General features: G+C 74.3%; 43 protein-coding genes. 24 read left to right on the plus strand and 19 right to left on the minus strand.

Features of this window, described 5'->3' with window-relative positions:
- Nucleotides 1–115: 115 nt before the first annotated feature.
- Complete coding sequence (locus ACIP4P_RS30335) at nt 116–703, minus strand: TIGR03086 family metal-binding protein (RefSeq protein WP_400923897.1); 588 nt, start codon at nt 701–703, stop codon at nt 116–118.
- 73 nt (nt 704–776) lie between these two features.
- On the opposite strand from ACIP4P_RS30335, the gene ACIP4P_RS30340 reads away from it, so the two are divergent.
- The gene (locus ACIP4P_RS30340) at nt 777–1,559 is read left to right on the plus strand and encodes a DUF6597 domain-containing transcriptional factor (protein WP_400923899.1); all 783 of its coding nucleotides are present in this window, start codon (nt 777–779) and stop codon (nt 1,557–1,559) included.
- A 1-nt stretch (nt 1,560) separates the two neighbouring features.
- Here the strand turns inward: ACIP4P_RS30340 and ACIP4P_RS30345 are convergent, their stop codons facing one another.
- The 4 genes from ACIP4P_RS30345 to ACIP4P_RS30360 form a co-directional block, all read right to left on the minus strand.
- Nucleotides 1,561–2,547: an ABC transporter substrate-binding protein gene (locus tag ACIP4P_RS30345; RefSeq protein ID WP_400923901.1), complete on the minus strand. Its 987-nt coding sequence runs from the start codon at nt 2,545–2,547 to the stop codon at nt 1,561–1,563.
- A 69-nt stretch (nt 2,548–2,616) separates the two neighbouring features.
- Nucleotides 2,617–3,489, minus strand: a complete 873-nt coding sequence (locus ACIP4P_RS30350) for an ABC transporter ATP-binding protein (RefSeq protein ID WP_400923903.1) — start codon at nt 3,487–3,489, stop codon at nt 2,617–2,619.
- Nucleotides 3,489–4,535 (minus strand): iron ABC transporter permease, encoded by a 1,047-nt coding sequence (locus ACIP4P_RS30355; protein ID WP_350516862.1) that lies wholly within the window; start codon nt 4,533–4,535, stop codon nt 3,489–3,491. Before ACIP4P_RS30355 ends, ACIP4P_RS30350 begins: the two co-directional genes overlap by 1 nt.
- Nucleotides 4,532–5,563, minus strand: a complete 1,032-nt coding sequence (locus ACIP4P_RS30360) for a FecCD family ABC transporter permease (protein WP_400923906.1) — start codon at nt 5,561–5,563, stop codon at nt 4,532–4,534. The genes ACIP4P_RS30355 and ACIP4P_RS30360 overlap by 4 nt, the downstream gene beginning before the upstream one ends.
- 98 nt (nt 5,564–5,661) lie before the next feature.
- Here ACIP4P_RS30360 and ACIP4P_RS30365 point away from each other — a divergent pair, with 98 nt between their 5' ends.
- The gene (locus ACIP4P_RS30365; RefSeq protein WP_400923908.1) at nt 5,662–6,291 is read left to right on the plus strand and encodes an HAD family hydrolase; all 630 of its coding nucleotides are present in this window, start codon (nt 5,662–5,664) and stop codon (nt 6,289–6,291) included.
- Here ACIP4P_RS30365 and ACIP4P_RS30370 read toward each other — a convergent pair.
- Nucleotides 6,288–6,524 carry a hypothetical protein gene (locus ACIP4P_RS30370; RefSeq protein WP_400923910.1) on the minus strand — a complete coding sequence of 79 codons (237 nt, stop codon included), beginning with the start codon at nt 6,522–6,524 and terminating at the stop codon, nt 6,288–6,290. The genes ACIP4P_RS30365 and ACIP4P_RS30370 overlap by 4 nt on opposite strands.
- A gap of 500 nt (nt 6,525–7,024) precedes the next feature.
- On the opposite strand from ACIP4P_RS30370, the gene ACIP4P_RS30375 reads away from it, so the two are divergent.
- On the plus strand, nt 7,025–7,408 hold the full coding sequence (locus ACIP4P_RS30375; protein WP_188308195.1) for a cold-shock protein: 384 nt from the start codon (nt 7,025–7,027) through the stop codon (nt 7,406–7,408).
- 15 nt (nt 7,409–7,423) lie between these two features.
- Here ACIP4P_RS30375 and ACIP4P_RS30380 read toward each other — a convergent pair whose 3' ends face one another.
- The 4 genes from ACIP4P_RS30380 to ACIP4P_RS30395 all read right to left on the minus strand — a co-directional run bounded on the left by ACIP4P_RS30380 (nt 7,424) and on the right by ACIP4P_RS30395 (nt 11,025).
- Entirely contained in the window at nt 7,424–8,296 is an 873-nt protein-coding gene (locus ACIP4P_RS30380) for a 1,4-dihydroxy-6-naphthoate synthase (RefSeq protein WP_400923912.1), read from the minus strand.
- Nucleotides 8,289–9,041 (minus strand): futalosine hydrolase, encoded by a 753-nt coding sequence (locus ACIP4P_RS30385; protein ID WP_400923914.1) that lies wholly within the window; start codon nt 9,039–9,041, stop codon nt 8,289–8,291. The genes ACIP4P_RS30380 and ACIP4P_RS30385 overlap by 8 nt, the downstream gene beginning before the upstream one ends.
- 10 nt (nt 9,042–9,051) lie before the next feature.
- Nucleotides 9,052–9,582, minus strand: a complete 531-nt coding sequence (locus tag ACIP4P_RS30390; protein WP_400923916.1) for a hypothetical protein — start codon at nt 9,580–9,582, stop codon at nt 9,052–9,054.
- Between the two features lie 72 nt (nt 9,583–9,654).
- Nucleotides 9,655–11,025 (minus strand): MFS transporter, encoded by a 1,371-nt coding sequence (locus ACIP4P_RS30395; RefSeq protein WP_400924150.1) that lies wholly within the window; start codon nt 11,023–11,025, stop codon nt 9,655–9,657.
- Nucleotides 11,026–11,606: 581 nt separating this feature from the next.
- Between ACIP4P_RS30395 and ACIP4P_RS30400 the strand changes: the two genes are divergently transcribed.
- Entirely contained in the window at nt 11,607–12,488 is an 882-nt protein-coding gene (locus ACIP4P_RS30400) for a DUF3027 domain-containing protein (RefSeq protein ID WP_400923918.1), read from the plus strand.
- 532 nt (nt 12,489–13,020) lie between these two features.
- Nucleotides 13,021–16,317 carry a sacsin N-terminal ATP-binding-like domain-containing protein gene (locus ACIP4P_RS30405; RefSeq protein WP_400923920.1) on the plus strand — a complete coding sequence of 1,099 codons (3,297 nt, stop codon included), beginning with the start codon at nt 13,021–13,023 and terminating at the stop codon, nt 16,315–16,317.
- 7 nt (nt 16,318–16,324) lie between these two features.
- Here ACIP4P_RS30405 and ACIP4P_RS30410 read toward each other — a convergent pair whose 3' ends face one another.
- From ACIP4P_RS30410 to ACIP4P_RS30420, 3 genes are read right to left on the minus strand one after another with little or no spacing between them, the layout of a single operon-like run.
- On the minus strand, nt 16,325–16,531 hold the full coding sequence (locus ACIP4P_RS30410; RefSeq protein ID WP_400923922.1) for a hypothetical protein: 207 nt from the start codon (nt 16,529–16,531) through the stop codon (nt 16,325–16,327).
- 36 nt (nt 16,532–16,567) lie between these two features.
- Nucleotides 16,568–19,081, minus strand: coding sequence for an HAD-IC family P-type ATPase (locus ACIP4P_RS30415; protein WP_400923924.1), 2,514 nt, complete (start codon nt 19,079–19,081; stop codon nt 16,568–16,570).
- A 52-nt stretch (nt 19,082–19,133) separates the two neighbouring features.
- Entirely contained in the window at nt 19,134–19,436 is a 303-nt protein-coding gene (locus ACIP4P_RS30420; protein WP_350517151.1) for a DUF2530 domain-containing protein, read from the minus strand.
- Nucleotides 19,437–19,619: 183 nt separating this feature from the next.
- On the opposite strand from ACIP4P_RS30420, the gene ACIP4P_RS30425 reads away from it, so the two are divergent.
- A complete protein-coding gene (locus ACIP4P_RS30425) occupies nt 19,620–21,080 on the plus strand; it encodes an NCS2 family permease (protein WP_400923927.1) in 1,461 nt (486 codons plus the stop codon).
- 84 nt (nt 21,081–21,164) lie between these two features.
- Here the strand turns inward: ACIP4P_RS30425 and ACIP4P_RS30430 are convergent, their stop codons facing one another.
- Nucleotides 21,165–21,623 (minus strand): VOC family protein, encoded by a 459-nt coding sequence (locus tag ACIP4P_RS30430; protein WP_400923929.1) that lies wholly within the window; start codon nt 21,621–21,623, stop codon nt 21,165–21,167.
- 131 nt (nt 21,624–21,754) lie between these two features.
- On the opposite strand from ACIP4P_RS30430, the gene ACIP4P_RS30435 reads away from it, so the two are divergent.
- Entirely contained in the window at nt 21,755–22,678 is a 924-nt protein-coding gene (locus ACIP4P_RS30435; protein ID WP_400923931.1) for a DUF4231 domain-containing protein, read from the plus strand.
- Between the two features lie 216 nt (nt 22,679–22,894).
- Nucleotides 22,895–24,604: a hydrogenase maturation protein gene (locus ACIP4P_RS30440; RefSeq protein ID WP_400923933.1), complete on the plus strand. Its 1,710-nt coding sequence runs from the start codon at nt 22,895–22,897 to the stop codon at nt 24,602–24,604.
- 77 nt (nt 24,605–24,681) lie between these two features.
- Here the strand turns inward: ACIP4P_RS30440 and ACIP4P_RS30445 are convergent, their stop codons facing one another.
- Nucleotides 24,682–25,512 (minus strand): MHYT domain-containing protein, encoded by an 831-nt coding sequence (locus tag ACIP4P_RS30445; protein WP_400923935.1) that lies wholly within the window; start codon nt 25,510–25,512, stop codon nt 24,682–24,684.
- Nucleotides 25,513–25,787: 275 nt separating this feature from the next.
- Complete coding sequence (locus tag ACIP4P_RS30450; protein WP_400923937.1) at nt 25,788–26,279, minus strand: VOC family protein; 492 nt, start codon at nt 26,277–26,279, stop codon at nt 25,788–25,790.
- Nucleotides 26,280–26,420: 141 nt separating this feature from the next.
- Between ACIP4P_RS30450 and ACIP4P_RS30455 the strand changes: the two genes are divergently transcribed.
- Both ACIP4P_RS30455 and ACIP4P_RS30460 read left to right on the plus strand, forming a co-directional pair.
- Nucleotides 26,421–26,855, plus strand: coding sequence for a MarR family transcriptional regulator (locus tag ACIP4P_RS30455; protein WP_350517158.1), 435 nt, complete (start codon nt 26,421–26,423; stop codon nt 26,853–26,855).
- Nucleotides 26,856–26,977: 122 nt separating this feature from the next.
- On the plus strand, nt 26,978–28,513 hold the full coding sequence (locus tag ACIP4P_RS30460) for an MFS transporter (protein ID WP_400923940.1): 1,536 nt from the start codon (nt 26,978–26,980) through the stop codon (nt 28,511–28,513).
- Nucleotides 28,514–28,564: 51 nt separating this feature from the next.
- Here the strand turns inward: ACIP4P_RS30460 and ACIP4P_RS30465 are convergent, their stop codons facing one another.
- Nucleotides 28,565–29,083, minus strand: coding sequence for a GNAT family N-acetyltransferase (locus ACIP4P_RS30465; protein WP_400923942.1), 519 nt, complete (start codon nt 29,081–29,083; stop codon nt 28,565–28,567).
- A 46-nt stretch (nt 29,084–29,129) separates the two neighbouring features.
- Between ACIP4P_RS30465 and thpR the strand changes: the two genes are divergently transcribed.
- Nucleotides 29,130–29,753 (plus strand): RNA 2',3'-cyclic phosphodiesterase, encoded by a 624-nt coding sequence (gene thpR / locus ACIP4P_RS30470; protein WP_400923944.1) that lies wholly within the window; start codon nt 29,130–29,132, stop codon nt 29,751–29,753.
- 290 nt (nt 29,754–30,043) lie between these two features.
- On the opposite strand, the gene serC is transcribed toward thpR, so the two are convergent.
- On the minus strand, nt 30,044–31,162 hold the full coding sequence (gene serC / locus ACIP4P_RS30475; protein WP_350517162.1) for a phosphoserine transaminase: 1,119 nt from the start codon (nt 31,160–31,162) through the stop codon (nt 30,044–30,046).
- Between the two features lie 160 nt (nt 31,163–31,322).
- The gene (locus ACIP4P_RS30480) at nt 31,323–32,423 is read right to left on the minus strand and encodes a citrate synthase 2 (RefSeq protein WP_350517163.1); all 1,101 of its coding nucleotides are present in this window, start codon (nt 32,421–32,423) and stop codon (nt 31,323–31,325) included.
- A gap of 416 nt (nt 32,424–32,839) precedes the next feature.
- On the opposite strand from ACIP4P_RS30480, the gene pdxH reads away from it, so the two are divergent.
- The 13 genes from pdxH to ACIP4P_RS30545 form a co-directional block, all read left to right on the plus strand.
- A complete protein-coding gene (gene pdxH, locus ACIP4P_RS30485; RefSeq protein ID WP_400924152.1) occupies nt 32,840–33,472 on the plus strand; it encodes a pyridoxamine 5'-phosphate oxidase in 633 nt (210 codons plus the stop codon).
- Between the two features lie 132 nt (nt 33,473–33,604).
- Nucleotides 33,605–33,799 carry an FxSxx-COOH cyclophane-containing RiPP peptide gene (fxsA, locus tag ACIP4P_RS30490; RefSeq protein WP_350517164.1) on the plus strand — a complete coding sequence of 65 codons (195 nt, stop codon included), beginning with the start codon at nt 33,605–33,607 and terminating at the stop codon, nt 33,797–33,799.
- A 139-nt stretch (nt 33,800–33,938) separates the two neighbouring features.
- Nucleotides 33,939–35,333, plus strand: a complete 1,395-nt coding sequence (locus ACIP4P_RS30495) for a TIR-like protein FxsC (RefSeq protein ID WP_400923947.1) — start codon at nt 33,939–33,941, stop codon at nt 35,331–35,333.
- Entirely contained in the window at nt 35,330–39,343 is a 4,014-nt protein-coding gene (gene fxsT, locus ACIP4P_RS30500; protein WP_400923949.1) for an FxSxx-COOH system tetratricopeptide repeat protein, read from the plus strand. The genes ACIP4P_RS30495 and fxsT overlap by 4 nt, the downstream gene beginning before the upstream one ends.
- A gap of 43 nt (nt 39,344–39,386) precedes the next feature.
- Nucleotides 39,387–40,568, plus strand: a complete 1,182-nt coding sequence (locus tag ACIP4P_RS30505; RefSeq protein WP_400923951.1) for an FxsB family cyclophane-forming radical SAM/SPASM peptide maturase — start codon at nt 39,387–39,389, stop codon at nt 40,566–40,568.
- Nucleotides 40,569–40,794: 226 nt separating this feature from the next.
- Entirely contained in the window at nt 40,795–41,874 is a 1,080-nt protein-coding gene (locus ACIP4P_RS30510; protein ID WP_400923953.1) for an aKG-HExxH-type peptide beta-hydroxylase, read from the plus strand.
- Nucleotides 41,875–42,224: 350 nt separating this feature from the next.
- Nucleotides 42,225–42,410, plus strand: coding sequence for a hypothetical protein (locus ACIP4P_RS30515; RefSeq protein ID WP_350517169.1), 186 nt, complete (start codon nt 42,225–42,227; stop codon nt 42,408–42,410).
- 55 nt (nt 42,411–42,465) lie between these two features.
- Nucleotides 42,466–44,934, plus strand: a complete 2,469-nt coding sequence (locus ACIP4P_RS30520) for an FxsB family cyclophane-forming radical SAM/SPASM peptide maturase (RefSeq protein ID WP_400924154.1) — start codon at nt 42,466–42,468, stop codon at nt 44,932–44,934.
- Between the two features lie 15 nt (nt 44,935–44,949).
- Nucleotides 44,950–45,720, plus strand: coding sequence for an aminoglycoside N(3)-acetyltransferase (locus ACIP4P_RS30525; RefSeq protein WP_400923956.1), 771 nt, complete (start codon nt 44,950–44,952; stop codon nt 45,718–45,720).
- A gap of 178 nt (nt 45,721–45,898) precedes the next feature.
- Complete coding sequence (locus ACIP4P_RS30530; RefSeq protein ID WP_400923958.1) at nt 45,899–47,068, plus strand: FG-GAP repeat domain-containing protein; 1,170 nt, start codon at nt 45,899–45,901, stop codon at nt 47,066–47,068.
- Nucleotides 47,069–47,275: 207 nt separating this feature from the next.
- Complete coding sequence (locus tag ACIP4P_RS30535) at nt 47,276–47,944, plus strand: DUF4097 family beta strand repeat-containing protein (protein ID WP_400923960.1); 669 nt, start codon at nt 47,276–47,278, stop codon at nt 47,942–47,944.
- A gap of 45 nt (nt 47,945–47,989) precedes the next feature.
- Nucleotides 47,990–49,090: a serine hydrolase domain-containing protein gene (locus tag ACIP4P_RS30540; RefSeq protein ID WP_400923962.1), complete on the plus strand. Its 1,101-nt coding sequence runs from the start codon at nt 47,990–47,992 to the stop codon at nt 49,088–49,090.
- A gap of 145 nt (nt 49,091–49,235) precedes the next feature.
- Nucleotides 49,236–49,756: ALF repeat-containing protein (locus tag ACIP4P_RS30545; protein WP_400923964.1), on the plus strand; the 521-nt coding region annotated here is incomplete at its 3' end.

Genomic DNA, 49,756 nt, shown 5'->3' on the forward strand with positions numbered 1-49,756 from the left:
CACCCCGCCGCCCCCACGGGCCCCCCCCCCCCCCCCAAACCCCCCCCCCCCCCCCCCCCCGGCCCCCCCCCCCGGGGGGGGCCCCCGCCCCCCCCCCCCCCCCACCCCGGCGGGCTCAGCCCTTCCAGTGCGGGTCACGCCCCGAGGCGGCGAGCGCGCGCTCCCACGGCGAGGCGGACTCCGGTACCGCGACCTGCTCCGCGAACCCCCCGTACTGGCGGAACAGTTCGGCGTTCTCGGCCACGATCTCGCCCACCAGCACCGCGAGTTCCCCGTCCACCGTGATCTCCCCGCCGACCGCCCGTGCCACGTCCCAGCCGTGCAGCAGCAGTTCGAGGACCAGCATCCGGACGATCCCCACCGCCGGGTACGGCGACCCGCCCAGGTCGACGTCCCCCTCCCAGACGGCCGGCTCGCCCCAGGCCGCGACCGCCCGCTCCAGCTGCGCCGCGTACGCCGCCCGCCAGTCGGCGTCCGCCGTGAAGTCCCGGTCGACCAGCGCCGCGGGCAGCTCGACGCGCCGGGCCCGGTGCTCCGAGCCGTGCGAGGTGTAGAGCACCCAGTGGTTGATCAGCGTCCGGGTGTCGAACTCCCCGCAGGGGGTCGGCGCGTCCGGTCGGAAGTCGGCCGGAACGGTGGCGGCGACCTCGGCGGCGACGGCGGTGGCACGGGCGAGCAGCGGAAGCAGGGGGTGAGCGTTCATGCCGCCAAGCCTGCGCCGGGCCGACCCGCCCGGTCTTGAAGAAACGCGACGGCCGGGCTCTAACCTGGCCGTCATGGCAGACCCCGACCAGTGCCGCGGCGTGCTCCACCCCGCCAGGGCCATCGAGCGGATCAGTGTGGAGCGGCTCGCGCCCGCGCCCGAGGTGGCGCGCTGCGTGGAGTTCTACTGGCTGGTCCGCTGGGACCTCACCGGCCACCCGCCGTACGAGCAGAAGGTGCTCGCCCACCCCAACGTCCACCTGGTCTTCGAGGCCCCGCGGCCCCGGGTGTACGGGGTGGACCGCTCGCTCTTCGTCCGCCGGCTGGCGGGCGCCGGGCACGTGCTGGGCGTGAAGTTCCGCCCCGGCGCCTTCCGGCCCTTCGCCGGGCACCCGGTGCGCGCCCTCGCCGACCGGTCCGTCCCCGCCGCCGACTACTTCGGCCCCGAGGCGGACCGGTGCAACGACCGGCTCCTCGCCGCACCGGACGCCGCGGCGGCGGACGCCTTCCTCCGCCCCCGGCTGCCCGCCCCCGACCCGGTGGCCGAGGAGGTCGCCGCGATGGTGGAGCGGATCACCGGCTCCCCGGACCTGTGCCGGGTGGACGACCTGGCCCGCGAGCTGGGCCTGACCGTGCGCGGCCTGCAACGGCTGTTCGCCGAGTACGTCGGCGCCTCGCCGAAGTGGGTGCTGCGCCGCGCCCGGCTCCACGAGGCCGCCGAACGCGCCGCGACGGCCGGGATGTTGGACCTGGCCGCGCTCGCCGCCGAGCTCGGCTATGCGGATCAGGCCCATCTCACCAGGGACTTCACCGCGGCGGTCGGCATCTCCCCGGCCCGCTACGCGAGTTCGACCTGAGTCAGGCCCCGAGGAAGCGCTGCAGCTCGTCGAGCATGAAGTTGGCGCCGGTGTAGCCGATGCCCTGGAACCAGAGCTGGTCGTCCACCGGGAACGCCCGGTGCGCCTTGACCGCGCCGAGCGCCTGCCAGGCGGGGCTCGCCAGGGTGGCGTCGGTGCCCGCCTTCGCCGGGTCGCCGTACGTCGCGTAGAGCAGCAGGTCGCCGTCGGCCTTGCCGATCTGGTCCGGCGGGACCTCGAAGTCCGACTGGTCGACGTTCTGCGGGTCGGGCCGCGCGACCTCGGCGTCGGCCAGCACCGTCCCGGGGAAGCTCTGCCGCCCGAACAGCCGGATCCCGCCGCCCTCGGTGAACCGCACCAGGCTCACCCGCTGCCCCGACAGCTTCGCCGCCGACAGCGCCTGGGCCACCTGTCCGGCGTGCTTCTGGTACGCGGCGACGAAGGCCGCCCCGGCCGCGACCCGGCTCAACGCCTGGGCGTGCAGCTGGAAGTTGGCCTTCCAGGGCGCCCCGGTGGTCTGGCTGAGCACGGTCGGGGCGATCTCCCGCAGCTGGTCGAAGCGGTCGCCGTCGCGGGCCTGGTTGGAGAGGATCACGTCCGGCCGCAGCAGCCGGACGGCCTCCAGGTCGGGCGCGCCGGCCGGGCCGACCCGCCGGATCTCCGCGGTCCGGGAGGCCGGCCAGTACGCGGGGAAGCCGGTGTCGGCGGCCGGGAGCGCGGCGCCGAGCGGGGTGATGCCCAGGGTCAGCGCGGAGTCCAGCACGTCGGTGTCCAGCACGACCACCCGCAGCGGCGCGCCCGGCACCAGCACCGGCCCGGTCGCGGCGTTCACCGTGACCGGCGGCACCGGGGTGGGGGAGAAGCTGCCGCTCGCCTCGAAGCCGTCCGTGGTCGGCGGCTGGGCGGAACGGCCGCCGGAGCCGGTGCACGCCGTGAGCGCGGCCCCGCCGAGTCCGGCGAGGAGGGTACGGCGGGCGATCCTGGGCATCGGCGGGTCCTCGGGCGGTGAGGCTGCGGGGGCGCGTCGATTATGTCCGAAATCAGGCCTAAAAAGCCGTTAAGCGCTGACATCTCCGACGGCGTCCACGGCAGCGTCCACGGTGTCGGCGGTGTCCACGGCGTCGGCGCGCCCGGCCGGTGCCCGCCACGGCGCGCCCGGCACGACCAGCGGCGTCCCGGTCACCGGGTCCGGCACCACCACCGAGTCCAGCCCGAACACCTCCCGGACCAGCTCCGCCGTCACCACCTCGCCGGGGGCGCCCTGGGCGACCACCCGGCCGTCCCGCATCGCCACCAGGTGGTCGGCGTACCGGGCGGCCTGGTTGAGGTCGTGCAGCACGGCGACGACCGTCCGGCCGCGTTCCACGTTCAGCCGCCGGACCAGGTCCAGCACCTCGACCTGGTGGGCGATGTCCAGGTAGGTGGTCGGCTCGTCCAGCAGCAGGATGTCGGTGCCCTGGGCGAGCGCCATCGCGATCCAGGCCCGCTGGCGCTGGCCGCCGGACAGCTCGTCCATGCTGCGCTCGGCCAGGTCCGCCGTGGAGGTGCGCTCCAGCGCCTCGGAGACGGCCGCCTCGTCCTCCGGCGACCACTGCTGCCACCAGCTCTGGTGCGGCTGGCGGCCGCGCGAGACCAGGTCCGCCACCGAGATGCCCTCCGGGGCGGTCGGCGACTGCGGCAGCAGCCCGAGCCGCTGGGCGATCCGCCTGGTCGGGATCCGCGCCAGCTCCTGCCCGTCCAGCAGCACCGCGCCGCGCACCGGCTTCAGCAGCCGGCCGAGGGCCCGCAGCAGGGTGGACTTGCCGCAGGCGTTCGGGCCGACGATCACCGTCACCCGCCCGTCCGGGATCTCGACGTCCAGGTCCTCGACGACCGTGCGCGTCTCGTAGGCCAGGGTGAGGCCCCGGGCCTCCAAGCGGTGTGCGGTCATCAGGAGCCTCCACGGCGGGATCGGATCAACAGCCACATCAGGTACGGCGCGCCGACCATGCCGGTCACCACGCCCACCGGCAGCTCGGTCGGGGCGAGCAGCCGCCGGGCGATCAGGTCGGCCAGGACCACGACCAGCGCGCCGGTCAGCGCCGAGCACAGCAGCGGGACCTGCGCCGACCGGGCCAGCCGCAGCGCGATCTGCGGGGCCATCAGCGCCACGAAGTCCACCGGCCCGGCGGCCCCGGCCGCGCAGGAGGCCAGCACGATGCCCAGCAGTGCCATGCCGAGCCGGATCCGGTCCAGCCGCAGCCCGAGGCCGACGGCGGTCGCGTCGTCGAAGGAGATCGACCGCTGGGCGCGCGCCGCCCACAGCGCCACCGGCAGGGCCGCCAGCAGCACCCAGGCCAGCCAGCCCGCCTGGTCGTAGCCGGCGCCGTTCAGGCTGCCGGTCATCCAGACCTTCGCGGCCTGCGCCTGGAAGCCGTCGCCCTTGGTCAGGAACACCGAGGTGAGCGAGGACAGCGCCACGCTGATCCCGATCCCGATCAGCACGAAGCGTTGGGCGTGCAGCCCGCGCCGCCAGGCCAGCGCGTACACCAGCAGCCCGGCCGTCAGCCCGCCGCCGACCGCCGCGTACGGCGCCTGCCCGGTCGAGCCGACCACCCCGTACGCCGTCAGCCCGACCACGGTCGCGGTCGCGCCCCAGGTCACGCCCACCACGTCGGGGCTGGCCAGCGGATTGCGGGCGACGGTCTGGATCAGCGCCCCGGCCAGCCCGAGCGCCGCCCCGACCAGCAGTCCGACCACCACCCGGGGCAGCCGGAACTCGCCGACCACCAGCTCGTCCGGGCTCGGCTGCCCGAGCACCACCTTGACCACCTCGCCGGGCGAGACGGTCGACTCGCCGAAGCAGAGCGAGGCCACCACGGTCGCCGCCAGCGCCACCAGCAGGCCGGTGGCGGCGAACGCCGAACGCCGGTGCAGCAGGAAGGAGGCCCGCCCGGCCCGTACCACGGAGTACCCGCGCAGGGAGACCGAGGTCATGCCGCCACCACCTTCCGGCGACGCACCAGCGCGACCAGCACCGGCACCCCCACCAGCGCCGTCATCACGCCCGCCGGGACCTCCGAGGGCGGGAACAGCACCCGGCCCAGGGTGTCGGCGAGCAGCAGCAGGGCCGGGCCGAGGACGGCGGAGAAGGCCAGGATCCAGCGGTGGTCGGCTCCGGCGACGGCCCGGGCGGCGTGCGGGACGGCGAGGCCGATGAAGGCGATCGGGCCGGCCGCGGCGACCGCCGAGCCGGTCAGCACGGTGGCGCCGAGCGCGCCGACGACCCGGACCAGGCCGGTCTTCGCGCCCAGGCCCTTCGCGGTGTCCTCGCCGAGCGCCAACGCGTCCAGCCCCCGGGCCACGGACACCACCAGCAGTGTGCCGACGGCCAGGAAGGGCAGCAGCTGCCAGGCCACGTCCGCGGTCCGCCCGGAGAGCGAGCCGACGTGCCAGAACCGGAACTGGTCCATGGTGGCCGCGTCGGTGGTCAGCACCAGGGTGTTCAGCGAGGCGATGAACGCGGACATCGCCGAGCCGGCCAGCGCCAGCTTGATCGGGGTGGCCCCGCCCCGGCCGCGCCCGGCCAGGCCGTACACCAGCACGGTGGCGACCACGGCGCCCGCGAAGCCGAACCAGACGTACCCGGTGAGGGTGGAGACCCCGAAGCCGGAGATGGCGACCACGACGCCCGCCGCCGCGCCCTGCGAGACGCCGAGGATGCCCGGGTCGGCGATCGGATTGCGGGTCAGGCCCTGCATGACGGCCCCGGCCAGCCCGAGCGCCGCGCCGACGGCCAGCCCGACGACCGTCCGCGGCAGCCGCAGCTCGCGGACCACCACCGCGTTCGCCGAGCCGCCGCCGTGCAGCAGCGCGTCGACGGTCTCGGAGAACGGCACGGTACGGCTGCCGACGGCCAGGCTCAGCAGCACCGCGACGGCCAGCACGGCCAGCGCGGCGGCGAGCCACAGTATTCGGTGACGGGGTGTCCGCCGCTTGCCCGGTGGTGCGGTGGTGTCGGTCATGAGCCCTCTCCGCGGAAAACTCAGGCAAACCTAAGTTCCGGCTCGGAGGCGGGGCAAATCGCTTCGTCACGCCGGAGCCCGTTGAGTAGCCTGGCGGCATGCCCGCGACCTCCCCCGCCCCGCTCACCGTCGGCTTCGACCTCGACATGACGCTGCTGGACACCAGGCCCGGCATCCGGGCCACCTACCAGGCGCTGTCCGCCGAGACCGGCACCTACGTCGACGCCGACCTGGTGGTCACCCGGCTCGGCCCGCCGCTGCTGGACGAGATCCGCAACTGGTTCCCGGCGGAGGAGGCCGAGCGGGCCGCGAACCGCTACCGCGAGCTCTACCGCGACCACGCCTTCGCCCCGACCGTTCCGCTGCCCGGCGCCCTCGCCGCGGTGGAGGCGGTCCGCGCCCGCGGCGGCCGGATCGCGGTGATCACCGGCAAGTACGAGCCCAACGCCCGCCTCCACCTGGAGCACGCCGGGATCGCCGCGGACGCCGTGGTCGGCGACCTCTGGGCGGAGACCAAGGGCGAGGCGCTGCGCGCGAACGGCGCGAGCATCTACGTCGGCGACCACCTCGGCGACATCGTGGGCGCCCGGAGCGCGGACGCCGTCGCGGTCGCGGTGGCCACCGGCCCGTACGGCGCGGACGAGCTGCGCGAGGCCGGGGCGGACGTGGTGCTGGCCGACCTCGCCGGCTTCCCGGAGTGGCTCGACCGGCACCTCGCCTCGGTCTAGACCTGGGGCTCCACCCGGCGGCGCTGGGCCCGGGCGTTCAGGAACAGCCCGGTCAGCGCGGACAGGAACCCGGCCGGCATCAGCATGCTCAGCCAGTACATCGCCGTCGGCAGCGGCGTCAGGTGCAGGAACAGCGGGACGAAGGTGATCAGGGTGGCGAGCGCGCCGAGGGCGAACACGACCGTCCCGGCGTTGACGTACACGTCGCCGGGTTCGGCGCTCTGGCTGCTCACGTCCGCTCACTCCTCGGGGCTGCGCCGGGCGGCCCCGCGCGGGCCCCGGTCTGCGGCCCCCAGTCTGGCAGAACGCCCGCCGGGGCGGCTCACCGGAGCGGTTCGGTCACGTTGCGCAGTTTCTCGGCAGCGATGCGTTTTGATCCCTGCTGGGCGGGGGTATGCACGGGGTGCCGAGGGGCGCTACAAGGGCGTCCCGTGTCCTCAGACCCGGGGGTGTGAGCCGATGGACTGCGCCGAACCGCGCCCCGGCCGTGCCAGTACCGGGTCGCCGGCGGCCGTGAGATCCCCGCGTTCCCGACGCCCCGAGCGGGCCTCGGAACGCGGATCCATCGCGGAACGCCGATGAGGCCGTGACGGACCGTTAGTCTGCTCCTGACATCGCGCCGGCCGGGTGCGCCCACGGGCGCCGAGCCGAGGTCGGCCGTCTTCTTCCCACACCACCCAGTGATCCCCGGCCAGGGCCGGGATCCCTCACACCCATTCGAGGACTGTTCGAGATGCCCACCGGCCAGGTCAAGTGGTTCAACGAGACGAAGGGCTTCGGCTTCCTGTCGCGCGACGACGGTGGCGACGTCTTCGTCCACACCAAGGCACTGCCCGCCGGTGTCACCGTGCTGAAGCCGGGCCAGCGGGTCGAGTTCGGCGTGGTCGCCGGTCACCGCGGGGACCAGGCGATGTCCGTGCAGCTGCTGGAGGCCCTGCCGTCGGTGGCCGCCGCCCAGCGCCGGAGTGCCGACGACATGGCACCGATCGTCCAGGACCTGATCACCACCCTGGACGCGGTGCTGCCCGGCCTCCAGCGCGGCCGCTACCCGGCCAAGCCGACCGGCCAGAAGCTGGCCGGCCTGCTGCGCGCGGTGGCCGACCAGTTCGACGTCTGAGCCCCGGAGCGGGGTTCAGGGCGTCTGTGACGCGCCCTGGAACGCGAGCGCACCCGGGTCGAGCGGGGGCACCAGCCCCTCCGCGGCGGCCCGGGTGAGCAGTGCGCGGACGGCTTCGTAGCCCTCCTCGCCGAGGTCGGCGGTGAACTCGTTGACGTACAGCCCGATGTGCTGGTCGGCGACGGCCGGGTCCATCTCCTGGGCGTGCGCCAGCACGTACTCCCGGCTGGCCGCCGGGTCCGCCCAGGCCTGCCGGACGGAGCTGCGGATCGTCTCCGCGAGTCCGCGCAGCCGCTCGGCGCCCAGCGAACGCCGGGCGACGATCGCGCCCAGCGGGATCGGCAGGCCGGTCTCCCGCTCCCAGGCCTCGCCCATGTCGGCCAGGCTGTGCAGGCCGTACTGCCCGTAGGTGAAGCGGGCCTCGTGGATGACCAGCCCGGCGTCCACCCGGCCGTCCCGGACGGCGGGCATGATCTCGTGGAACGGCAGGACGACGATCTCGCCGAAGCCGCCCGGCACCGCCTTCGCCGCCCAGAGCCGGAACAGCAGGTAGGCGGTGGAGCGCTCGGAGGGCACCGCGACGGTCTTCCCGGCGAGGTCCGCGGCGGAGTCCGTGCCGGGCCGGGTGAGCACCAGCGGGCCGCAGCCGCGGCCCAGTGCGCCGCCGCAGGGCAGCAGGGCGTACTCGTCCAGGACCCAGGGCAGCGCGCCGTAGCTGATCTTCAGCACGTCCAGCTCGCCGCGCTCGGCCAGGCCGTTGGTGACGTCGATGTCGGCGAAGGTCACCTCGGGGGCGTCCGCCCCGGGGACGGCGCCGTGCGCCCAGGCGTGGAACACGAAGGTGTCGTTCGGACAGGGCGAGTACGCGATGCTCAGCCGTTCAGTCACGGTCGGCCTCCTGGATCAGTTCTCGGACGGGCAGCGCGGCGAAGGCCGACTCCAGGGCGGCCAGCGCCTCGCCGATCCGCCAGGCGGACCGGTCGCGCGGGCCCACCGGGTTGGACACGGTGCGCAGCTCGAAGGCCGGTACGCCGAAGCGGGCGGCGGCCTCGGCCACGCCGAAGCCCTCCATCGCCTCGGCCGCGGCGCCCGGGTGCCGGGCGGCCAGCGTGGCGGCGCGCTCGGCGCTGCCGGTGACGGTGGAGACGGTCAGCACCGGGCCGGTCACGGCCTCGACGCCGCAGGCCGCCAGGGCCCGGGCGGTCCACGCGACAACGGCCGGGGCAGGGGTGTGCCGGGCGGTGCCGAAGCCCAGCTCGGTGACGTCGGCGAAGCCCTCGGGGGTCTCCGCGCCGAGGTCGGCGGCCACGATCGCCGAGGCCAGCACGGTCGCGCCGACCGGCGCGTGCGGGGCGAAGCCGCCGGCGATCCCGGCGGAGGCGACCAGACCGTACGGCCGGGCCGCCAGCGCGGTGGCGGTGGCGGCCGCGGCGGCGGCCGGGCCGACCCCGCTGGCCAGTACGTCCACCGGCGCGCCCGCGCAGCGGTGCAGCACCCCGCCGGGCAGCGTGAGGTCGGCGGCGCCCGGCGGCAGGCCGCGCAGCACCGCCTCGGCCTCGGCGGACACCGCGACGACGACGAGCAGCCGGGCCCCGAACGGGCCCGGCTGCTCGTCGTCGACGTGCGCGCTCATCGCGGGAGCGTCAGCTGTCCTTGGTGTTCGTCTGGAAGTACCAGACGGCGATCGGGCTCTCCGACTTCTTGTCGATCTCGACCACGGTGACCACGGTCTTGCCGCTGGAGTTCAGCAGCTTGCCGGCCGGCTGGGAGCCGGAGAAGGTCGGGCCCTGGGCGTACGAGAACAGGCTGGTCTGCCCGCCCTGGCTGGAGGAGCCGCCGTTGGTGGAGGCCCACCAGCCGGTCTTGGCGACGTTCGGGCTGACGCCGACGCCGATCCGGTCGCTCGCCCGCACGTCGGACTGCGGCAGGCTGCCGTTCGCCAGCGCGTCGTTGGCCTTGGTCCGGCACTGGTCCTGCTGGTCGTCGGTCAGCGGGCTGCCGTCGTTCCAGCACAGCGGGTCCGCGGCGACCGACGTGGTGCCGACCTGGAGGGTGGCCCGGTGGGAGCTGTGCTCGGTCTGTCCGGCGGCGATCGCGACGGAGGTGCCGACCGTGGCCGCGCCGACCACGACGACGGCGCCGAGGGCGGCGATGACACGGGTATTGAGGCTCATGGATCAGAATCTACCGGGCCCGGCCGATCACGCTACGCGGGGGTCGGCCACCGCGTGTTGCGGACGGCCGGTTCAGGCCACCCGGGGCGCGGCCGGGTGCCGCCGCAGACCCAGCCGCAGCAGCGAACGGGCCGTCCACAGCAGCACCAGGCCGACCACCCCGGCGGCGATCGACAGGCCCAGCACCCCGTTCAACGGGAGCAGGATGCCGACCCCGCCGCCGGCCACCCAGGACATCTGCATCAGGGTCTCCGAGCGGGCGAACGCCGAGGTCCGGACCGCCTCCGGGACGTCCCGCTGGATCAGCGCGTCCAGCGCCAGCTTGCCCAGCGAGGCCGCCATCCCGGACACCCCGGCGACCAGGACCACCGTCACCACGCCGTACCAGAGCGCGGCCGCGCCCGTCACACAGGTCGCCAGCAGCAGCATCGCGGTGACCGTCGCCTCCGGGCCGCGGGTGCGCAGCCAGGAGCCGAGCACCGAGCCCAGCGCGTTGCCCGTCCCGGCCGCCAGTGCCACCAGGCCCAGCGCCAGGGTCGGCCGCAGGCCGCCGATCGGGTCGGTGCGCAGCAGGAAGGCCAGGAAGAACACCAGGAAGCCGACCAGCCAGCGCATCCCCGCCATCGCCCGCAGCGCCAGCACCACCGAGGGGCCGACGGTGCGCAGCGAGGCCTTCACCTTCGGCGGCCGGTGGTGGATCAGGTGCGAGGCCCCGCCCTCGCCGGGCACCTCGCCGGGCACCTCGGCGTGCAGCACGGCCCGCTGCTCGCCCTTCGCCGAGTCGACCGTGTGCGGCAGGTGGAAGGCCATCAGGGTGCCGATCACGAACACCAGGAAGGCGCCGCGCAGCGGCCAGCCGGGCCCGATCAGGTGCAGCAGCCCGCCGACCCCGGCCGCCACCCCGGTGGCCAGCAGCCCGGCCAGGGTGACCCGGGAGTTCGCCTTCACCAGCGACAGCCGGCTCGGCAGCAGCCGGGGGACCACGACGCTGCGCACCACGCCGTACGCCTTGGACGCCACCAGCACGCCCAGCGCCTCCGGGTAGAGCGCGATGCCGCCGCCGGAGATCACCCCGGCCATCGTCCAGGCCAGGACGGCCCGGGCCAGCATCGACATCGCCATGGCCGCCCGGCGGCCGTGCGGCAGCCGGTCCAGCAGCGGGCCGATCACCGGGGCCAGCAGGGCGAACGGGGCCATCGTGATCAGCAGGTAGAGGGCGACCCGGCCGCGGGCCTCGCCGGTGGGGACGGAGAAGAAGATGGTCGAGGCCAGCGCGATGGTGATCAGCATGTCGCCGAAGGAGTTCAGCGCGTGCAGTTCGATCAGCTTCGCCAGGCCCGACTCGCCGGCTCCCTCGGCCGAGGTGGCGCGGCGGATCCGGCGGCCGGTGCCGTGCACCAGCTTCCCGGTGCCCAGGCCGACGGCGGAGGCGGCGCGGACCAGGAGGTTGCGGCGGGGTTCGGGGGCGTCCTCGTCGTCCGGCTCCGGTTCCGGCTCCGCTTCCGGTTCCGGCTCCGGGAGGTCCGTGCGGCCCGCGGGGCCGGCGGATTCCTCGGCCGGGGCCTTGAGCAGGTCCACGGGGGCGGACGCCCCGTCGCCGCCCACCGGCTGCGGTTCGCCCGCAGCGGGGACGGGAGGCTGCTGTCGCGGCGCCGCGTCCGCCTCGTCGGGGCCTCCGGCCTGCGAGGCACGCGGTGCGTGCTGCGACGGGTCGTGGTCCGCCACAAGCCCCATCCTGCCCCAGATTCGCCGGAGTGACGCGGGAATCGGCCCCACTCGGCGCGGCCCCGGAAGGTTCGGCTCCGCCCCGGACTGTGCCGGGGCGCCGACCGGCGGGTAGCCTGCCCCAGGGCCCGCCCGCCGGGGCGCCGGGTCGCCGGCAGGCCGGACGAGCGGCGCGGTCGGTACCCGAGGCGGCCCCGGGTCGCGCAGAATGGACGAGGGACTACCGAGCCGCGACGGAGAAGGCAACACGCCGTGGGCGACAGAAGAACTGGGAGAGAATCGACGCCGTGAGTGCTGCGATGCGAAGCCGTACCCCCGACCGGCTCTGTGCCGAGGCCGTCGAACTCGCCCGTCAGGCTGCCGAGGAGGCGGTCGGGCCGGAGGCCGTTGGGCCGCACCTGGGCGTGCAGGCGGACGCCGACCGCGTCGTCACCCACAGCTTCGAGTGCCTGGACGCGGCCTACCGCGGCTGGCACTGGGCGGTCACCGTCGCCCGCGCGCCGCGCGCGAAGAACGTCACCCTGGACGAGGTCGTGCTGCTGCCCGGCCCCGACGCGGTGCTGGCGCCCGAGTGGGTGCCGTGGAGCGAGCGGCTGCGCCCGGGCGACATGGGCCCCGGCGACCTGCTGCCCACCGGGGCCGACGACCTGCGGCTGGAGCCGGGCTGGACCGGCGACGACGAGCCCGCGCCGAACTCCGCGGTCGCCCTGGTGGCCGAGGAGGACGTGGTGGTCAGCGACCCGCACGTCCAGCCCGCCCCGGCCCGCGCGCAGATCAACGCGGTGGCCGAGGAACTCGGCCTGGGCCGCAGCCGGGTGCTGTCCCGGCTCGGGCTGCACCTGGCCGCCGACCGCTGGGAGAAGGCGCACGGCCCGCAGACCCCGATGGCGCAGGCCGCTCCGGCCGCGTGCGGCAGCTGCGGCTTCCTGATCCCGATCGGCGGCTCGCTCGGACAGGCCTTCGGCGTGTGCGGCAACGAGTTCGGCCCGGCCGACGGCCAGATCGTCTCCTTCGCGTACGGCTGCGGCGGGCACTCCGAGGCGGCCGTCATCCCGGCCCCGCCGGCGCCGTCCGAGCTGATCCTGGACGAGCTGGTGGTGGAGCCGCTGCAGCTGCACCCGGACCGCTCCTCCGGCTCGGTCGAGCCGGACGCCCCGGCCGAGGAGCTCGGCCACTCCTGAGCCCGCCCCGCTTCCGCGGCCCGTCCCACTGAACCGGTGGGGCGGGCCGCGGCGTTCAACCGGGTAGGGGGGTTCCGCTCAGCTGCGGGGCCCCGGCCTTCCTGTCGTCCGTGGGGACCCCCAGCCCGGGGGCGGCAGCCGGGGTGCCGTCGGTCCAGGCAGTGGGGTGCCGGCCGACGGCACCTCACCTCCGCCTGGCGAACGCCCGAGGGGCGGGAGCACCGGACCGGCAGGACGATCGCTGACGGGCGATCGCCCACGGAGCGTCGGAGCCGGGACGGACCGTCGGCCGGCCCGGTGGGGCGCCGGCCGACGGGACCCGCCCGCCGCCGCGGTCGGGGTGTGCACCGACGGGCCCTCACCCCGCGTCGTCCGAGGTCGGCGGGCCCGCCCTGACGGGCCCTCGCCGCCGTGCGTCCGGGCGTCGGATCCGGTGCGGAGGCGGCGCCGGGCCGGGCGGTGGTCGGGAGCAGTCGGTGGGGCAGGGAAGAATGCCCTACGACGTACAGGGCGGCGGAAGGCGGCAGGTCCCGTGGAACCTCGGATCATCGGCAGCGGCACGGACGAGCACCTCGCGGACCCGTTCGGGAGCGCCGCGCTGCGCCGGCGGGTGCTGGACGCCTGGGCCGCCTCGCCGGCCAGGTTCCGGGAGGACGCCAACGCCGAGGAGGAGTTGGCGCTCGGCGGCTACCGCGACCGCCTGGTGGTCGAGTTGGCGCAGAACGCGGCCGACGCGGCGATGCGGGCCGGGCACGGCCCCGGGCGGCTGCGGCTGACCCTGGCGGACGGCGTGCTGGCCGCGGCCAACACCGGTGCCCCGCTGGACGCGGCGGCCGTCGAGTCGCTGTCCACCCTGCGGGCCTCCTCCAAGCGCGGTGAGCAGCCCGCGGTGGGCCGGTTCGGCGTCGGCTTCGCCGCCGTCCTCGCGGTCACCGACGAGCCCGCCGTGCTCGGCGCCGCGGGCGGGGTGCGCTGGTCGCTGGGCGAGGCCCGCTCGCTCGCCGAGGCGCAGCCCGCGCTGACCGACGAGCTGCGTCGCCGGGACGGCCACGTGCCGCTGCTGCGGCTGCCGTTCGCCGCCGAGGGCCCGGCGCCCGAGGGCTACGACACCGTGGTGGTGCTGCCGCTTCGGGACGCCGCCGCGGAGGATCTGACCCGGCGGCTGCTGGCCGGCATCGACGACGCCCTGCTGCTCACCCTGCCCGGGCTGGCCGAGGTCGTGGTGGAGACCCCGGAGGGCACCCGGATGCTCACCCGCGGCGCCGCCGAGCCGCGCCCGGACGGCGTCACCGAGGTCACCGTCACCGACGACGGCGACGGCCGGCTGCGGCGCACCGTCTGGCAGACCACCGGCGCCTCCGGTCGGCTGGACGCCGAGCTGCTCGCCGACCGGCCCACCGAGGAGCGCGCCCGCCCGTACTGGACGGTGACCTGGGCCGTCCCGGTGGCGGCGGACGGCACCCCGCAGCGGCCGGCCATCGCGCCGGTGCTGCACGCGCCCACCCCCAGCGACGAGCCGATCGGCCTTCCCGCGCTGCTGATCGCCTCCTACCCGCTGGACTCCACCCGCCGGCACCTCGCCCCCGGCGCGCTGGCCGACTTCCTCACCGAGCGGGCCGCCGACAGCTACACCGAGCTGCTGCGCGCCCGCGGCGCGGACCTCGGCTCGCTCGGGCTGGTCCCCGGCCCGCTCGGGCAGGGCGCGCTGGACAACGCGCTGCGCGCGGCGGTGCTGTCCCGGCTGCCCGGTACGCCGTTCCTGCCGCACCCCGGCGGGGTCGAGGAGGGCACGCCCGCGCTGCGGCCGCGGGACGCGACGCTGCTGGAGGGCGCGGACGGCTCGGTGGTGGAGGCGCTCGCGCCGATCTTCCCCGGGCTGCTGCCGGCCGGGCTGGAGCGGCGCACCGAGCTGCGGGTGCTGAACGTGCGCCGGGTGCCGCTGGCCGAGGTGGTGGACCAGCTCGGCGGGCTGGACCGGGACCCGGCCTGGTGGCGCAACCTGTACGCGGCGCTCGGCGCGGCCGACCCGGAGGCGCTCGGCGCGCTGCCGGTGCCGCTCGCCGACGGGCGGACGGTCACCGGGCCGCGGCGGGTCCTGCTGCCCTCGGAGGACGCCGACTGGGCGGCCTTCCCCGGCTACCCCGAGTCGCTGGCCGGGGCGCTGGCCGCGCTCGACCTGCGGCTGGCCCACCCGGAGGCCGCCCACCCGCTGCTGGCCAAGCTGGGCGCCGGCACCGCCACCCCGGCGGGCGTGCTGGACACCCCCGAGGTGCGGGCCGCGGTGGCCCGTTCGTACGAGCTGGCCGACGAGGACCTGGACGCCGCGCTGGAGCTGGCCGACGCCGTGCTGGCCCTGGTGAAGGCGGCCGCCCCGGCCGTGGGGGAGCACCCCTGGCTGGCCCGGCTGGCGCTGCTGGACGACGAGGGCGAGCCCGCCCGGGCCGGTGAACTGGTGCTGCCCGGCAGCCCGTTCGCCGCGCTGGCGCGCGAGGAGGACGCCGGCTGGGTGGACGACGAGCTGCTGGAGCGCTGGGGCCCCGAGGTGCTCGCGGCGGTCGGCGTGCTGGCCGACTTCGTGCTGGTGCGGGCCGAGGACGTGGTGCTGGACCCGGACGACCTGGAGCGGCTGGACCCGACCGTGCCGGCCGACCGGGCGGCCGGCGGCCACCCCACCGGGCTGCTGGACGAGGCGCCGGACGGTCTCGCCGAGTGGGCCGAGGACGTCCTGGAGGCGCTGAACGCCGACGAGGCGGTCGGGGTGCCGCCGGTGGCCGCCGAGCTGCTGGCCGTCCGGGACCTCGACCTGGTGGACGACGACGCCTGGCCGGAGGCGCTGGCCGCGCTGGCCCGCCCGCCGTACCGGGACGCCGTGGTCGGCCCGGTGCGCACCCTGCTGCCGGACGGCACCTACGCCGATCTGCCGCCGTACACCGCCTGGTGGCTGCGCGACCACCCGGTGCTGGCCGGCCGGGAGCCCGCCGGGCTGCGCGCCGCCGGGGCCGACCCGCTGCTGCGCGGCCTGTACGACGAGGCCCGCACCACCCTGGACGAGCAGTTCCTGCACGCGCTCGGGGTGCGCACCACGCTGACCGCGCTGCTCGCCGAGGTGCACGGCCCGGACGAGGTGCTGGACCGGCTGACCGATCCGGCCGCCGAGGTCGGGCACCGCCAACTGCACGGCATCCACACCGCGTTGGCCCGGATCGACCGGGAGCGGATCGAACCGCTGGACGTGGTGCGGGCGTTGCCGCCGCTGGACCCGGCGACCGGCCGCCGCCCGGACCACACGGTGGTGGTGGACGCCACCGAGGCGGTCGTCGCCGACGCCCCCGACCTGGTCCAACTGCTGCACCCGTACCCGCTGTTGCCGGTCGCGCCGGCGCTCGCCGCGGACCTCGCGGAGCGGCTGCACGTGTCGCTGGCCAGCGAGGTGGCCGGTGGGCGGGTGCTCTCCGAGGGCGTGCTGCACCGGGTCCCGGCGGTGGTGCGGGAGCTGCTGCCCGGCTGCCCGGTCGCCTACGAGGAGCACGAGGAGCTGCTGGTGGTCGGCCCGGACGGCGGCGAGGCCGCGGTCGACTGGCGGTGGGACCGCGAGGCGGACGCCCCCGAGCCGCCGTACGACCCGGAGCTGGCCGAAGCCGCCGACGAGGAGGACGAGTTCGACGTCCCGCCGGTGCCCGGACTGCTGCACGCGGCCACCCCGGAGGGCCTGGCGGCCGGGCTCGCCTGGTCGGTCGGGCAGTGGCACCGGCGCTTCGAGGTGCTGGCCGCGCTCACCGAGCCGGACCGCGCCTACGAGCTGTCCGCGGCCCGGGACTTCGAGGGCTGAGCCGGGCTCAGTCGCGCGGCTTGAGCCGCAGGTAGACGGTGGTGGTGACGGTCAGCCAGACCGCGCCGAGCGTCACCAGCGCCGCCGACTTCAGGGTGGGCGTCGGCCTGACCGTCAGGCCGACGCCCGCCATCGCCAGCGCCGTCAGCCCGGCCGCCAGCAGTCCGCCCAGGAAGGCGGTGAACGCCTCCAGCTCTCCACCCCTGCGTGCCATCCGGCACCCCCTTTCGGGGGCCATCCTAAGTCGGCGTCACTCCATGCCGCGGCGCTTCATCCAGCCCCAGACGACCTCCAGCACGATGCCGCAGAGCACCGCGACGGCGACGCCGATCCAGGGGTCGCGCAGGCCCACCAGGCGGAGCTGGAAGAAGTCGGAGAGCGGCGGGACCACCAGCACCAGGGCGAACGCGGCGCCCATGGTGCCGATCAGCAGCAGCCGCCACCAGTTGTACGGGCGGGCGACGATGGCGAGCACCCAGATCGCGATCAGGAACAGCGTCAGGGTGGCCACGCTGGTGTCGGCCTTGAGGTCGGTGGCGTGGTCGGCCCGGGCGAGCGAGTAGGCGACGAAGGTGCCGGTGCCGGCGATGACGCCGCCGGGGACGGCCAGCCGCAGCACGCGCTTCACGAAGCCGGTGCGGGCCCGCTCGTTGTTGGGGGCCAGCGCGAGGAAGAAGGCCGGCACGCCGATGGTGAGGGTGGACAGCACGGTGGAGTGCCGGGGCAGGAACGGGTACGGCGAGTGGGTGAAGATCACCAGCAGTGCGAGCAGCACCGAGTAGACCGTCTTCACCAGGAACAGCCCGGCCACCCGCTCGATGTTGCCGATCACCCGGCGGCCCTCGGCGACCACCGAGGGCAGGGTCGCGAAGGAGTCGTTCAGCAGCACGATCTGGGCCACCGCCTTGGTGGCGTCCGAGCCGGTGCCCATCGCCACGCCGATGTCGGCGTCCTTGAGCGCGAGCACGTCGTTGACGCCGTCGCCGGTCATCGCCACGGTGTGGCCGCGCGACTGCAGCGCCCCGACCAGCTGGCGCTTCTGCTGCGGGGTGACCCGGCCGAAGACGCTGGTCCGTTCGGCGGTGTCGGCGAGCTGCTCCGGGTCCTGCGGCAGGGTGCGGGCGTCCAGCGGGTGGTCCGCACCGGGCAGCCCGAGGTGGCCGGCCACCGCGCCGACCGAGACGGCCGCGTCGCCGGAGATCACCTTGGCCCGGACGTCCTGCCCCTCGAAGTAGCGCAGGGTGTCGGCGGCGTCCGCGCGCAGCCGCTGCTGGAGCACCACCAGGGCGAGCGGGGTGAGGCCGGCGGCCGGGTCGGGGGAGTCCAGCGGGACGGGCGTGCGGCCGAGCAGCAGCACCCGCAGGCCCCGGGCGCCCAGTTCGTCCACCTCGGCGAGCGCCGGGTGCCCGGCGGGCAGCAGCACGTCGGGGGCGCCGAGCAGCCAGCTGGCCTCGCCGCCCTGGGGTTCCAGCAGCTGGACGCCGCTCCACTTGCGGGCGGAGGAGAAGGGCATCGCCTCGATCACCCGCCAGCCGTTGCCGCCGCCCGGGCCGTCGCCGGGCTGGCCGTCGCCGTTGTGGCCGTCACCGGGCGGGCCGTCGCCGCGCCGGCCGTCACCGCGCCCGTAGGCGTCGATCACCGCCTGCATGGACGGGTTGGGGCGGGCGTCGGCCCCGGCCATCACGGCGAGCGCCTGCTGGACGGTCTCCTTGTCGACCTGGGCGGGCTCGCCGTTGGAGAGCACCCGCAGGTCGATCACGTCCATGCCGCCCTCGGTGAGGGTGCCGGTCTTGTCCAGGCAGACGGTGTCCACCCGGGCCAGGCCCTCGATCGCGGGCAGCTCCTGGACCAGGCACTGCTGGCGGCCCAGCCGGATCACCCCGATGGCGAAGGCCACCGAGGTCAGCAGCACCAGGCCCTCGGGGACCATCGGCACGATGCCGGCCACCATCCGCCGGACGGCCTCGCGCCAGTCCCGGCCCTCGACCGCCAGCTGGCTGATGATCAGACCGATCGCGGTGGGGATCAGCAGATAGGTGATGAACCGCAGGATGCTGTCGATGCCGCTGCGCAGTTCCGACTTCACCAGGGTGAACTTGCTGGCCTCCTCGGCCAGCTGGGCCGCGTAGGCCTCCCGGCCGACCCTGGTGGCGGTGAACGCGCCCGCGCCGGCCACCACGAAGCTGCCGGACATCACCTGGTCGCCGGGCTGCTTGAGGACGGGGTCGGGCTCACCGGTGAGCAGCGACTCGTCGATCTCCAGGCCGTCCGCCTCGGTGACCTCGCCGTCCACGATCACCTTGTCGCCGATGCCGAGCAGCACGGTGTCGTCCAGGACGATCTCGGAGACGGCGATCTGCTGGACGGCGCCGTCCCGGCGGACCTGCGGCCGGGCCTCGCCGATCAGGGCCAGGCTGTCCAGGGTCTTCTTGGCGCGCAGCTCCTGGATGATGCCGATCGCCGTGTTGGCCACGATGACCAGGCCGAACAGACCGTCCTGGAGGGGGCCGACGACCAGGATGATCGCGAACATGATGCCGATGATGGCGTTGAAGCGGGTGAAGACGTTGGCCCGGACGATCTCCCGGGTGGACCGGCTGGACCGGACCGGGACGTCGTTGATCCGTCCGCTCGCCACCCGCTCGGCCACCTCGGCGGCGGTCAGGCCGCCGCGCCGTCCGGGCAGCAGCCCGAGCGGGTGCGCTCCGTCCGGGCGGTCTCCGTCGCTCGGCTGCTCTTCCGCGGGCTGGGCAGGCTGCGTCATGGCACCGACTCTACGGGTGCCTTATGTCCGGTGCGTGCTACTAAAGGACTATTCAGTCCGACCGGGTGGCCGGGTTCTGGCCGTTCCCCCCGGCGGCGTCCCGCGCGGCCTCGGCGGCGCGGCTGCGGGCGATCGCGTCCCGTCGGGCGCGGCAGTACCAGAGGCCGATCAGGCCGAGCAGGCCGCCGGAGAGGCAGATCCACGGCCAGCTGCCGTGGCCGTGGTCGGAGAGGCTGCCCTGGAAGGGGAGCAGTGCCAGGAAGGCGACGAACCACAGCACCGTGCCGCCGCCGACGATGGCGACGTCATTGGCCTCCAGCGGAGGGGGCGAGGGGTGCAGCGGCGTCTTGGGCATGGGGCCTAGCGTACGGTGCGTGGGGGTCCGGCGGGGAGCAGGTGGGGCGCCCGTGGGCGGTGCGTGCTCTACGCGCGAAGATAGCGCGTGTGCGATCGGGAAACCATACTTAAATCCCTGCGCCCGGCCACCGTCGTCCCGGGTGCCACCCCCCTCCTCAGCTCCCCCACAGAGGACGCCCGCATGCCTGTGGTCCAGTCGACCACCGAGTCGCCCGAACCCGCCTCCAGCGCCCCGACGCCCCCCTCCGGCGCACTGGACCGCTACTTCAAGATCAGCGAGCGCGGCTCCACCCTGCCGCGCGAGATCCGCGGCGGTGTCGCCACCTTCTTCACCATGGCGTACATCCTGGTGCTGAACCCGATCATCCTGGCCAGCGCCACGGACATGACCGGGGCCCACCTGGACAGCGCCCAGCTGGTCACCGCCACCGCCCTCACCGCGGGTCTCACCACCCTGCTGATGGGCGTGATCGGCAACGTCCCGATCGGTCTGGCGGCCGGCCTCGGCGTCAACACCATCGTGGCGCTGCAGCTCGCGCCCAAGATGACCTGGCCGGACGCCATGGGCATGGTGGTGCTGGCCGGTTTCGCGATCATGCTGCTGGTCGCCACCGGCCTGCGCGAGCGGGTGATGAACGCCGTGCCGCTCGGCCTGCGCAAGGCCATCGCGATCGGCATCGGCCTGTTCATCAGCCTGGTCGGCCTGGTCGACTCCGGCTTCGTCAGCCGGATGCCGGACGCCGCCCACACCACCGTCCCGCTGCAGCTCGGCGGCAACGGGCACCTGCTCGGCTTCCCGGTGCTGGTCTTCGTGTTCGGCCTGCTGCTCACCCTGATCCTGGTGATCCGCAAGGTGCCCGGCGCGATCCTGATCAGCATCGCGGCCTCCACCGTGCTCGCCGTCGTGATCGACAAGTTCGCCGACGTCCCGGCGCTCAAGTGGGGCCTCACCGTCCCCGCCTGGCCCGGCAACCCGGTGGCCGTCCCGGACTTCGGGCTGGTCGGCAAGGTCAGCCTGTTCGGCGGCTTCGAGAAGGTCGGCGTGCTGACCGGCGCGCTGTTCGTCTTCACCGTGCTGATGTCCTGCTTCTTCGACGCGATGGGCACCATCCTCGGCGTGGCCGACGAGGCCCACCTGCTGGACGAGAAGGGCGACCTGCCGGGCATCAACAGGATCCTGATGGTCGACGGCATCGCCACCGCGGCCGGCGGCGCCACCTCCGCCTCCGCCAACACCTGCTTCGTCGAGTCCACCGCCGGCGTCGGCGAGGGCGCCCGCACCGGCTTCGCCTCGATCGTCACCGGCCTGCTCTTCGTGGTGGCGCTCTTCCTCACCCCGCTCGCCACCATGGTCCCCGCCCAGGCCGCCACCCCGGCCCTGGTCACGGTCGGCTTCCTGATCCTGGCGGGCTCCATCAAGGAGATCGACTGGTCGGACTACACCATCGCGATCCCGGCCTTCCTGACCATCGTGATGATGCCGTTCACGTACTCCATCACCAACGGCATCGGCTTCGGCTTCATCGCCTTCTGCGTGCTGCGCCTCGCGGCCGGGCGCGGGCGCTCGGTGCCGGTGCCGATGTACGTGGTGGCGGCGGTGTTCGCCTTCTACTACCTGATGCCGGCCTTCGGTCTGCTCTGACCGCCGCACGGCGCTCGACGGCCCTGCCCTCCGGAACCGGAGGGCAGGGCCGTCGGCGTTCCGGGGCCGTGCGGCGGGTGCGGGTCAGTGGACGCAGAACTCGTTGCCCTCCGGGTCGGCCATGACGGTCCAGGAGCCGCCGGGTTCGGCGACCTCGTGGCGGACGGTGGCGCCGAGGGCTTCGAGGCGGGTGACGGTGGCCGCGCGCTCGCCCGGGCCGGGGTGGACGTCCAGGTGGAGGCGGTTCTTGCCGGGCTTGGGCTGCTCGGCCTCGGGGACGGCCTGGAACAGCAGGCGGCGGCCGAGCCCGGTGTCCGAGGCCGGGTCGTACGGGTCCTCGGGGTGGCGGACCGCGGCGAGGGTGCGCCAGGCGGGGTGGCCGTCGGTCTCGGTGAGGGCGTCCGGGGTGATCGCGCCGGCCGCCAGCAGGCGGGCGATCAGGGTGCTGTGGTCCTCGACGGCGTAGTCGAGGGCGGCGCCCCAGAAGGCGGCCTGGCGGTGCGGATCGGCGCAGTCGATGACGAGCTTCCAGTGCAGCGGCATGTAACCGGTTATATCGGTTAGCCGTCGGGCCGGGCAATCACCGGCGGTCGGCGGCTGTCAAAAAGGCGACGGTGTAGGGCAGTTGGCGGCGGGAATACTGCCTGGACGGATAAGGGGAGGGGACTCGACCGATGGTGCAACAGGATCCGCCCGGGGGAGTCGAGGCGCGACTGCTGCCGGAGCTGTTCTGGCGGGCGGACAAGGCCTCGCTGGACGGACAGCGCGAGACGCTCCGCTGGCACCGCGGACTGATCGCCATGCTGGTGGTCGCCGCGCTGATCGGAGCGCTGCCGGGGCCGGCCCACCAGGGCGACGCCGACATCAAGCCACTCTTCTCGGTGGCCGCCTTCCTGATCGCCGGCTACTTCTGGTCCCGGCTGCGCCGCAGCAATCCGCAGGGGCGGTGGTACGAGGCGCGGGCGGCGGCCGAGTCGGTCAAGACGCTGGCCTGGAAGTACAGCGTCCGGGCCCGGCCGTTCGGCGGCGAGGCCGTCTCGGCGGACGCCGACCGCGGCTACCTGCTCCAGGTCGAGGACGTGCTGCGGGCCTTCGAGGACCCGGAGATCGTGCCGGCCGGAAGCGTCCCGGAGATCACCGAGGAGATGCGCCGCGCCCGGGCCGACAGCCTGACCGCCCGGCGCACCCTCTACCTGCGCACCCGGGTCGAGGGCCAGCGCACCTGGTACCGCTCCCGGGCCGAGTCCTGCGACTCCCAGTCGGTCTCCTGGGGGCTGGGCATCGCGACGCTGATCATCATCGGCGCGGCGGCGGCGATCGCCCAGGCCACCGGCGCCCTGGAGGTGCACGTCTTCGGGGCCAGTTCGGCCGCGGCCGCCTCGATCATCGCCTGGACCCAGCTCAAGCAGCTGCGCCCGCTGGCCGCCGCGTACCAGATGGCCGCGCGCGAGCTGGAGAACGTCGGCAACCAGCTCTCCGACCTCGACGCCAAGGCGCCGGACGCCGAGGAGCGGTGGGCCCGGCTGGCCGCCGAGGCGGAGGACGCGGTCTCCCGGGAGCACACCACCTGGCGGGCCCGGCGGGCGTTCCCGCGGTAGGTCCGCTCCGCCGGGAGGCCCGGCGCCGGGTGTCCGGCGCCAGGCCAACTCCGGGGAGGGGCTGGGGAGATCCGGCGAAGCGGGACCACGCGGGGGGCACAGGTGTGCGGGGTGCGTGAGAGTAGAGCGCCGAGCGACAGAACGTGACCATTACGTGTCCATGCCCTGGTTTCATCGCCACCGCGCGACCCGCAGTCCCTGCCCGGAGGCCCACCTGTGCGCATTCTCCTGATCGCCACCGCGTTCAACAGCCTGACCCAGCGCGTCCACACCGAGCTGCGCGAGCGCGGCCACCAGGTCGCCGTCCAACTCGCCCTCGGCGACGAGCAGATGAGGGAGGCGGTGGCCCAGGTCGACCCGGAGCTGATCATCTGCCCGATGCTCACCAAGGCCGTCCCGGCGGACATCTGGTCCACCCGGACGGTGCTGATCGTCCACCCCGGCCCGAAGGGCGACCGCGGCCCCTCCTCGCTCGACTGGGCGATCACCGGGGGCGCCCGGCGCTGGGGCGTCACCGTGCTGCAGGCCGTCGAGGAGATGGACGCGGGCGACATCTGGGCGTCGGTCGAGTTCGCCGTCCCCGAGTGCGGCAAGAGCGAGCTGTACCGGGGCGAGGTCGCGGACGCCGCCGTCGAGGCCGTCCTGCTGGCCGTCCAGCGGTACGAGGGCGGGCTGTTCGTCCCCGAGCCGCTGGACCACGCCCGCCCGGACGTGTACGGCGAACTGCGGCCCTTCCTCCGCCAGGAGGCCCGCCGGATCGACTGGCAGCGGGACGACACCGCCACCGTGCTGCGGAAGTTGCGCGCCGCCGACTCCCAACCCGGCGTGCTGGACGAGCTGTTCGGCCGGGACTTCTTCCTGCACGGCGGCCACCCCGAGGACGAGCTGCGCGGCCCGGATCCCGGCGCCGTGCTGGCCACCCGGGACGGCGCGATCTGCCGGGCCACCGTGGACGGCGCGGTCTGGATACCCCAGCTGCGCCCGCGCCGCACCCCCGGCGGGCCGGTCACCTTCAAGCTGCCGGCCGCGACGGCGCTCGCCGACGAGCTGCACCGGGTCCGCGAGGTGCCGGTGACGCCCGCGGCGGCGGCCGGTCGGAACACCTGGTCGGAGCTGCGCTACCGCGAGGAGGGCGAGGTCGGCTACCTCGAATTCGGCTACGCCGGCGGGGCGATGAGCACCGAGCAGTGCCGTCGGCTGCTGGCCGCCTACCGGGCGGCGGTCCAACGGCCCACCTCGGTGCTGGTGCTGGGCGCGCCCCGGGACTTCTACTCCAACGGGATCCACCTCAACGTCATCGAGGGCGCGGCCTTCCCGGCGCTGGAGTCCTGGGAGAACATCAACGCGATGGACGACCTGGTCGAGGCGGTCCTGACCACCGGCGACAAGCTGACCGTCGCCGCGCTGGCCGGGAACGCGGCGGCCGGCGGCCTGATGATGGCGCTGGCCGCCGACGAGGTGTGGTGCCGGGACTCGGCGGTGCTCAACCCGCACTACCGGCTGATGGGCCTGTACGGCTCCGAGTACTGGACGTACACCCTGCCGGCCCGGGTCGGCGCCGAGCAGGCCGAGCGGCTCACCACCGAGGCGCTGCCGGTCGGGGCCGAACACGCCCGCCGGATCGGTCTGGTGGACCGCGCGTTCGGCGGGGACGCGGCGGAGTTCCGCCGCTGGGTGGTTCGGGAGGCCGCCGGGCTGGCCGCCTCGCCGGAGCTCGCCGGGCGGCTGGTGGACAAGAAGCGCCGCCGGGCCGTGGACGAGGAGGCCAAGCCGCTGGCCGCGTACCGGGCGGAGGAACTGCGCCGGATGCACGCCAACTTCTACCGGGCCGGCGAGCCGTACCACGGGCTGCGGCGGGACTTCGTGCGCAAGGTCTGCCCGGTGGCGACGCCGGGGCACCTGACCGGGCTGCTCGGTCGGCCCTGAGGTTTTCAGGGGGTGTGCGGACGTCCGGCCGGGGTGGGGGACCCGGCCGGACGTCGGTCTTTCTCCGCGGCCCGGACTCAGCGCCGGGTGGCCGCGCCGCTCATCGGGCGCCGCCGCTGCGGGGGGACGCGCGGCGGCCGGGGTGCCAGCGGGGCCGCCGGGCCGACCAGCAGCGGCTGGCTGCTGGGCTTGCTGGGCGAGACGGCGAAGGCCAGCGAGCCGAAGAACACGTAGCAGCCCAGGCCGACCCCGAGCGGGAAGATGAACTGCAGCGCCATCACGCCGCCCTGGGTGGAGTGCGAGAAGTCCAGCCGGACCGACAGCGCGGCCATGCCGGTGTAGTGCATCGCGCAGACCGCCACGCCCATCACCGGCGCGGCCGCCAGGACGGCGAGGGTGCCCCGGATGTTCAGTGCGGCCCAGAGTGCGGCGGTGGCCGCGAACACCGCGATGGCGACCGAGAGCCCCACCGTGGTGCGGTCGTAGTCGAGGTGGCCGGGCAGCACCATCGCGGCCATGCCCAGGTAGTGCATCGCGGCGACGCCGAGGCCGGTGGTCAGTCCGCCGACCAGCAGCGCCAGCACGGGCCGGCTGCGCCAGTACCCGACGGTGAACAGTCCGACGCCGACCACGGCGACGGCGACCAGCAGGCTGAGCACAGTCAGCAGCGGCTGGTAGCTGATCTCGACGCCGGTGACGGAGAAGCCGAGCATCGCGATGAAGTGCATGGACCAGATGCCGGCGCCGAGCGAGGTGGAGGCGAACAGCAGCCAGACGGCCCGGCTGCGGCCCCGGGAGACGAGTGCCCAGCGGGCGCTGCGGAGGGCGACGAAGGCGCCGAGGCAGGCGACGAAGTACGAGACCGCCGGTGTCACCCAGCCGTGGTCGGCATGATGGATCTCACCCAATTGAGCTCCCTGGACGAGGGGTTGAGGGCGCCAGGGCTCGGGCGGACGCGGCAGGCCGGGTCGCCGGGGAGAAGGTGGGGGAGGGGCACGGAACGGGTGCCATCGAGAGGAGACCTGGCGTGTGGTGCCCCTGACAACGGGGACAGTAACGACTGCCGGGCAGTCGCACAAGGTTCGTGTTTTTCGTGAACTCCCAGGTCAGCGTGGACCTTTACGTCGCCTGCAAGATCTTGGCACCAAGCCCTGACACCGCCTGCGCAGGACCCCCGGGGGTCTCACTGTCCGATGGCCTGCTCCAGCGGGGCGAGCCCGAAGGGGTGGCCGGCCGGGTCGATCAGCACCCGGAGCGTGCGGCCGTGCTGGTAGCCGGGCTCGGTCGCACCGAGCGCCAGCGCCTTCGCGGTGGACTCCTCCAGGTCGTCCACGTAGAAGTCGAGGTGGAAGTGCTTGCTGCCGTCCGGCTCGGTCCACGGCTCCGGCCGGTAGCCGCTGACCCGTCCGAAGCCCAGCGGGCTGCCGCCCTCCGGGTTGTCCAGGATCGCGAAGCGCTCGTCCACGTGCCGGGTCTCCCAGCCCAGCAGCTCGCCGTAGAAGGCGGCCAGTGCCACCGGGTCGGCGCAGTCGATGGTGACCATGGCGAGCCGGGCGAAGCCGGAGTCGTCCTGCGGGTCCGGCGCGGACCCGGCGGTCTGCGGCGACGGCGCGGACGGCGCGGCCGGCACGGACGGTGCGGCCGGCGCGGGAGCTTCGGAAGCGAGGTCGGACATGTCTGGTCGGCCCTTCCGGGAGGTGGGAGCGGTTCCGGGAGGTGGGAACGATCACCCCTCACCAATATGGCACCGGGCCGATCCTCCGGCACGGCGGGAACCCGTTTTTCTTTAGCGAGGGTAATGACGTAAGCTAAAGAGATGCCCGAGATGTCCGAGCAGGACCTCGCAGCGATCTCACAGCTGCGGTCGTCCACCATGCGCCTCTCCCGACGACTCAAACACCAGCGGGTGGAGGAGTCGTTGAGTCCCACCGAGATGGGAGTGCTGGGCACCCTCGCCCGGTGCGGAAAGGCGACACCGGGTGAGCTCGCCCGGAAGGAGCACGTGCAGCCCCCCTCGATGACCAGGATCGTCGCGATGCTGGAGGAGAAGGGGCTGGTGCGGCGGGAGCCGCACCCCGAGGACCGCCGCCAGGTGGTCGTCAGCAGCACCGAGCAGGCCGAGACGATCCTCGCGGAGAGTCGTCGGCGCCGAAACGCCTGGCTCGCCGAGCTCGCCCAAGGGCTCGACGACGACGAGTGGGCCGCCCTCCGGGAGGCCGCACCCGTGCTCTACAAGCTCGCACACCTCTAGGCACACCCACTCCGGCGAGCCGCCGGAAGAAGAAGGAGTACCGCATCACCGCAGGACCGATTACCGAAACCAGGAGCGCGACGGCCACCGCCAGGGCCGTCGCGCCGCGAGGGGAGACCACCGTGACACCGCCGGCCGCAGCCAGCGCCGCCGCCCGTACCGACGACCAGACCACCGACCCCGCCGCGGACACCGCGGCCGCCGACGCCCAGGCCCCCGCCCCCAGCGGACTGCCGGGCAACGGCGACGACGACCCCGACGAACGCACCGCGGCGGATTCCGCCGCTCAGCGCCGAACCCCTTCGGCCGCGTCCCCCACCGGTTCGGCCGCATCGCCGACCGGAGCCGAATTCACCAGGCCCCGGGGGATGTTCTCCTCCCTGCGCGTTCGCAACTACCGCTACTACTTCGCCGGCCAGGTGGTGTCCAACACCGGTACCTGGATGCAGCGGATCGCCCAGGACTGGCTGGTGCTCAGCCTCACCGGCAGCCCGCTCGCGGTCGGCATCACCACCGCCATGCAGTTCCTGCCGATGCTGCTGCTCGGCCTGTTCGGCGGCGTGCTCGCCGACCGGATGCCCAAGCGCCGGCTGCTGGTCTACACCCAGGGCGCGATGGGCCTGCTCGCGGCCGGACTGGCCGTGCTGACCATCGGCGACGTGGTGACGCCGTACTACGTGTACGCCTTCGCCCTGCTGCTCGGCCTGGTCACCGTGGTGGACAACCCGACCCGGCAGGCCTTCGTCTCCGAGATGGTCGGCCCGAAGGACCTCGCCAACGCGGTCAGCCTGAACGCCGCCAACTTCCAGACCGCCCGGCTGGTCGGCCCCGCCGTCGCGGGCCTGCTGATCGCCGCGGTCGGCAGCGGCTGGGCGTTCGCCGTCAACGCGCTGTCCTTCGCCGCCGTGATCGGCGGACTGCTCGCGATGCGCGAGTCCGAACTGCGCCCGACCGAGCCGATCGCCCGGGAGAAGGGCCAGCTGCGCGAGGGCCTGCGGTACGTGAAGGAGCGGCCCGAGCTGCTCTGGCCGATGGTGCTGGCCGGTTTCATCGGCACCTTCGGGTTCAACTTCCCGACCCTGCTGTCGGGTTTCGCGTACGACACCTTCAAGGTGGGCGCCGGACAGTACGGCCTGCTGAACACCGCGATGGCGGTCGGCTCGCTGGCCGGTGCGCTGCTCGCCGCCCGCCGGGGCGCGCCCCGGCTGCGCCGACTGGTCGGCGCGGCGCTGGCCTTCGGCACGCTGGAGGTGGTCGCGGCCTTCGCGCCCGACTACTGGACCTTCGCGCTGCTGCTGATGCTGATCGGGGTGTTCGGGCTGAGCTTCAACACCTCGGTCAACTCGATGCTGCAGCTGTCCACCGACCCCGAGATGCGCGGTCGGGTGATGGGCCTGCTGGTGCTGGTCTTCACCGGCGGCACGCCGATCGGCGCCCCGATCGTGGGCTGGGTGACCGCCTCGTACGGGCCCCGGCTGGGTCTGCTGGCCTGCGGGCTGGTGTCCGCGCTGGCGGCCGCCGCGGTCGGCCTGGTGCTGGCCCGCAGCGCGGACCTGCGGGTGCGCTTCGACCTGCACCCGGGCCGCGGCGGGCGGGTGGTGGCCGTCGTGCCGCGCGTCGCCGTGCCGCGCAAGTCCGAGCTGGCCGCCGCCTGCTGACGGAACGTCAGAACGCCCCGGGGGCCTTCCCCGGGGCGTTGCGGCGTGCTGTCAGAGCCGGATCTCCAGCACCTGGCCGGGCCACATGCCGGAGGGCTGCTCGGCCTCGAAGGTCTCGGTCTCGGTGAAGCCGAGCGCCCGGTACTGGCCGACCAGCTTGCGGTCGTTGCCGGCGTAGCAGTCCACCCGCAGCAGGTCGAGGCCGCGGCGGCGGGTCTCCTCGATCGCGTCGGCGATCAGCGCGGCGCCTATGCCGGAACCCTTGCGGGTGCGGTCGGTGACCAGGAGGCGGACGTAGAGCTCGGGTTCCTTCGACGGCGGGACGAACCTGCCGCGGTCCTCGGCCAGGACGCAGCAGCCGATCGTACGGCCTTCCTCGTCCACGGCCAGGCGGACCAGGAAGGGGTCCTCGGTGTACGAGGTGACCTGGTCGACCCGGGCCTGGTTGGTGCTGAACGGCTCGTCGCCCCACTGCCCGGTGCGTTCCTGGCCGGCCAGCCAGGAGATGGCGCCGTCGAGTAGGGACAGGATGTCGGAAGCGTCCGAAGGGCCCCCGTTGCGGATCTTCATGGAAAACCGTTCTACACCGTGCCGTCCGGGGAGGGAAGATCGGATCATGAGACTGTTCGTCGCGGTGCTGCCGCCGGTCGAGGCGCTCCAGGGGCTCTCCGACGCCGTCGCCCCGGTGCGCGGGCTGCCCGGGGCGGACCGGCTGCGCTGGACCGCCGTCGAGGGCTGGCACCTGACCCTGGCCTTCCTCGGCGAGGTGCCGGCCGAACGGCTGCCGGAACTGGAGGCCGCCCTGGCCGCCGTCGCGGCCGTCCACCCGGTGCACCGGTTGCGGATCGCGGGCTCCGGCCGGTTCGGGGACCGGGTGCTCTGGGCCGGGGTCGAGGGGCAGACCCGGGCGATCCGCCGGCTCGCGGAGGCGGTGGCCGAGGCCACCGCCGGGTTCACCGGGGAGTCGATCGGGGGGTCCGCCGGGGAGTCCGCCGGGAAGGGCGACGCCTTCGCCTTCCACCCGCACCTCACGCTGGCCCGGGCCGGCTCCTCGCGCGGCCACCGGCGGGCCGTCCAGCGGGTCGCGGCGGCCGAGCTGGACGGGTTGGCGGCGGCGCTGGCGCCGTACCGGGGGCCGGAGTGGGCGGCCGCCGGGCTGCACCTGATGCGCAGCGACCTGAGCGGGGGCTTCGCCCACTACGAGTCGCTGCGCTCCTGGGCGCTGGCCGACCGGGGCTGAGGGCACGGCGCCGAGGGCACGGGGCCGAGGGCACGGGGCCGAGGGTCTGGAGCCGAGGGCCTGGGATTCGTGTCGGGGTGAGCCGGGGGTACGCTCGATGACCGTGGATCCCAAGACTCGAATGCGCATCGTCTCCGGCACCCTGGTGCTGCTGCTGGTCGTCGTGCTGATCAGCTCCCTGGTCGGCAAGTAGCCCCGGCCCGGGCCCGCCGGCCCGCGGCCCCCGGCCCCCGGAACGGCGAGAGGGCCACCGCCCGCAGGCGGTGGCCCTCAGCCGTGCTCGGGACCCGTCAGAGCTGCTCGACCACGTAGTCGATGCAGTGGGTGAGCGCCTCGACGTCCGCCGGGTCGATCGCCGGGAACATCGCGACGCGCAGCTGGTTGCGGCCCAGCTTGCGGTACGGCTCGGTGTCCACGATGCCGTTGGCACGCAGTGCCTTGGCGACCGCGGCGGCGTCCACCGACTCGTCGAAGTCGATGGTGCCGACCACCTGGGAGCGCTCGGCCGGGTTCGCCACGAACGGGTTGGCGAAGGAGGACTTCTCGGCCCAGGTGTACAGCCGGGACGAGGAGTCGGCCGTACGGGCGACGGCCCAGTCCAGCCCGCCGTTGCCGTTGATCCACTCCAGCTGGTCGGCCAGCAGGAACAGGGTGGCGAGCGACGGGGTGTTGTACGTCTGGTCCTTCGACGAGTTGTCGATGGCCGTCGGCAGCGAGAAGAACGGCGGGATGTAGCGGCCGGAGGCGGCGATCTCGGCGGCGCGCTCCAGGGCGGCCGGGGAGAAGGTGGCCAGCCACAGGCCGCCCTCGGAGGCGAAGGACTTCTGCGGGGCGAAGTAGTAGACGTCGGTCTCGGTGATGTCGACCGGCAGGCCGCCGGCGCCCGAGGTGGCGTCCACCAGCACCAGCGAGCCCTGGTCCGCGCCGGCCGGGCGGGCGATCGGCATCGCGACGCCGGTCGAGGTCTCGTTGTGGGTGAGGCCGTAGACGTCCACGCCGGCCTCGGCGACCGGCAGCGGGTGGGTGCCCGGGGCGGCCTTGATCACCGTCGGCTCGGCCAGCCACGGGGCGGCCTTGACCGAGGAGGCGAACTTCGAGGAGAACTCGCCGAAGTCCAGGTGCTGGGACTTCTCCCGCACCAGGCCGAAGGCGGCGATGTCCCAGAAGGCGGTGGAGCCGCCGTTGCCGAGGACGACTTCGTAGCCCTCCGGCAGCGAGAACAGGCTGCTCACGCCCTCGCGCACGCGCTTGACCAGGTTCTTGACCGGGGCCTGGCGGTGCGAGGTGCCGAGCAGGGAGGTCTGGGTGGCGGCGAGGGCACTCAGGGCCTCGGGGCGCACCTTGGACGGTCCGCAGCCGAAACGGCCGTCTGCGGGCTTGATGTCAGCGGGGATCTGGATCTGAGCCACGCGCGCAGCCTACTGGCTGGGGGGCCGTCCGGGGTACGGTCGTCCGCCCGCTGAGATTGTGATCTTGGCTGCTCATCAGTGCGGGCCGGCGGGCCCGGCCGGAGCCGGACCCGCTGGTCAGAGGCGGTGTCGGGGGCTCCGGCCGGCGGCCTCGGCGCGCTCAGTGCGCGATGGCGTCCCAGCCCTCGATCTCCTCGGGGCGGCGCGGGCCGGGGCCCGTGTAGCGCGCGGAGGGGCGCACGAGGCGACCGGTGCGCTTCTGCTCCAGGATGTGCGCCGACCAGCCCGCCGTGCGCGCGCAGGTGAACATCGAGGTGAACATGTGCGCGGGGACCTCGGCGAAGTCCAGCATGATCGCGGCCCAGAACTCGACGTTGGTGGCGAGCACCCGGTCGGGGCGGCGGTTGTGCAGCTCCTCCAGCGCGGCCTTCTCCAGCGCCTCGGCGACCTCGAAGCGCGGGGCGCCGAGCTCCTTGGCGGTGCGGCGCAGCACCCGGGCGCGCGGGTCCTCGGCGCGGTAGACGCGGTGGCCGAAGCCCATCAGGCGCTCGCCCTTGTCCAGCGCGTTCTTGACCCAGGCGGTGGCGTCGCCGGTGCGCTCGATCTCCTCGATCATGCCGAGCACGCGCGAGGGGGCGCCGCCGTGCAGCGGGCCGGACATCGCGCCGACGGCGCCGGAGAGCGCGGCCGCGACGTCGGCGCCGGTGGAGGCGATGACCCGGGCGGTGAAGGTGGAGGCGTTCATGCCGTGCTCGGCGGCCGAGGTCCAGTAGGCGTCGACGGCCTTGACGTGCTTCGGGTCCGGCTCGCCGCGCCAGCGGATCATGAACCGCTCGACGACCGTCTCGGCCTTGTCGATCTCGCTCTGCGGGACCATCGGCAGGCCCTGGCCGCGGGCGGACTGGGCGACGTAGGACAGCGCCATGACGGCGGCCCGGGCGAGGTCGTCGCGGGCCTGCTCGGCGGAGATGTCGAGCAGCGGCTTGAGGCCCCAGACCGGGGCGAGCATGGCGAGCGCGGACTGGACGTCGACCCGGATGTCGCCGGAGTGCACCGGGATCGGGAAGGGCTCGGCGGCCGGCAGGCCGGGGTTGAACTTGCCGTCCACGAGCAGGCCCCACACGTGGCCGAAGGAGACGTTGCCGACCAGGTCGTCGATGTCGACACCGCGGTACCGCAGGGCGCCGCCTTCCCGGTCGGGCTCGGCGATCTCGCTCTCGAACGCGACGACTCCCTCAAGCCCGGGTACGAAATCGGACATGCGACGGCTCCTTCAGTTCTGCGATCGGTGCTCCGCCGTGGTGGGGCGGCGCTCCAGTGACCGAATCGTGGTTGGCACTCGGTGCCAGAGTGACAGGCACGGGGTGCATTGCGCCATACACCACCGCGGTGATGTTTCCGGTGGGGCCGGTTGACTTCCCGCCGGGGGTCGGTCGTGCCCCGGGGACTCCCGGAACCAAACGCCCGGTTCCGGACAATTCCCCGTACGGCGGGCGGCCAAGCGGTGGCGAGTCACCATATCTCCGGCCGGGGTTTGTCCGGAGGTAGCGGTGCCGGTTGCTTGTCGTACGGGATGATGTTGGCGTGCAGACCCCGGAACGCGCCCACTCGACGCCCCTGAGCCCCGCCACCCGGTCCCCGGCCGACGCGGCCCGACCCGGTCCGGACCTCGCCGTGATGCGCAAGCAGTACCGTCACGAGGGCCTGGCCGAGGAGCGGCTCGCGCCCGAGCCGATCGGCCAGTTCGCCCGCTGGTTCCACGAGGCGGACGACGCCGGGGTGGTGGAGCCCAACGCCATGGTGCTCTCCACCGCCGACGACCGGGGCCGGCCCAGCTCGCGCACCGTCCTGCTCAAGGGGTACGACCTCCGCGGCTTCGTCTTCTTCACCAACTACGGCTCCCGCAAGGGCTCCGAGCTCGCCGTCAACCCGTACGCCGCGCTGCTCTTCCCGTGGGTCGCGCTGGCCCGCCAGGTGATCGTCGAGGGCCGGGTCGAGAAGGTCGGCCGGGACGAGACCGCCGCCTACTTCCGCACCCGCCCGCACGGCTCCCAACTCGGCGCCTGGGCCAGCGAGCAGTCCAGCCCGGTCGACAGCCGGGCCGTCCTCGAACAGCGCTACGCCGACCTGGAGCGCCGCTACCCGGAGGGCGAGGGCGTGCCCGTCCCGCCGTTCTGGGGCGGCTACCGGGTGATCCCGGAGCGCGTCGAGTTCTGGCAGGGGCGCGAGAACCGGCTGCACGACCGGCTCCGCTACCTCGCCGACCCGGCGAGCCCGACGGGGTGGCGGGTGGAGCGGCTCTGCCCGTGACGGGCGGCGGGGCGCGACGCCACGGGACACCTGACGGACCGTCACGTTTTGTGTAGAATGTGCGCGCTGCGCCTGGGTCGATGTTTCTCCGGGCGGCTTCCGGCTGTGCCGGCACGATCGAGTGAGGGACTGATGAGCGTCACCGGTGCGGAAACCGCTGCTGGACTCGGCTCTGACCTGGTCGACGTCACCGCCCTGCCGCTCGACGAACTCGACGCCCTGCCGGACACCGTGCTCGGCGACCTGCTGCGCCGGGTCGTGGCGGACGCCCTGACGCCCGGCGCCGAGCCGCTCGCGGCCTTCCAGTCGGCGCTCGAACTCCGCTGACCCGGCTGACCCCGCTGACCGTCGGCTAAACCATCCGCCCCGGCCGGATTCCCCAACTCGCCGCCCCCCTGGTGCAGTTCACGACATGCTGGGTATGAGACCAGCGCCGTCGCGGCATCGTCAGGGTCGGGGGAAACAGGTGAGTGAGCGGGATCAGCAACGGCCGTACTTCTTCTTCAGCTACGCGCGTCGGGACTTCGAGGCGGAGGACGCCTTCGTCGACCAGTTCTTCAACGACCTGCGGGACGAGCTCGGGCGCATCCTCGGGCCGGCCGTCCAGGCGGACGAACTCGCCTTCCGGGACACCGAACGGCTGCGCCTGGGCGACGAATGGGCCGACAAGCTGGCCCAGATGCTCGGCCGCAGCCGGACCATGGTCGCGCTCTACTCGCCGGCCTACTTCGCCAGCGTGTACTGCGGCAAGGAGTGGACGGCCTTCCGCGGCCGGGTCCGGCGCCACCACGAGGAGACCGCGGAACAGGTCGCCGCGCTGATCCCGGTGCTCTGGGAGCCGGTCGCGCCCGCGGAGCTCGTCCCCGAGGTCACCAGGATCCAGTGGGCCCAGCCGGACATGGGCAACGCCTACGCCCGGCACGGCCTGCGCGCCCTGCTGCGCACCGCCCAGCAGGACGCCTACCGGCAGGTCGTCCGGGTGGTCGCCGGACGGATCCGGGACGCGGCGGTGCGCCGGCTCGCCGAACTGCCCGAGTTCGACCTCGACGCCGTCCGCGGCTACTTCCCCGGGCCGGCCGCGCCGGCACCGGCCGCCGAACCCGGCATGGTGCGGCTGTTCATCGCGGCCGGCCGGGCCGCCGAGGCGGCCGCCGAAGGCGGCTCGTACGCGGGCGGCTGGTACGGCGCCAAGCCCTGGCACTGGGCGCCGTTCTACCCGCCGGCCCAGCCCTCGCTGGCCTCCCGCGCCCAGCGGGTGATCACCAACGCCGGGCACACCACCACGCTGGAGGAGATCGGCGCCGGGCTCGGCGAGAAGCTCGACCAGGCCCGGGAGGACAGCCAGGTCAGCGTCCTGCTGGTGGACCCGTGGGCGGCCGGGCACGAGCGCTACCGGGACGCGCTGCGCGAGTACGACGACCAGAACCACCCGGTCACCGGCGTGATGGTGCCGATCGGCGGCGGTGACCCGGACGGGGAGCGCGAAGCGCCGTGGGTCGGCGTGCGGGGCGTGTTCCGCCGCAACTGGTTGCGCCGGCGCGACCCGGAGCACTTGTTCCGGGTGAAAGTGAGCCAGGAGAGCTTCGACAGCGACCTCGCCATCATGGTGACGGTTGCTCAGAACAAGCTCATGGACGACAACTTGGATTGGGGGGACGATGGCGGCGACGCCTTCGGCTTCGGCCCGGGAGGCGGCCGGGACATGCCCGGTCTGGCCATCCCGGCCGGCCCGCCCAGCCCCTCCGGTCCGCCGCGGAGCCCGTCCGCGCACCGCGATCCGGAACCGACGGCGAAGGACCTGCCCGGCCAGCGCCCGGGCAGCCACGACGGCTCTGTCCCGCTGAGGGGAGACGGACGATGAGCACTGAGCCCGTGACGGAGCCGGGGCGCGGCGGACCGGGTTCGGTCGTCACGTTCTACTCGTTCAAGGGCGGCACCGGCCGCACCATGGCGCTCGCCAACGTCGGCTGGATCCTGGCCAGTCGGGGCCTGCGCGTCCTGGTGGTCGACTGGGACCTGGAGGCGCCGGGCCTGCACCGCTACTACCACCCGCTGCTGGTCGACCCCGAACTGCACTCCACCGACGGCCTGATCGACATGCTGCGCTCCTACGTCAAGCAGGCACTGCCCTCCGCCGCCGGGCCCACCGGCCGGCCCCCGGCCGCCTGGCTGGACGAACCCGGGCGGCTGGACGGCTACATCTGCGGCCTCGCCCTCGACCTGCCGGCCGGCGGACGGCTCGACTTCCTGCCCGCCGGGCGGCAGAACGCCGCCTACGCGGCCGCCGTCACCAGCTTCAACTGGCGCAGCTTCTACCACGGTCGGGACATCCGCGGCGGCGAGTTCCTGCGCGAGCTGCGCGAACGCTGGGCCCGCAGCTACGACTACGTGCTCATCGACAGCCGTACCGGCGTCAGCGACACCTCCGGCATCTGCACCGTGCTGATGCCGGACACCGTGGTCGACTGCTTCACCTTCAGCGCCCAGAACATCCGCGGCGGCGTCGACGCCGCCAAGGCCATCGCCGAGGCCGAGGAACGGGCCATCCGGGTCCTGCCGGTGCCGATGCGGGTCGAGGACGCCGAACAGGAACGCCTGGAGGCCGGGCGGGACTTCGCCCGCGACGCCTTCGCCCCCTACCTCGGCCGCTGGCTGCCCGGGGACCGCCGGGCCGCCTACTGGGCCGACGTCGAGGTGCCGTACAAGCCCTTCTACGCCTACGAGGAGGTGCCCGCCACCGTCGCCGACCGCCCGCAGGAGGCCCGCAGCCTGCTCAACGCCTTCGAGCGGCTGGCCGAGTGGATCACCGACGGGCGGGTCCGCTCGCTGCGCCCGCTCGGCTCCGAGGCCCGCCGCCGGCTGTACGGCGCCTACCTGCGCTCGGCCCGGGCGGTGCCCCGCCAGGTCTTCGTCAGCTACGCGCCCGAGGACCGGATGTGGGCCGAGTGGGCGGCCGCCACCCTCACCCGCTTCGGCTACCAGTCCTCGCTGCACAACGCCGCCGAGCCGCACGGCGGCCAGCGGCCGCCGGAGGTGGCCGGACCGCTCGAAGGCCAGGGCCGGGTGCTCGCGCTGCTCTCGCCCGAGTACACCGCGCTGCCCCGGGCCGGCGAGGTCTGGCAGCTCCTCCAGGGCCGCGAACTCCCCTCCGGCTCCTCGGCGTTGGTCGCCCTGCGGCTGCAGGACTCGGACGAGCCGGTGCCCCGGCCGTTCATCGGCCAGGCGGTGCCCGACCTGATCCGCGCCTCCGCCACCGGAGCCGAGGCCCAGCTCTACGGCGAGCTCGGCCCGCCGCCCGGCAGCAACCGCCAGTTCGACACCGACAGCGGCGAGTTCATCGCCCCGGCGCGGTTCCCCGGCACCGCCCCGCAGGTCCAGGACGCGCCCTCGCGCAACGCCGCCTTCATCGGCCGCGGCAAGCTGCTGGAACTGCTTCGCAACCGCTTCACCGGCGGTCCCACCGCCGTGCTCAGCCAGGTCCTGTACGGCTTCGGCGGCGCGGGCAAGTCCCAGATCGCCGCCGAGTACGCGCACCGCTTCAAGTCCGCCTACGACGTGATCTGGTGGGTGCCCGCCGAGGAGCCCGCCAACATCCCGCAGAAGCTCGCCGAACTCGCCCCCCGGCTCGGCGTGCCGACCAGCGACGACGTCGCCCACACCGCCGCGGCCGTGCTGGACGCGCTGCGCCGCGGCCACCCGTACCGCCGCTGGCTGCTGGTCTTCGACAACGCCGGCACCCCCGAGGAGCTCGCCCCCTGGCAGCCCGGCGGCTCCTCCGGCGGGCACGTGCTGATCACCTCCCGCAACCAGGGCTGGGCCCGGCACGCCGGCCTGGTCGAGGTCGACGTCTTCCTGCGGGAGGAGTCCGTGCGGCTGCTGCGCCGCTTCAACGGCGGCCTCTCCGCGGAGGACGCCGACCAGGTCGCGTACCGGCTCGGCGACCTCCCGCTCGCCGTCGGCCAGGCCGCCGTCTGGCTGCAGGAGACGTCGATGCCGATCGCCACCTACCTCGAACTGCTCGACGGGGAGCTCACCGAGATGCTGGAGCGCACCCGGCTGCGCCCCGCCGAGTACCCGCACTCCGCCGCCGCCACCTGGCGCATCTCGGTCGAGGAACTGCGCCGGATGAACGCCCCGGCCGCCCAGATCCTGGAGATCTGCGCCTTCTTCGGCCCGGACGCCATCCCGATGAAGCTGCTCTACAGCCGGGCCGTCACCCGGGCCCTGCGACTGCCCCCGCGCGCGCCGCGCGACAAGCTGGCGATCGGCGAGTTCCTGCGCGCCATCAACCGGTTCGGGCTGGCCCGCACCGACCAGGGCAGCGAGACCATCACCGTGCACCGACTGGTCCAGGCCGTGCTCCGGGACCAGGTCGAGGAGGAGCGGCAGGCCGAACTGCGCGGCGTCGTGCACGCGGCGCTGGCCACCGCCAACCCCGGCGACCCCGACATCCCGGCCAACTGGTCCGAGTACGCCGAACTCCTGCCCCACCTCTGGCCGTCCGGCGCGGTCGACAGCGCCGACGAGGACGTCCGGCAGTGGATCATCGACTCGGTGCGCTACCAGTGGAAGCGCAGCCTGCACGAGTCCGGCCGGGAACTGGCCGAGCGGACCCTGGAGCACTGGCGCGAGGACGGCTTCGGCGGGCCCGACTTCGACGTCGACAACGACGCCCAGACGCTGATGCTGCGCACCCAGCTGAGCAACATCCGCCGCTCCCAGGGCGCCCTCCAGGAGGCGTACGAGATGGACCGGGACATCCTGGACCGGTTCACCGCCACCCTGGGCCCGGAGCACTCGCACACCCTCGCCGTCGCCAACAGCCTCGGCGCCGACCTGCGCTTCCTCGGCCGCTACGACGAGGCCCGGGCGCTCGACCGCAGGACCCTGGACGCGGCCCGGCGCACCCTCGGGCCGGACCACCCGCGCACCCTGATGATCACCAACAACCTGGCCGTCTCCGACTACCTGGCCGGCGACCGCTACGCCGCGCTGGAACGCCACCGCAGCAACTACCTCCAGCAGCGCGAGGCCCTCGGCGCGCACAGCCTGTACGCGCTGTCCTCCGCCTCCAACTACGCCCGCGACCTGCGCGAGACCGGCCGGCTGCGGGAGGCGCTGGACCTGCTGGAGGAGACCGTCCGGATCTACCAGCAGACCATCGGCGACAACCACACCGACACCCTGCGCGCCCGCAAGAACCTCGCCGTGGCGCTGCGCCGGGCCGGGCGCTACCACGAGGCGCTGGAGATCGACGAGGACATCTACCAGCGCTACCTGGACATCAACGGCCCCGAGCACCCGGACACCCTGGCCGCCGCCACCAACCTGGCCAGCGACTACACCGCGCTCGGCGACACCGACCGGGCCATCCCGCTGGCCGAGCGGGCGCTCGCCCGCTACCGCGAGTACCTCGGCGAGAACCACCCGGTCACCCTCGCCGGTGCCAACAACCTCTCGGTCTACCTGCGGCTGGCCGGCCGGCTCGCCGAGGCGCGGGAGCTGTCCGCGCGCACGCTGGCGCAGTTCCGGACGGTCCTCGGCGCGCACCACCTCTACATCCCGATCGCGATGATGAACCACGCGAACGACCTGGCGCTGGCCGGTGAGCTTCGGTCCGCGCTCGCCCTGGAACAGGAGGCGGCGCCGCTGATGACCGAGGCGCTCGGCCCGGACCACTACGACTCGATCGGCATCAACTCCAACCTGTCGCTGTCGCTGTCGGCGCTCGGCGAGACCGAACGGGGCGCCGCGCTGCGGGCCGACTGCATCCGGCGGGCCCGGATCACCCTGGGGGAGGAGCACCCGACCACGGTGGCGGTGAAGGCGGGCACCCGGCTGGACTCGGACGTGGAGCCTCCGCACGTGTGACGGGCGGTCGGCGATCGGGTCCGGCGGTGTTAGGTTCTCGCGCATGGTGCCGTTCCGGCAGTTCCTGCTGAAGATCCACAGCCGCTGCAACCTGGCCTGCGACTACTGCTACATGTACGAGGGCGCCGACCAGAGTTGGCGCGACCGGCCGCGGCGGATGGAACCGGCGACCGTCCGCCGCACCGCCCGGCGGATCGCCGAGCACGTGGCCGCGCAGGGGCTCGACGAGGTCTCGGTGGTGCTGCACGGCGGGGAGCCGCTGCTCGTCGGAGCGGACCATCTGGACTTCCTGCTGGCCGAGTTGGCGGGGTCCGCGCCCCGGGTGCGGTTCAGCCTGCAGACCAACGGGCTGCGGCTGCTGGACGAACCCGCGCTGCTCGACGTGCTGCACCGGCACCGGGTCGGGGTGGCGGTCTCGCTGGACGGCACCCCGGCCGACCACGACCGGCACCGGCGGCTGCCCACCGGCGCGGGCAGCTGGGAGCGGACCGCGGCGGCGGTGCGGCTGCTCGGCTCGGAGCAGCACCGGGAGCTGTTCGCGGGACTGCTGTGCGTGGTCGACCTGGCGGCCGACCCGGTCGCCACCTACGAGGCGCTGCTGGACTTCGCCCCGCCCCGGCTCGACCTGCTGCTGCCGCACGCCACCTGGCGGGAGCAGCCGGCCGGGGTGCGGCGCGCACTGCCGGTCGGACCGCCGTCCCACCGGGAGGCGGCGCCGTACGGGGACTGGCTGATCGCCGCCTTCGACCGCTGGTACGACGCGCCGTACCGGGAGACCGGGGTGCGGCTGTTCGAGGAGCTGTCCGTGCTGCTGCTCGGCGGGCGGGCGGCCAGCGAGGCGGTCGGGCTGGCGCCGGTGGACCTGGTGGTGGTCGAGGCGGACGGCACGATCGAGCAGGCCGACAGCCTCAAGGTGGCCTACCAGGGGGCCGCCGGGACGGGGCTGGACGTGTGGCGGCACGGCTTCGCGGAGGCGGCCGCGCACCCGGCGTTCCGGGCGCGCCAGCGCGGCCTGGCCGGGCTCGGGCCGGTGTGCGCGGCCTGTCCGCTGGTGCGGGTCTGCGGGGGCGGGCTGTACGCCCACCGCTGGGCGGGGGAGGGGCCCGGCGGGGGGTTCGGCCACCCGTCGGTGTACTGCGCGGACATCGACCGGCTGATCCGGCACATCGCGGCGCGGCTGCGGGCCGGGGTGGCGGAGCTGGCCGGGGCCGGGCGGCGGCGGTAGGCAGGGGGCCGTGGGGGCGTGCGGGTCGGGACTCACCCGTTCGGGGCATCCACGGGTCCGGACCGGCTGAGCGGGCGCCGGGTGGGGAGACACTGCGGGCGGACCGGACGGATCGGTGACGGGTACGGGCGAGGCGGTCGGCGGGTCGGCGATCGGGTGTTCGGCCAGCCACGGGCAGCCACGGCCATCCACGGGAATCCAGGAGAATCCAGGAGAGGACGGATCGGTGACGGGTACGGGCGAGGCGGTGGCGGCCGGGGTGCCGGGCGCGCGCGGGTCCACGGCGGCCGGGCGGGCCGCCGACGGGCTGCCGCGGCACGCGTTGGACCGGGCGACCTTCCGGGCGATCGCGGGTGCGCGCGGCGGTCCGGAGGCCGTGCGACTGCTGCGCGCGGGGCAGCTGAGCAAGCGGGCGCTGCTGCTGCTGGCGCTGCGCCGGGCGGCGCCGCGGGACGAGGACTACCGGGCGGCGTACGGCGAGGTGTGCGCGCTCCAGCGGACCGACCGGTCGCGCTGGGAAGAGGTGCTGCTGCGACCGGAGTTGGACGCCTGGGCGGCGGACCGGCTGCGCGCGCTGTCGCTCGGCGAGGAGGTGCCGCCGGACGGGCTGGGTGCGTTCCTGCGGGCGGAGCCCTCGCCCGTCCTGGAGCTGGAGTGCGACGGGCTGCGCTGGACGCCGCTGCTCGACCACCTCGGTCCGCGCCGGGTGGACTACGGACGGCCCCCGGTCGGACCGCTCTCCGATGGCGAACTGTGCGCGTGGGAACGGAGCTTGGCGGACGCCTGGGAGATCCTGGTGCGCCGTCACCGGCAGCACGCGGAGGCGGTGGCGGCCTGCGTGGCCGTGCTGGTGCCGCTGCGCCCGGCCCCCGGCGGGGAGGCGGTCAGCGCCGCCGCCCGGCGGGCCTACGGGGCGGTGGCGACCTCGCTGCCCGCCGATCCGGTGCTGCTCGCGCTGGCCCTGGTGCACGAGTTCCTGCACGTCCAACTCGGCGCCCTGCTGGACCTGGTGCCGCTGCACCGGCCGAACGGTCCGGCGGTCTACCACGCCCCCTGGCGCCCCGATCCGCGCCCGGCCGGGGCGCTGCTCCAGGGGACGTACGCGCACCTGGGCGTGGCGTCCTTCTGGTGCGCCGAGGCGGCCGCCGGGGTGGGTGAACGGGCTCGTGCGGAACGGGAGTTCGCCTGCTGGCGAGCGCACACCCTGGCGGCCGCCGGGACCCTGCTGGAGTGCGGCGAACTCACCGACGACGGCCGGGAGTTCACCGAGGAGCTGGTGCGGGCCGGGCGGGCGCTGGGCGGTTGAGGCGAGCAGGTCCGGACGGACCGGGCCCGCGGTCCGGGGACGTCCGGGCGGCGGGCCCGGGCGCCCGGCGCGTGGTCGGAGCGCGGCCGGCGCGCATCCGTGCGGGAAGGGACGGCCGGGTCGAACGCTCGCTCCGGTCAACGCGTTTCGGCGCGCGCAACGGCTCAGTGCGCGACCGCTGAACGGGTGAATTCTCAGGCTCTCGCGCGCCGTGGTACAGCGTCGAGTGGCTGGGCAGACCAACTTGAGGGGGCAAGGTGCCGCGCGGAGTCCTCGCGGGCACTACATTGGTCGCAACCGGGTGGCCTACCCGCACTCGGCAGGTCCTAACCGCGCCTAAGGAAACGAATATGACTCCGGTAACCAGCATCAGGCCGGCCGGCAACCTCACTGACACTCAGGAGACGCCGGAACGCCCCTCCCTCGCCGAGCTCGCCGCCCTGGGTGCGGAGGAACTCGCCGCCCGGCTGCAGCGCGCCCTCCCCGGCGCGGAATCCGGCCTCGTGCCGGTCGCGGCCTTCAACTCCTCGATCTGACAACTCCGGACGACCGAAACGGAACCCAGGCCGAGCTGAACCTGCCACACCCATGATGACGCGAATTCCGGTGCCCCTGACGCAATTCGTCGTCAAGATGCACAGTCGGTGCGATCTCGCCTGCGACCACTGCTACGTCTACGAGCACGCGGACAGCAGCTGGCGCTCCCGCCCCAAGGTCATCGGGGACGGGATCCTGGCCAAGGCCGCCGAGCGGATCGGCGAGCATGCGATCGCCCACCGGCTGTCCGCCGTCCGGGTCGTCCTGCACGGGGGAGAACCCCTGCTCGCCGGCCCGGACCGGTTGCGCCGCGCAGCCGAAGCGCTCCGGGCCGCCCTCCCGCCCGGCTGCGCCCTCGACCTGCGCATCCACACCAACGGCGTCCTGCTCAGCGAGGCCTTCTGCGCGCTGTTCGCGGAGGTCGGCGTCAAGGTCGGCATCTCGCTGGACGGCGACAAGGCCGCCAACGACCGCCACCGGCGCTTCGCCGACGGGCGCAGCAGCCACCCCCAGGTGCTGCGGGCCGTCGCGCTGCTGAACCGCCCCGAGTACCGGCACCTGTTCGCCGGGCTGCTGTGCACCATCGACATCGAGAACGACCCGGTGGCCGTCTACCGGGCGCTGGTCGAACTCCGGCCCCCCGCCGTGGACTTCCTGCTGCCGCACGCCACCTGGGAGGAGCCGCCGAAGCGGCTGCCGGGCGATGCCGCGCAGACGCCGTACGCGGACTGGCTGCTCACCGTCCACAGGCTGTGGGAAACGGACCGGCGGCCGTTCGCGGTGCGCACCTTCGAGTCCGTGCACCGGACCGTGCGCGGGCTCTCCAGCCTCACCGAGTCGCTCGGACTGGAGCCCTCGGACCTAGCGGTGCTGGAGACGGACGGGACCTTCGAGCAGGCGGACAGCCTGAAGACCGCGTACGACGGTGCGCCCGTCACCGGCATGAACGTTTTCGCGCACAGCATCGACGACCTCGCCCGGCACCCGGGCATCGCCGCCCGGCAGTCCGGACTCGCCGGGCTGAGTGCGACCTGCCGGGCCTGCCCGGTGGTCCGGGCCTGCGGGGGTGGGCTGTACGCCCACCGCTACCGGGCGGACAACGCCTTCGACAATCCCTCCGTCTACTGCGGGGACCTCATGACGCTCATCAACGGCATTGCGGGCAGCGGCGGTTCGGCTCCCGGCGCGGCTCGCGGCGCGGCTTCGGCCGCCGCTTCGCCTTCGGCCTCGGCTTCCGGGTCGGGCCCGGTGCCGGCCCAGGGCGGCGGGTCACCACTGTCCGCCCCGGTCGCCGCGGTCGCCCCGACGCGGCTCTCGTCGGCCCAACTCGACGAACTGGCCCGGGGATACGGCGGTGCGGACACCGTCGCCGCGCTGTCCCGGGCCCAACTGGCGCTCACCCGGGCCATGTTGGCCGCCGCCTGGGATGCCTCCGGGCAGGGGCGGGCCGAGGCGTGGGAGTTGCTGTCGGAGCTGGACGTGGCCGCCCCCGCGGAGGTGGACGCGGTGCTGGGCCATCCGTACGCGCGGGCGTGGGCGGCGCGGCGGCTGGCCGGGGACCTCTCGGTGGGGCTGGGCCCGATGGCGGCGCTGGCGGCCGCGGCGGCGGTGCGGGCCGGGCGGGGGGACGCCGTCCAGGTGCCGGCCCGGGGCGGCGGGCTGTACCTGCCGACGCTGGGGTGGGTCGAGGTCCCGGACGGCGAGGCGGTGGTGACCGGCCGGGCGGACGGGTTCGAGGTGCGGGCCTCCGACGGGTCGGTGCGCACCGAGCTGGACCGGCCGTTGCGGCGGGTCCGGCTGGCCGGGGGGTGGACGGTCGCGCTGGAGGACCTCGACCCGCTGCGGGACAGCCACGACCACCCGGTGGCCGGGCGACTGCCGGAGGCCGAACTGCTGGCCTGGACGGGCGCGTTGCGGGAGGCCTGGGAGCTGCTCGGACGGGACCTGCCGCGGTACGCGGAGGGACTGCGGGCCGGGTTGGGGACGGTCACACCGCTGCGGCCCGGGCCGACCGGGCGGGACGTCAGTTCGGCCGCGCGGCAGGCGTACGGGGCGGTGGCCATCGCCCGGCCCGCGACGGCGCCGACGCTGGCGCTGCTGCTGGCGCACGAGTTCCAGCACGTGAAGCTCGGCGCGGTGCTGGACCTGTTCGACCTGTACGACCGGGCCGACGACCGGCTGTACTTCGCGCCCTGGCGGCCCGATCCGCGCCCGCTGGAGGGCCTGCTCCAGGGCACGTACGCGCACCTGGCGGTGACCGAGTACTGGGGCACCCGGACGGCCGCGTACGACGGTCTGGCGGGGGAGGCGGCGGACCGGGCGCGGGCGCAGTTCGCGCTCTGGCGGCGGTACACGGCGGAGGCGGTCGAGCGGCTGGCGGAGTCGGGGGCGCTGACCGGGCTTGGCGCACGGTTCGCGGAGGGTATGGGGGAGAGCGTCGCCCCCTGGCTGGCCGTTCCACTGCCGGCGGCGGCGGAGCGGGACGCCGGGCGGGCGCGGCAGGAGCGCCTGGCCACGGCCTGAACAGGAGGGTTCGAGATGGTCTCTGCGGCCGTACTCGCGGACCGGTTCCGTCGGTTGGGTGTCCGGGCGGGCATGGTGTTGCACGTCCAGGCGTCGCTGCGGGCGCTCGGGCCGGTCGAGGGCGGGGCGGCCGGGGTGGTCGACGTGCTGCTCGAACTCCTGGGCCCGGAAGGGACGTTGGCGGCCTATACGGCCACGCCCGAGAACTCCTCCACCTCGCGGATCTACCAGGCCGCGGTGGCCGGGATGTCGGCCGAGGAGGTGGCGGAGTACCGGGCGCGGATGCCGAGGTTCGACCCGGCCACCACCCCGGCCTCGCCCACCATGGGTGCGCTCTCGGAGGCCGTCCGCACCCGGCCGGGCGCCCTGCGCAGCGGGCACCCGCAGACCTCCTGGGCGGCGGTCGGCCCGCTGGCGGGCGAGATCACCGCCCGGCACCCGCTCACCTCCCACCTGGGGCCGGACTCGCCGCTCGGGAAGCTGTACGAGCTGGACGCCCGGACGCTGATGCTCGGCGTGGAGATGGCCCGGTTCACGCCGTTCCACCTCGCGGACCTGCGGCAGCCGGACGTGCGGCTGCGGGACTACCGCTGCGTGGGGCCGGAGGGCTGGGTCGGCTTCCGGGCCCCGGACCTGGACGACCTGCACTTCGCCGGGCTGGGCGAGCGGGTGCTGGGCGCGGCCGCGGGGGTCGGGGTCGGGCGGATCGGTTCGGCGGAGTGCCGGTTGGTGCCGGTCCGGGAGGCCGTCGACCTCGCGGACGGGTTCCTGCGCGGCCGGGGCTGATCTCCGACGCGGTAAGGGCTGATCCCCGGCGCGGTAAGGGCTGAGCCCCGGCGCGCTCCCGGCCGAACCGGCGACTCCGGGGTGTCGTTGCCCCCGTCGCGCCGCCCGTCGGGCGACCATCGCGCCGAGTGGGCGCCGAGCGGCGCCCGGACGGGAGCGGTGCGGCATGCGGAAACTGATGGCGAGTCAGGCACTGGTGGTGGCCGGACTGTTGGCGATGGGCACGGTGGCGGCCCTGCCGGGCGGTGCGGCGGCGGCCCGGCCCGGGGTGTTCGCGCCGAAGACCGACTACCCGGTGGGACACAATCCGCGCGGGGTGGCGACCGGTGACTTCACCGGCGGCGGCCGGACGGACCTTGTGGTGGCGAATGCCGGGGACGGGACGGTCTCGGTCCTGCTGAACGACGGCGCCGGCGGCTTCGCCCCACAGCGGACCTTCCCGGCCGGGGCGGGTCCGACCTCGGTCGCGGTGGGCGACCTGCGCGGGATCGGGGTGCGGGACCTGGTGGTCGCCGACCAGGACGACAGCGTGGTCTCGGTGCTGCTCGGCAACGGGGACGGCACCTTCCAACCGGCCCGCACCTTCCCGACCGGTTCGCATCCGGACGCGGTCGCCCTCGGCGACTTCCGGGGCACCGGCACGCTGGACCTGGCGGTGGCGAACCTCGGCGACTTCGGGGACGGCAGCGTCTCGCTGCTGCTGGGTAACGGGGACGGCAGCTTCCAGCCGGCCCGCACCTTCCCGACCGGCGCCAACTCCAACCCGGCCTCGATCGCGTTGGCCGACTTCGGCGGCAGCGGCCACCTGGACCTCGCGGTGGCCCTGGACGGGGTCAGCGAGGTGGCGGTCTTCCCCGGCAACGGGGACGGCACGCTGGGCACCCCGACGGACTACTGGGTCGGCGGCGTCCCGGTGTCGGTGGCGGTCGGCGACCTGCGCCGGGACGGGCGGTTGGACCTGGTGCTCGCCGACGCGGAGCAGTCCGCCAAGGTGCTGCTGGGCAACGGGGACGGCACCTTCGGCCCGGTCCACGCCTACCCGGCGGGCAGCGGGCCGGTCTCGGTGACGGTGGGGGACTTCACCGGGCGCGGTCGGGACGACCTGGCGCTGGCGACCGGTGACAACTCGGTGGCGCTGCTGCGCGGGCGCGGGGACGGCGGCTTCCGGGCGCCGGAGTTCTACCCCACCGGGTCCGGCCACTACTCCACGCCGGACCGGGTGGTGGCCGGGCGCTTCACCGGCGGCCGGGCGCCGGACCTGGCGGTCACCAACGCGCAGGACGACACCGTCTCGGTGCTGCTGAACAGGCACGGCCGCTCGGGGTGGTGGCACAGCGGCCCGGCGTAGCGTTCGCCGTCAGTCCATTGCAATGGTGGGGGTGGGTGGCGTTGCATTCTCGGCAGAGTCGTTGCAATGATTTCGCGGCTCTGAGCTGCAGGGATGGGGGGTTGTTGCAGCTTCACTGTTGCCCGGACTTCGAACGCAACGTAGCGTTTCTGTTGTCGGAAAGCGGCGGGCCGAGTGGTCCGCGACGCGGAAACGAAGGAGCGCACGATGCAGAAGTTCGCCACCCCCACCCCGGTCTCGGTCGTCCTGGACATCCCCGCGGGCCTGATCCGGCTCATCGCCTCGGACCGGGCGGACACCGTCGTCGAGGTCCGGCCGGCAGCCGCCGGGAAGAGCCGCGACGTCAAGGCGGCCGAGCGGGTCGAGGTCGGGTACGCCGACGGCGTGCTGCGGGTCCGGACCCCGGAGGCGGAGAACCGGCTGATCGGCAACTCCGGCTCGGTCGAGGTCACCGTCCAACTGCCCGCCGGCTCCCGGGTGGAGGCCACGGCCGCGCTGGGCGAGTTCCGGGGCGTCGGCCGGCTCGGCGACGTCACCCTCAAGGCCGACCAGGGCACCGTCAAGCTCGACGAGACCGCCGGTGCCCGGATCGACCTCCAGGCCGGGGACGTCACCGTCGGCCGGCTCGGCGGCTCCGCCGAGATCCGCACCCTGAAGGGCGACCTGCGGATCGCCGAGGCCGTCCAGGGCGCCGTCACCCTGCGCACCGAGTACGGGAGCATCGACCTCGGCGCGGCCCGTGGGGTCTCCGCCGCCCTCGACGCCGGCACCGGCTACGGCCGGATCGAGAACGCGCTGCGCAACGCCGACGACACCCCCGGCCTGACCGTCCACGCCACCACCGCCCACGGCGACATCACCGCCCGCAGCCTCTGACCGGCACGCCACCCCACGCCGGCATTCGCGGAAGAAGGAACGACGATGAGCGTGATCGAGCAGGGCGGTCCCGAATTCGAGCAAGGCGGTCCCGAATTCCAGCAGGCTGCAGAGGAGTTCATCGCCGCCGGATTCGCCGGTATACAGCTGCGGGTGCGCGGGGAGGCCGGTGAGTGGGCCGGCGGTGCCGGGGTACGCGAGCTGGGTGCAAGCGAACCGCCCTCCACCGAAGGGCTGTTCTGGATCGGCAGCACGACGAAGACCTTCGTCGCCGCCCTGGTGCTGCAGCTGGTGGCCGACGGCGTGATCGGGCTGGACTCCCCGGTCGGCGAGCACCTGCCCCGGTTCGGGCTGGACGGGCGGATCACCGTGCGGATGCTGCTCCAGCACACCAGCGGCGTCTACAACTGCACCGGCGAGCTCGACGAGCACGGGGAGTTCGTGCCCGGGCTGCCATCGATCGGCAAACCGTGGGTGGAGAACCGGTTCCACAGCTACCGGCCGGACCAGCTGGTCGAGTTCGCGCTCGCCAAGCCGGCCCGGTTCGAGCCGGGGACGGACCAGAGCTACTCCAACACCAACTACACGCTGGCCGTGCTGCTGGTCGAGGCGCTGAGCGGGCGCTCCTACGCCGAGGAGATGCGGCGGCGCGTCCTGCAGCCGCTCGGCCTGCGGGACACCGTGGTCCCGGGCGACCTGAGCGAGCTGCCCGGCCCGCACGCCCACGGCTACTACCGCTACCGGGACGACGGGGAGTGGGCGGTGGTGGACGTGTCGCGGCAGAACCTCTCGCTGCTGTGCGGCGCCGGGGACATGATCTCGACCACCCGCGACCTCCAGGTGTTCTTCGGCGCCCTGCTCGGCGGCCGGCTCCTGCCGGACGCACTGCTGACGCAGATGCGGACGCCGCACGGACCGCTCGGGTACGGACTGGGCCTGTTCGTCCAGGAGTTGGGCCCGGAGAGCGGGAACGCCACCATCGTCCACCACAACGGCGGCGCCCCGGGCGGCTACGGCGCACTGATGATCGCGACCCCGGGGGGAGAGCGGATCCTGACCGCAGGACTGACCACGGGCGACGCGGACTCGGATCCGGCGCAGACCTTTCCGGCGGCGCTGGACCGGCTGATCAAGGCGGTTTTCTGAGGTCTCCCGCAGCCGAGCGTGACGTGACGGGGAGGGGGGGAATGTGCGGGGGCCTGGATTCAGCAAAAAGTTGGTATGACAAACGTAAAAAGCGATCTAGGCTGTGGGCGCTCACACATTCTTCGCATGAATCAGGTTTCGCTCGATGAAGCTGCCAAAGGCCTCCGCCGTCATCGCGGCCGCCGTGCTGGCCCCCGCCGTCCTCTTCCCGTCCGCAGCCGCGGCTGCCGGCGGCCCGCGGCCCACCGGGCTCTCCAGCCCCGACACCGCCTCCGACCAGCCCGACGAGGCCGGGGACCACGGCACGAGCGAGCAGGAGAAGCGCGACCGGGCCGAGGTGGCGCGGATCCTGGCTGACAAGGAGTCCGGTCCGGGTGTGCGGGAGGCCGGGGAGAAGGCGCTCGCCGGGGATGCCGCTGCGGTGCGGCACTTCCTGGAGGTCGAGTTGGCCGAGCAGCGGTTCATCGACAACCGGGTGCGGGTCTCCCAGGTGATCAACAATGCCGGGCCGGTGCTGAGGGAGGCCGCCAAGGCGGTCCTGCGGCACGGCACGGCCGCTGAGCTGGAGAAGTTCCTCAAGGAGGGACAGTTCAAGGCCCGCGCCGAGGATGAGGACCGGGCCGAGGTGGCGCGGATCCTGGCTGACAAGGAGTCCGGTCCGGGTGT

Source organism: Kitasatospora sp. NPDC089509 (genome assembly GCF_044749365.1).
GTDB lineage: Bacteria > Actinomycetota > Actinomycetes > Streptomycetales > Streptomycetaceae > Kitasatospora.

Excerpts from the sequence above, each read along its gene's own strand:
- ACIP4P_RS30335 (WP_400923897.1), bottom strand. The coding sequence starts at position 703 with ATGAACGCTCACCCCCTGCTTCCGCTGCTCGCCCGTGCCACCGCCGTC.
- ACIP4P_RS30340 (WP_400923899.1), top strand. The coding sequence starts at position 777 with ATGGCAGACCCCGACCAGTGCCGCGGCGTGCTCCACCCCGCCAGGGCC.
- ACIP4P_RS30345 (WP_400923901.1), bottom strand. The coding sequence starts at position 2,547 with ATGCCCAGGATCGCCCGCCGTACCCTCCTCGCCGGACTCGGCGGGGCC.
- ACIP4P_RS30350 (WP_400923903.1), bottom strand. The coding sequence starts at position 3,489 with ATGACCGCACACCGCTTGGAGGCCCGGGGCCTCACCCTGGCCTACGAG.
- ACIP4P_RS30355 (WP_350516862.1), bottom strand. The coding sequence starts at position 4,535 with ATGACCTCGGTCTCCCTGCGCGGGTACTCCGTGGTACGGGCCGGGCGG.
- ACIP4P_RS30360 (WP_400923906.1), bottom strand. The coding sequence starts at position 5,563 with ATGACCGACACCACCGCACCACCGGGCAAGCGGCGGACACCCCGTCAC.
- ACIP4P_RS30365 (WP_400923908.1), top strand. The coding sequence starts at position 5,662 with ATGCCCGCGACCTCCCCCGCCCCGCTCACCGTCGGCTTCGACCTCGAC.
- ACIP4P_RS30375 (WP_188308195.1), top strand. The coding sequence starts at position 7,025 with ATGCCCACCGGCCAGGTCAAGTGGTTCAACGAGACGAAGGGCTTCGGC.
- ACIP4P_RS30385 (WP_400923914.1), bottom strand. The coding sequence starts at position 9,041 with ATGAGCGCGCACGTCGACGACGAGCAGCCGGGCCCGTTCGGGGCCCGG.
- ACIP4P_RS30390 (WP_400923916.1), bottom strand. The coding sequence starts at position 9,582 with ATGAGCCTCAATACCCGTGTCATCGCCGCCCTCGGCGCCGTCGTCGTG.
- ACIP4P_RS30400 (WP_400923918.1), top strand. The coding sequence starts at position 11,607 with ATGCGAAGCCGTACCCCCGACCGGCTCTGTGCCGAGGCCGTCGAACTC.
- ACIP4P_RS30410 (WP_400923922.1), bottom strand. The coding sequence starts at position 16,531 with ATGGCACGCAGGGGTGGAGAGCTGGAGGCGTTCACCGCCTTCCTGGGC.
- ACIP4P_RS30415 (WP_400923924.1), bottom strand. The coding sequence starts at position 19,081 with ATGACGCAGCCTGCCCAGCCCGCGGAAGAGCAGCCGAGCGACGGAGAC.
- ACIP4P_RS30420 (WP_350517151.1), bottom strand. The coding sequence starts at position 19,436 with ATGCCCAAGACGCCGCTGCACCCCTCGCCCCCTCCGCTGGAGGCCAAT.
- ACIP4P_RS30425 (WP_400923927.1), top strand. The coding sequence starts at position 19,620 with ATGCCTGTGGTCCAGTCGACCACCGAGTCGCCCGAACCCGCCTCCAGC.
- ACIP4P_RS30430 (WP_400923929.1), bottom strand. The coding sequence starts at position 21,623 with ATGCCGCTGCACTGGAAGCTCGTCATCGACTGCGCCGATCCGCACCGC.
- ACIP4P_RS30435 (WP_400923931.1), top strand. The coding sequence starts at position 21,755 with ATGGTGCAACAGGATCCGCCCGGGGGAGTCGAGGCGCGACTGCTGCCG.
- ACIP4P_RS30450 (WP_400923937.1), bottom strand. The coding sequence starts at position 26,279 with ATGTCCGACCTCGCTTCCGAAGCTCCCGCGCCGGCCGCACCGTCCGTG.
- ACIP4P_RS30455 (WP_350517158.1), top strand. The coding sequence starts at position 26,421 with ATGCCCGAGATGTCCGAGCAGGACCTCGCAGCGATCTCACAGCTGCGG.
- ACIP4P_RS30465 (WP_400923942.1), bottom strand. The coding sequence starts at position 29,083 with ATGAAGATCCGCAACGGGGGCCCTTCGGACGCTTCCGACATCCTGTCC.
- thpR (WP_400923944.1), top strand. The coding sequence starts at position 29,130 with ATGAGACTGTTCGTCGCGGTGCTGCCGCCGGTCGAGGCGCTCCAGGGG.
- ACIP4P_RS30480 (WP_350517163.1), bottom strand. The coding sequence starts at position 32,423 with ATGTCCGATTTCGTACCCGGGCTTGAGGGAGTCGTCGCGTTCGAGAGC.
- pdxH (WP_400924152.1), top strand. The coding sequence starts at position 32,840 with ATGCGCAAGCAGTACCGTCACGAGGGCCTGGCCGAGGAGCGGCTCGCG.
- fxsA (WP_350517164.1), top strand. The coding sequence starts at position 33,605 with ATGAGCGTCACCGGTGCGGAAACCGCTGCTGGACTCGGCTCTGACCTG.
- fxsT (WP_400923949.1), top strand. The coding sequence starts at position 35,330 with ATGAGCACTGAGCCCGTGACGGAGCCGGGGCGCGGCGGACCGGGTTCG.
- ACIP4P_RS30505 (WP_400923951.1), top strand. The coding sequence starts at position 39,387 with ATGGTGCCGTTCCGGCAGTTCCTGCTGAAGATCCACAGCCGCTGCAAC.
- ACIP4P_RS30515 (WP_350517169.1), top strand. The coding sequence starts at position 42,225 with ATGACTCCGGTAACCAGCATCAGGCCGGCCGGCAACCTCACTGACACT.
- ACIP4P_RS30520 (WP_400924154.1), top strand. The coding sequence starts at position 42,466 with ATGACGCGAATTCCGGTGCCCCTGACGCAATTCGTCGTCAAGATGCAC.
- ACIP4P_RS30525 (WP_400923956.1), top strand. The coding sequence starts at position 44,950 with ATGGTCTCTGCGGCCGTACTCGCGGACCGGTTCCGTCGGTTGGGTGTC.
- ACIP4P_RS30530 (WP_400923958.1), top strand. The coding sequence starts at position 45,899 with ATGGCGAGTCAGGCACTGGTGGTGGCCGGACTGTTGGCGATGGGCACG.
- ACIP4P_RS30535 (WP_400923960.1), top strand. The coding sequence starts at position 47,276 with ATGCAGAAGTTCGCCACCCCCACCCCGGTCTCGGTCGTCCTGGACATC.
- ACIP4P_RS30540 (WP_400923962.1), top strand. The coding sequence starts at position 47,990 with ATGAGCGTGATCGAGCAGGGCGGTCCCGAATTCGAGCAAGGCGGTCCC.